General features: G+C 67.1%; 48 protein-coding genes and 3 tRNA genes (1 of these 51 only partly in view). 32 read left to right on the top strand and 19 right to left on the bottom strand.

Features of this window, described 5'->3' with window-relative positions; all coding sequences use genetic code 11:
* The 4 genes from ACO0LU_RS16135 to ACO0LU_RS16150 all read left to right on the top strand — a co-directional run.
* Positions 1-201, top strand: partial view of a DinB family protein gene (locus ACO0LU_RS16135; RefSeq protein WP_424792379.1) — the 3' end only. The gene continues 366 nt to the left of window position 1, outside the view; the window shows 201 of its 567 coding nt (coding positions 367-567); its start codon lies off the left edge, out of view; it ends in the stop codon at positions 199-201.
* A gap of 78 nt (positions 202-279) precedes the next feature.
* Positions 280-1,503, top strand: coding sequence for an AGE family epimerase/isomerase (locus ACO0LU_RS16140; RefSeq protein ID WP_424792380.1), 1,224 nt, complete (start codon positions 280-282; stop codon positions 1,501-1,503).
* A 23-nt stretch (positions 1,504-1,526) separates the two neighbouring features.
* Complete coding sequence (locus ACO0LU_RS16145) at positions 1,527-2,693, top strand: GNAT family N-acetyltransferase (protein ID WP_424792381.1); 1,167 nt, start codon at positions 1,527-1,529, stop codon at positions 2,691-2,693.
* 219 nt (positions 2,694-2,912) lie between these two features.
* Positions 2,913-6,410, top strand: coding sequence for a glycoside hydrolase family 3 N-terminal domain-containing protein (locus ACO0LU_RS16150; protein WP_424792383.1), 3,498 nt, complete (start codon positions 2,913-2,915; stop codon positions 6,408-6,410).
* A 120-nt stretch (positions 6,411-6,530) separates the two neighbouring features.
* Here the strand turns inward: ACO0LU_RS16150 and ACO0LU_RS16155 are convergent, their stop codons facing one another.
* Both ACO0LU_RS16155 and ACO0LU_RS16160 read right to left on the bottom strand, forming a co-directional pair.
* Positions 6,531-7,022 carry a universal stress protein gene (locus ACO0LU_RS16155; RefSeq protein WP_424792384.1) on the bottom strand — a complete coding sequence of 164 codons (492 nt, stop codon included), beginning with the start codon at positions 7,020-7,022 and terminating at the stop codon, positions 6,531-6,533.
* A gap of 78 nt (positions 7,023-7,100) precedes the next feature.
* Positions 7,101-7,185 (bottom strand) — tRNA-Ser (locus ACO0LU_RS16160).
* Between the two features lie 88 nt (positions 7,186-7,273).
* Here ACO0LU_RS16160 and ACO0LU_RS16165 point away from each other — a divergent pair.
* The 3 genes from ACO0LU_RS16165 to ACO0LU_RS16175 all read left to right on the top strand — a co-directional run bounded on the left by ACO0LU_RS16165 (position 7,274) and on the right by ACO0LU_RS16175 (position 8,951).
* Entirely contained in the window at positions 7,274-8,251 is a 978-nt protein-coding gene (locus tag ACO0LU_RS16165; protein WP_424792385.1) for an NAD(P)H-quinone oxidoreductase, read from the top strand.
* 95 nt (positions 8,252-8,346) lie between these two features.
* Positions 8,347-8,435, top strand: a tRNA-Ser gene (locus ACO0LU_RS16170).
* A 51-nt stretch (positions 8,436-8,486) separates the two neighbouring features.
* Positions 8,487-8,951, top strand: a complete 465-nt coding sequence (locus ACO0LU_RS16175; RefSeq protein ID WP_424792386.1) for an NUDIX domain-containing protein — start codon at positions 8,487-8,489, stop codon at positions 8,949-8,951.
* Here ACO0LU_RS16175 and ACO0LU_RS16180 read toward each other — a convergent pair.
* A complete protein-coding gene (locus ACO0LU_RS16180) occupies positions 8,930-10,243 on the bottom strand; it encodes an MFS transporter (RefSeq protein ID WP_424792387.1) in 1,314 nt (437 codons plus the stop codon). The genes ACO0LU_RS16175 and ACO0LU_RS16180 overlap by 22 nt on opposite strands.
* Before the next feature lie 209 nt (positions 10,244-10,452).
* On the opposite strand from ACO0LU_RS16180, the gene ACO0LU_RS16185 reads away from it, so the two are divergent.
* The 19 genes from ACO0LU_RS16185 to ACO0LU_RS16275 all read left to right on the top strand — a co-directional run bounded on the left by ACO0LU_RS16185 (position 10,453) and on the right by ACO0LU_RS16275 (position 26,910).
* On the top strand, positions 10,453-11,424 hold the full coding sequence (locus tag ACO0LU_RS16185) for a bile acid:sodium symporter family protein (protein WP_424792388.1): 972 nt from the start codon (positions 10,453-10,455) through the stop codon (positions 11,422-11,424).
* A 184-nt stretch (positions 11,425-11,608) separates the two neighbouring features.
* A tRNA-Arg gene (locus ACO0LU_RS16190) sits at positions 11,609-11,681 on the top strand.
* Positions 11,682-12,147: 466 nt separating this feature from the next.
* Positions 12,148-12,342: a helix-turn-helix domain-containing protein gene (locus ACO0LU_RS16195; protein WP_424792418.1), complete on the top strand. Its 195-nt coding sequence runs from the start codon at positions 12,148-12,150 to the stop codon at positions 12,340-12,342.
* A gap of 77 nt (positions 12,343-12,419) precedes the next feature.
* Positions 12,420-12,791 carry a hypothetical protein gene (locus ACO0LU_RS16200; RefSeq protein ID WP_424792389.1) on the top strand — a complete coding sequence of 124 codons (372 nt, stop codon included), beginning with the start codon at positions 12,420-12,422 and terminating at the stop codon, positions 12,789-12,791.
* On the top strand, positions 12,791-13,540 hold the full coding sequence (locus ACO0LU_RS16205) for a DUF2637 domain-containing protein (protein ID WP_424792390.1): 750 nt from the start codon (positions 12,791-12,793) through the stop codon (positions 13,538-13,540). Before ACO0LU_RS16200 ends, ACO0LU_RS16205 begins: the two co-directional genes overlap by 1 nt.
* 8 nt (positions 13,541-13,548) lie before the next feature.
* Complete coding sequence (locus tag ACO0LU_RS16210; RefSeq protein ID WP_424792391.1) at positions 13,549-14,736, top strand: helix-turn-helix domain-containing protein; 1,188 nt, start codon at positions 13,549-13,551, stop codon at positions 14,734-14,736.
* Between the two features lie 17 nt (positions 14,737-14,753).
* Positions 14,754-15,542, top strand: coding sequence for a sigma factor (locus tag ACO0LU_RS16215; RefSeq protein WP_424792392.1), 789 nt, complete (start codon positions 14,754-14,756; stop codon positions 15,540-15,542).
* Between the two features lie 80 nt (positions 15,543-15,622).
* Entirely contained in the window at positions 15,623-16,252 is a 630-nt protein-coding gene (locus tag ACO0LU_RS16220) for a hypothetical protein (RefSeq protein ID WP_424792393.1), read from the top strand.
* Complete coding sequence (locus ACO0LU_RS16225) at positions 16,252-17,793, top strand: M23 family metallopeptidase (RefSeq protein WP_424792394.1); 1,542 nt, start codon at positions 16,252-16,254, stop codon at positions 17,791-17,793. Before ACO0LU_RS16220 ends, ACO0LU_RS16225 begins: the two co-directional genes overlap by 1 nt.
* A gap of 53 nt (positions 17,794-17,846) precedes the next feature.
* The gene (locus ACO0LU_RS16230) at positions 17,847-18,632 is read left to right on the top strand and encodes a hypothetical protein (protein WP_424792395.1); all 786 of its coding nucleotides are present in this window, start codon (positions 17,847-17,849) and stop codon (positions 18,630-18,632) included.
* The gene (locus ACO0LU_RS16235) at positions 18,632-18,805 is read left to right on the top strand and encodes a hypothetical protein (RefSeq protein WP_424792396.1); all 174 of its coding nucleotides are present in this window, start codon (positions 18,632-18,634) and stop codon (positions 18,803-18,805) included. Before ACO0LU_RS16230 ends, ACO0LU_RS16235 begins: the two co-directional genes overlap by 1 nt.
* Entirely contained in the window at positions 18,802-19,104 is a 303-nt protein-coding gene (locus ACO0LU_RS16240) for a hypothetical protein (RefSeq protein WP_424792397.1), read from the top strand. Before ACO0LU_RS16235 ends, ACO0LU_RS16240 begins: the two co-directional genes overlap by 4 nt.
* A 26-nt stretch (positions 19,105-19,130) precedes the next feature.
* Positions 19,131-20,537, top strand: a complete 1,407-nt coding sequence (locus ACO0LU_RS16245; protein ID WP_424792398.1) for a hypothetical protein — start codon at positions 19,131-19,133, stop codon at positions 20,535-20,537.
* Positions 20,538-20,546: 9 nt separating this feature from the next.
* On the top strand, positions 20,547-22,103 hold the full coding sequence (locus ACO0LU_RS16250; RefSeq protein WP_424792399.1) for an SCO6880 family protein: 1,557 nt from the start codon (positions 20,547-20,549) through the stop codon (positions 22,101-22,103).
* 17 nt (positions 22,104-22,120) lie between these two features.
* On the top strand, positions 22,121-23,596 hold the full coding sequence (locus tag ACO0LU_RS16255; RefSeq protein WP_424792400.1) for a hypothetical protein: 1,476 nt from the start codon (positions 22,121-22,123) through the stop codon (positions 23,594-23,596).
* Complete coding sequence (locus ACO0LU_RS16260) at positions 23,593-25,392, top strand: TraM recognition domain-containing protein (RefSeq protein ID WP_424792401.1); 1,800 nt, start codon at positions 23,593-23,595, stop codon at positions 25,390-25,392. The genes ACO0LU_RS16255 and ACO0LU_RS16260 overlap by 4 nt, the downstream gene beginning before the upstream one ends.
* A 73-nt stretch (positions 25,393-25,465) precedes the next feature.
* Positions 25,466-25,858 carry a hypothetical protein gene (locus tag ACO0LU_RS16265; protein WP_424792402.1) on the top strand — a complete coding sequence of 131 codons (393 nt, stop codon included), beginning with the start codon at positions 25,466-25,468 and terminating at the stop codon, positions 25,856-25,858.
* Positions 25,855-26,334: a DUF4913 domain-containing protein gene (locus tag ACO0LU_RS16270; protein WP_424792403.1), complete on the top strand. Its 480-nt coding sequence runs from the start codon at positions 25,855-25,857 to the stop codon at positions 26,332-26,334. The genes ACO0LU_RS16265 and ACO0LU_RS16270 overlap by 4 nt, the downstream gene beginning before the upstream one ends.
* A 99-nt stretch (positions 26,335-26,433) precedes the next feature.
* Entirely contained in the window at positions 26,434-26,910 is a 477-nt protein-coding gene (locus ACO0LU_RS16275; RefSeq protein WP_424792404.1) for a single-stranded DNA-binding protein, read from the top strand.
* A gap of 164 nt (positions 26,911-27,074) precedes the next feature.
* On the opposite strand, the gene ACO0LU_RS16280 is transcribed toward ACO0LU_RS16275, so the two are convergent.
* Both ACO0LU_RS16280 and mobF (ACO0LU_RS16285) read right to left on the bottom strand, forming a co-directional pair.
* Complete coding sequence (locus ACO0LU_RS16280; RefSeq protein WP_424792405.1) at positions 27,075-28,031, bottom strand: RES family NAD+ phosphorylase; 957 nt, start codon at positions 28,029-28,031, stop codon at positions 27,075-27,077.
* A 32-nt stretch (positions 28,032-28,063) separates the two neighbouring features.
* Positions 28,064-31,303, bottom strand: coding sequence for a MobF family relaxase (gene mobF / locus ACO0LU_RS16285; protein WP_424792406.1), 3,240 nt, complete (start codon positions 31,301-31,303; stop codon positions 28,064-28,066).
* A gap of 455 nt (positions 31,304-31,758) precedes the next feature.
* Here mobF (ACO0LU_RS16285) and ACO0LU_RS16290 point away from each other — a divergent pair, with 455 nt between their 5' ends.
* Together ACO0LU_RS16290 and ACO0LU_RS16295 are read left to right on the top strand one after the other, a co-directional pair.
* Positions 31,759-32,574, top strand: a complete 816-nt coding sequence (locus tag ACO0LU_RS16290) for a hypothetical protein (RefSeq protein WP_424792407.1) — start codon at positions 31,759-31,761, stop codon at positions 32,572-32,574.
* Positions 32,575-32,666: 92 nt separating this feature from the next.
* Positions 32,667-38,249, top strand: a complete 5,583-nt coding sequence (locus tag ACO0LU_RS16295) for a DEAD/DEAH box helicase family protein (RefSeq protein ID WP_424792408.1) — start codon at positions 32,667-32,669, stop codon at positions 38,247-38,249.
* Between the two features lie 78 nt (positions 38,250-38,327).
* Here the strand turns inward: ACO0LU_RS16295 and ACO0LU_RS16300 are convergent, their stop codons facing one another.
* From ACO0LU_RS16300 to ACO0LU_RS16320, 5 genes are all read right to left on the bottom strand, one after another.
* Entirely contained in the window at positions 38,328-38,750 is a 423-nt protein-coding gene (locus ACO0LU_RS16300; RefSeq protein ID WP_424792409.1) for a hypothetical protein, read from the bottom strand.
* A 47-nt stretch (positions 38,751-38,797) separates the two neighbouring features.
* Entirely contained in the window at positions 38,798-39,022 is a 225-nt protein-coding gene (locus ACO0LU_RS16305) for a hypothetical protein (protein ID WP_424792410.1), read from the bottom strand.
* Between the two features lie 2 nt (positions 39,023-39,024).
* Positions 39,025-39,270, bottom strand: a complete 246-nt coding sequence (locus ACO0LU_RS16310) for a glutaredoxin family protein (protein WP_424792411.1) — start codon at positions 39,268-39,270, stop codon at positions 39,025-39,027.
* 14 nt (positions 39,271-39,284) lie between these two features.
* A complete protein-coding gene (locus ACO0LU_RS16315; RefSeq protein ID WP_424792412.1) occupies positions 39,285-39,479 on the bottom strand; it encodes a hypothetical protein in 195 nt (64 codons plus the stop codon).
* Between the two features lie 345 nt (positions 39,480-39,824).
* On the bottom strand, positions 39,825-40,100 hold the full coding sequence (locus tag ACO0LU_RS16320; RefSeq protein ID WP_424792413.1) for a hypothetical protein: 276 nt from the start codon (positions 40,098-40,100) through the stop codon (positions 39,825-39,827).
* Positions 40,101-40,418: 318 nt separating this feature from the next.
* On the opposite strand from ACO0LU_RS16320, the gene ACO0LU_RS16325 reads away from it, so the two are divergent.
* Complete coding sequence (locus tag ACO0LU_RS16325; RefSeq protein ID WP_424792414.1) at positions 40,419-40,547, top strand: hypothetical protein; 129 nt, start codon at positions 40,419-40,421, stop codon at positions 40,545-40,547.
* Between the two features lie 156 nt (positions 40,548-40,703).
* On the opposite strand, the gene ACO0LU_RS16330 is transcribed toward ACO0LU_RS16325, so the two are convergent.
* Entirely contained in the window at positions 40,704-41,255 is a 552-nt protein-coding gene (locus ACO0LU_RS16330) for a hypothetical protein (RefSeq protein ID WP_424792415.1), read from the bottom strand.
* Positions 41,256-41,494: 239 nt separating this feature from the next.
* Positions 41,495-43,042, bottom strand: coding sequence for a MobF family relaxase (gene mobF, locus ACO0LU_RS16335; protein WP_424792416.1), 1,548 nt, complete (start codon positions 43,040-43,042; stop codon positions 41,495-41,497).
* A gap of 455 nt (positions 43,043-43,497) precedes the next feature.
* On the opposite strand from mobF (ACO0LU_RS16335), the gene ACO0LU_RS16340 reads away from it, so the two are divergent.
* Entirely contained in the window at positions 43,498-44,313 is an 816-nt protein-coding gene (locus tag ACO0LU_RS16340) for a hypothetical protein (RefSeq protein ID WP_424792407.1), read from the top strand.
* A gap of 92 nt (positions 44,314-44,405) precedes the next feature.
* Positions 44,406-49,988 carry a DEAD/DEAH box helicase family protein gene (locus ACO0LU_RS16345; protein ID WP_424792408.1) on the top strand — a complete coding sequence of 1,861 codons (5,583 nt, stop codon included), beginning with the start codon at positions 44,406-44,408 and terminating at the stop codon, positions 49,986-49,988.
* 78 nt (positions 49,989-50,066) lie between these two features.
* Here the strand turns inward: ACO0LU_RS16345 and ACO0LU_RS16350 are convergent, their stop codons facing one another.
* The 5 genes from ACO0LU_RS16350 to ACO0LU_RS16370 all read right to left on the bottom strand — a co-directional run bounded on the left by ACO0LU_RS16350 (position 50,067) and on the right by ACO0LU_RS16370 (position 51,839).
* On the bottom strand, positions 50,067-50,489 hold the full coding sequence (locus ACO0LU_RS16350) for a hypothetical protein (protein WP_424792409.1): 423 nt from the start codon (positions 50,487-50,489) through the stop codon (positions 50,067-50,069).
* A gap of 47 nt (positions 50,490-50,536) precedes the next feature.
* The gene (locus ACO0LU_RS16355; RefSeq protein ID WP_424792410.1) at positions 50,537-50,761 is read right to left on the bottom strand and encodes a hypothetical protein; all 225 of its coding nucleotides are present in this window, start codon (positions 50,759-50,761) and stop codon (positions 50,537-50,539) included.
* 2 nt (positions 50,762-50,763) lie between these two features.
* The gene (locus tag ACO0LU_RS16360; protein WP_424792411.1) at positions 50,764-51,009 is read right to left on the bottom strand and encodes a glutaredoxin family protein; all 246 of its coding nucleotides are present in this window, start codon (positions 51,007-51,009) and stop codon (positions 50,764-50,766) included.
* Between the two features lie 14 nt (positions 51,010-51,023).
* Positions 51,024-51,218, bottom strand: a complete 195-nt coding sequence (locus ACO0LU_RS16365) for a hypothetical protein (RefSeq protein ID WP_424792412.1) — start codon at positions 51,216-51,218, stop codon at positions 51,024-51,026.
* A 345-nt stretch (positions 51,219-51,563) separates the two neighbouring features.
* Positions 51,564-51,839, bottom strand: coding sequence for a hypothetical protein (locus ACO0LU_RS16370; protein ID WP_424792413.1), 276 nt, complete (start codon positions 51,837-51,839; stop codon positions 51,564-51,566).
* A gap of 318 nt (positions 51,840-52,157) precedes the next feature.
* On the opposite strand from ACO0LU_RS16370, the gene ACO0LU_RS16375 reads away from it, so the two are divergent.
* Positions 52,158-52,286: a hypothetical protein gene (locus ACO0LU_RS16375; RefSeq protein ID WP_424792414.1), complete on the top strand. Its 129-nt coding sequence runs from the start codon at positions 52,158-52,160 to the stop codon at positions 52,284-52,286.
* 156 nt (positions 52,287-52,442) lie between these two features.
* On the opposite strand, the gene ACO0LU_RS16380 is transcribed toward ACO0LU_RS16375, so the two are convergent.
* Positions 52,443-52,994, bottom strand: a complete 552-nt coding sequence (locus ACO0LU_RS16380; RefSeq protein WP_424792415.1) for a hypothetical protein — start codon at positions 52,992-52,994, stop codon at positions 52,443-52,445.
* A gap of 622 nt (positions 52,995-53,616) precedes the next feature.
* The gene (locus ACO0LU_RS16385) at positions 53,617-54,759 is read right to left on the bottom strand and encodes a calcium/sodium antiporter (protein WP_424788797.1); all 1,143 of its coding nucleotides are present in this window, start codon (positions 54,757-54,759) and stop codon (positions 53,617-53,619) included.
* Positions 54,760-54,836 lie beyond the last annotated feature (77 nt).

Raw genomic sequence — 54,836 nt, forward strand, 5'->3', positions numbered from 1 at the left:
CAACTCGACCAGGTCTACGCCCACTGGATCGAGGCGGTGGCAGGCCTTGACGACGAGGCGTTGGCCCGCCCGGTGGGCGAGGCGGAGGGCCACTTCGCCGAGGAGCCGATGATCGCCCTGGTGCTGCACATCCACCGGGAGGCGATCCACCACATGGCCGAGATCGCCCTACTGCGGGACTTGTACCTGCGTCAGGGCTGAGCCGCGCGCCCGCCGGTACGGGCACGGCAGGTGCGGAGGTGGCCGGACTGCCGGGGCATGGGCCCTACAGTGATGGCCATGACCTGGTTGAACAGCGCCGCCCACGCCCGCTGGCTGGAACGTGAGTCCGACGAACTTCTCGCCTTCGGTGCCGGTTCGATGGTGACCCAGGGATTCGGGTACCTGGACCGCGCGGGGCAGGTGATCGAGGAGCAGGGCCTGCCCTTGTGGATCACCTGCCGGATGGCGCACTCCTACTCCCTCGGGGTCCTGTTGGGCCGGCCCGGTGCGGCGACTATGGTCGACCACGGCGTCAGCACCCTGGCGCAGCACTTCCACGACGACGAGCACGGTGGCTGGTTCTCCGCCGTCGGGGCCGGCGCCTCCGATGCCAAGGAAGCCTACGCACACGCGTTCGTGATCCTGGCGGGGGCCAGCGCGACGGCCGCCGGGCGACCCGGGGGCCCGGACCTGCTGGCTGAGGCACTGGGCGTCTCCGAGCAGCGCTTCTGGCGCGAGGATGAAGGCATGGTCGCTGAGTCCTGGGACCGCACCTTCACCGAGTTGGAGGACTATCGCGGCGTCAACGCCAACATGCACACCGTGGAGGCTTACGTCACCGCCGCGGACGTCACCGGGGAGGACGTCTGGCTGGCGCGTGCGATGAGGATCTGCGAGCGCGTCATCACGGTTGCCCGGGAGCACTCCTGGCGCATCCCCGAGCACTTCACGGCCCAGTGGCAGCCGCTGCTGGATTACAACGCCGACACCCCCGCGCACCAGTTCCGTCCCGCGGGGGCCACCGTGGGGCACTGGCTGGAATGGTCCCGTCTGGTGCTGCAGGTGCGCGCCGGCCTGCAGGCACGCGGCCGGGAGGCTCCGGAGTGGATGCTGGAAGCCGCCCGGGAACTCTTCGACGCCGCCGTGCGTGAGGGGTGGGGCGTGGACGGTGCCGACGGGTTCGTCTACACCGTGACCTTCGACGGCCGGCCGCTGGTGCGCGAGCGGATGCACTGGGTCCTCGCCGAGGGGCTCGCGGCCGCCGCGGCGCTGTACCGGGTTGATCCCGACCCACACCTGGCCCGGTGGTACCAGATGTGGTGGGAGTACGCGGCGATCCACCTGATCGATGAGGAGCGCGGCTCCTGGGTGCACGAACTCGATTCGGCCAACCGGCCCAGCGACACCGTGTGGGCCGGAAAGCCCGACATCTACCACGCTCTGCAGGCCACCTTGATGCCGCGGCTACCGTTGACCCCGATGTTCGCCCCCGCGCTGGCGGCCGGACTACTCGACGGCTGAGCAGACCTGGTTCACTAGGCGTCATGTCGCCGAACGATGCGATCAGCGAACCCAGCGACGTACCGGTGCTGTCCGGGGACCGCGTGGTTCTTCGTGCCTGGCGGGCACAGGATCGTGAGCACCTGACCTTCGATGAGCCGGTCAAGGCCTTCGTGGGCCCGAGCCTGCCCGGCACCGATGCGGACGGATACGCCGCGTGGCTGGCGCTGCAGGACCAGGAGTGGGCGGATCGGCGTGCGCTGTCCTGGTGTATCGCCGAGCCAGGGACCGACCTCCCGCTCGGTTGGATCTGCCTGCTCGGCATCAACCAGCCCTACCAACACGGCTCGGCCGAGGTGGCCTACTGGGTGCTCCCGGAATCGCGCGGCAAGGGCGCACTCGGCCAGGCGCTGCGCCTGGTGCGCGACTACGCCTTCGGGGAGGCGGAGTTGGGCCTGCACCGGTTGTGGGCGATGACCGACCATCGCAACCTCGCCTCCCAGGCGGTACTGCGCAAGGCTGGGTACGTATGGTGCGGCACCGAGCGGCGCGCGATGGTGTACGAGCCAGGTGGCGGGCAGTACGACATGGTCCGCTTCGAGTTGCTCGCCGACGGCGCCGGCGTCCCGTTACAGGGCAGGCCCTACCGGCACGTACCCACGCTGGCCGGGAGCGGGATCCGGTTGCGTCCCTGGCGCCACGCCGACGCCGGGCGAGTGGTGGAGGCGTGCACCGATCCCGAAACCCAGTTCTGGCTCCCGCTGCCCGACCCCTACACGGTGGTCGACGCCGAGACCTACATCAGCGACTGCCAGCAAGCCGAACCGGACACTCGCTGGGCCTTCTGCGTCGCCGATGCCGATAGCGATGAGTGCATCGGAGCACTGGATGTGCGGATGGAGATCCATGCCGACACGGTCCGCACCGGCGCGGTCGGGTACTGGATGCACCCGCAGGCGCGGGGGCGAGGTGCGATGACCGCGGCACTGCGGCTGGTGATCCGGCACGCCTTTACCCCCACCCGCGACGGTGGAGGGGGACTGGACCGGCTCAGCCTGCTGGCCGCCGACCCCAATGCCGCCTCACGCCGGGTGGCGACCAACGCCGGGATGCAGGAGGTGGGCCGGGACCGCTGCGTGGTGCGGCTGCGTGATGACCGGGTGGTGGACCACGTCCGGTACGACCTGCTCGCCCACGAAGTACGCAGGTAACCGAACCGAACCGAACCGATCCTGACCGGAGAACCGTGGTGCTCCCACCTTGGTAACTCACTTACCTAGCCGGGGTCCACAGTTGGAAACCATTGACCAACCGGACAATCGGCGGCAGAGTAGGAGGCCCACACGGACCGATGCGAGCGCACCGCTGCGCTCCCCGAACGAAGGGCAACGATGCCAGGGCGTCATGGACAGCGAAGAAGATTGACTGCGGTGGGGGCCGGTGCCGTTACCGCGTTGGTCCTGGGATCGGCGGTGGCGATGGCCCAGCCGAACCAGGACGAGACAGACATCGACGCGATCATCGAGGGCATGACCCTGGAGCAGAAGGTCGGTCAGATGTTCGTGCCCTTCGTCTACGGCGAGGCGATCGACCAGGCCCACTCCGGCAATGAGGGTATGGCCGGTGAGGGTGTGGATACCATCGAGAAGATCATCGAGGAGTTCCACCCCGGCGGCATCATCTACTTCGGCTGGTCGGACAACCTCAACTCGCCCGGGCAGATCGCCCAGCTCTCCCACGACATCCAGCAGACCGCCCTGGATGCCGGCGCGCCCCCACTGAGCCTGGCCATCGATCAGGAGGAGGGCGTCGTCGTCCGGCTGCCCGAGCCGTCGGCCCAGATGCCCGGCTCGATGGCCTTGGGGGCGACCGGCAGCGCCGAGTACGCCCGTGAGGCGGCGGGGATCACCGCGACCGAACTGAGCGCCCTGGGGATCAACCAGAACTACGCACCGATCGCGGACGTGAACTCCAACGCGTTGAACCCGGTGATCGGGGTGCGCGCCTTCGGAGGCGACACCGAACTGGTCTCCGCCCTGAGCACCGCCCAGGTGCACGGCTTCCAGGACGACGGCGGAATCTCGGCCTCGGTGAAACACTTCCCGGGGCATGGCGACACCGACGTGGACTCCCACTACGGGGTGCCCATCATCGAGAAGTCCGAGGCGGACTTCCGTGCCGAGGACCTGCCGCCGTTCCAGGCGGCGATCGAGGCGGGCGTGGACTCAATGATGACCGCCCACATCGTGATCCCGGCTCTGGACGACTCCGGCCGCCCGGCCACACTGTCCCAGCCGATCCTGACCGGTCTGTTGCGCGAGGAGATGGGCTATGACGGAGTCATCGTCACCGACTCCCTGGCCATGGACGGCGTGCAGGAGGAGTTCGGCGACGACCGGGTCCCGGTGGAGGCCATTCTGGCCGGTGCCGATCAGATGCTGATGCCCCCGGATCTGCGAGTCGCCTATGACGGCGTCATGGACGCGGTGGCCGACGGCGAGATCACCGAGGAGCGCATCGATGAGTCGGTGCGGCGCATCCTGGAGCAGAAGGAGCGCCGCGGCGTCCTGGCTGACCCACTGCCCGATCTGGATGCCGTGGATGAGGTGATGAACGACGTCGAGCATCGTGAGCGCGCCCAGGCCATCGCCGACGATTCCGTCACCCTGCTGAGCAACGACGGAGTGCTGCCACTGGATGATGGGTCGAACGTGCTGGTCACCGGCTGGGGGGACAGCGGAAGGCTGAACGTCATCGCCGATCAACTGATCCGCGACGGACACACCGTCCGGATGCTGCGCGCGAACAATCCGACCCAAGCCGTGATCGACATCATCGTCGGCGACGCCGCCGATCGCGATGCCGTCGTGGTGCTGACACAGTCCACCGCGTTCGAAACCCCCCAGAACCAGCAGGATCTGGTCGCGGCCCTGTCCGAACTGGAGACGGAGGTCATCGAGGTCGCCGTCCGCAACCCCTATGACACCACGTTCACTGCGCCGACGGAGGCCGCGATGGTCTCCTACGGATACGCCCCGGTCTCGCTGCAGGCCATCGCCGACGTGGTCTCGGGCAACATCAACCCCCGTGGTGAGTTGCCCGTCGTGGTGCCGCAGGACGACGGCACCGGTGAGGTCTACCCACTGGGCCACGGCCTGGACTACGGGACCACCGTGGTACCTCGGGAGCCGGACTTCGAGGCCGATTCGATGACGATCCCGGAGGTGGAGGGCGTCACCTACCTGGTCAACGGTGACGTGGTCGAGCCCGGCGAGCACGCCGGTTCGGGCACAGTGACCGTGGTGGCGCAGGCTGCGGACGGCTACTTCATCGAGGGCCGCACGCAGTCCTCCTGGCAGCATGCGTTCGACGATGCCGCGCCGGTATTCCCCCCGCCCGGGCCGGCTCCCGGGCACGCAGCCACCGTGGAACTGGGGATCGAACGGTTGCTGAACTCACCCGAGCAGACCGCGCTGCTGGAGGGTAAGCGCGTGGGGTTGATCACGAACCCCACCGGTGTGGATTCGGACCTGACCCACTCGATGGACCTGCTGATCGCCGGGCAGGAGGCCGGTGGGTACGAACTCACGGCGCTGTACGCCCCCGAACACGGCATCCTCGGTGGCGCGCCGGCCGGCGCGGACGTGGAGAGTTACGTCGACCCCCGGACCGGGTTGAGGGTGTGGTCGCTGTACGGCCAGACCCAGCGCCCCACCGCGGAGATGCTCGAGGACGTCGACGTGCTGCTGTTCGACATCCAGGACATCGGGGCCCGGTTCTACACCTACATCTGGACGATGTACTACGCGATGGACGCCGCTGCGGAGTTCGACAAGGAGTTCATCGTGCTGGACCGGCCCAACCCGCTGGGCGACCGGATCGATGGCCCGGTGCTGGATCCGGCGCTGTCCTCCTTCGTCGGGTTACGGGAGATCCCGATGCAGCACGGGCTGACCGTGGGCGAACTCGCCAGCCTGTTCAACGGGGAGTTCCTCGACGATCCGGTGCAGAACCTGCACGTGGTGGAGTTGGAGGGTTACGACCCTGCCGACTTCGTCGATGGGTACAACCTGCCCTGGGTGCTGCCCTCACCGAACATCCCCACCATCGAGACCGCGTGGGTCTACGCCGGAATGGGGCTGATCGAGTCGCTGAACGCCTCCGAGGGTCGCGGCACCACCAAGCCGTTCCTGTGGGCCGGCCACGGTGACATCGACGAGGTCGGCGCCTACGCCCTGGCCGAGGACCTGAACAGCCGGGAGTTGTCGGGCGTGCACTTCCGTCCTATGTTCGCCAACCCGACCGCCAGTAAGGAGCAGGGACGGCTCTCCGGCGGGGTGGAGATCCACGTCACCGACCCCTCCACCTTCGTTCCGGTGCGCACCGGGTTGCACGTGCTGGAGGCGCTGTACAACACCGACGGCCTCGACTGGCGCGAGGGCACCGTCTACCCCGACCAGCAGTGCAGCACCCCCAGCGACATCTGCTGGATCGACCGCCTGACCGGCACCCGGGACGTGCGGATGCAACTGGAGGACGGCGTCGACCCCGATGAGATCATCGCCGGTTGGTCCGGTGAGATCGCGGCCTTCGACGCGCTGGCCGACGACTACCGCCTCTACGCCCAGGACGGGGGCGGCGAGGACCCGGGCGATGGTGACGCGAAGGAGGCTGCAGCGGCGATGGAGGCTGCACTGGCCGGGTACGTGAACGCCGGGGACGTGGCCGGTCCGGTCGTCAATCGCCTCACCAACGCGGTGGAACAGGCGCAGCGGCACCTGGATTCCGGCCGCACCGCACCGGCGGTGGCCGCGCTCAACCGGTTCGTGCACCACCTGGAGAACCCGAACCAGCCGGACACCGTCTCCGACTCGGCCCGGGCGGACCTGGTCGGCCAAGCCGGGACGATCCTGGAGTTGCTGGAGTAGCCGGGCAGGCGAGTCGGTCCTGCCGCCGGATTCGCCGGCGCCCGCCAGGAGCGGGCGGCGTGACCCCGATGGGGTGGCGATCCGGTGGCGGGGCCGCTCGGCCGGGACGTGCGAGTGGCCTCAGCGGACGACGACGACGGGCACCGGCGCCTGGCGGATGCAAGCCGCCGCGGTCGAACCGATGAGGAAGTTGCCGATCCTGGAGAGCCCTCGGGAGCCGACCACGAGGACGTCCGCGCCGGCGGACGCGCCGATCAGTGCCTGGTCACCGCGCCCGTAGACGGTGCGGGCGTGGATCTGCAGGTCGGGGTGATCGGCACCGGCGTCCGTGGCGCGCGCGAGGGTCTGCGCCTTCGTGGCCTCCTGGAACTCCAGGATCGAGGGAGTCACGCCGAACGGGAGGTCGGGTGGGCGCACCGCCGTGGGGATGGTCCACGCCCGCAGCACGTGGAGGTCCGTGCCTCGGCGCACCGCCTCCTCGACGGCGTATTCGACCGCGCGCACTGCTGCGTCCGAGCCATCATCACCGACGAGCACGCCGCCGTTGATCTCGGCCGAGGTATGGATCCCCCTCATCGTCCAGTTCGTGCCCGGTGCGGTTGAGTCCGTCATGGTCCGATCCTACGGCGCCGGCGCTCACCCGGCTCCGGCCGGGCCTCGGTCGTTCTCGCAGGAGCGCTGCCGCTTCGGCGGAGGGTGTGGGATTCGAACCCACGGTGAGTCTCCCCACAACGGTTTTCAAGACCGTCACATTCGGCCGCTCTGTCAACCCTCCAACGTGCGCCCACCATTGTGGCCCATCGGGGCCCGCCAGGTCGAAACCGGGCCCGGGCCGCCCTAGTGTGGAGGTTATGTGAGCAGTGGTGATCACCGAGCGCGGCGGACCGGAGGTACTGCGCGTGCAGGAGGTGGCCGACCCGCAGCCGGACCCGGGCACCGTCGTCATCGACATCGCCGCCGCAGCACTGAACCGGGCCGACTTGCTGCAGACCCGGGGCATGCACCCCCCACCATCCGGGGCGCCGCCGTGGCCCGGCCTGGAAGCCGCCGGCATCATCACCGCCGTGGGCGAGGGGGTCTCCGACTGGCACGTCGGTCAGCGGGTCTGTGCCCTGCTCGACGGCGGGGGATACGCCGAGCAGGTCGTGGTTCCCGTGCGCGGCCTGCTCCCGGTACCGGACGAGGTGGACCTGGTGCAGGCGGCCGCGCTGCCGGAGGGTCTGTGCACCGTGTGGTCCAACGTGACCGGTCCGGGCGGGATGAGCGCAGCGGATCTGCAGGGTCAATGGGCGCTGGTGCACGGGGGATCAGGAGGTATCGGTTCCCTGGCGATCCAGATCCTGGCCGGGTTCGGAGCCCGGGTGATCACCACCGCCGGCGGCCCGCAGCGGGCGGCCCGGTGCGGGGAACTCGGTGCGGAGGTGGTGGTGGACCACCACGCACAGGACTTCGCCGACGTGGTGCGCGAGCACACCGATGGTCGCGGGGTGCCGTTGATCCTCGACGTCGTCGGGGCTGAGTACCTCGAGCGCAACGTGCAGGTACTGGCCAGGCACGGTCAGCTGGTGATCATCGGGTTGATGGCCGGTGGCGGCACCGCGCAGATCGACCTGGCGGCACTCATGCGGTGGAAGGGCCTGCACGGAACGCTGTTGCGGGCCCGGCCACCGCAGGAGAAGGGAGCGATCGTGACGCAGGTGCGCCGCGAGGTGTGGCCCCTGGTGGAGCAGGGCCGGATCCGTCCCGTGGTGCATGCCGAGTACCCCCTTGATGAGGCGGTCCGGGCGCAGGAGGCCTTGGCAGCCGGTGGGGTGTTCGGCAAGATCCTGCTGGTGCCCTGACCCGGTTCCTTCCGATGCGGAGTGGGTGGACGGCGTGCCCTGAGGCACAGGTTTTGGCGCCTGTGGCGCAGGGCAGGTACGCTTGCCGTTGATCTGGAGACGTCGCATAGTCTGGCCTAGTGCGCGGCCCTGCTAAGGCCGTGAAGGAGCAATCCTTCCGTGGGTTCAAATCCCACCGTCTCCGCCCATCGGGAATCTCGGCGTATCCGCCGCTCTGCCGCTACGGTGGCGAGCGATGCCTGCTTCCCTCGCGCTGATCCCGGCCTCCTACCTCTACCTGCGCCGCGGTGAGGAGGTCCTGCTGCAGCGACGTGCCAACACCGGATACATGGACGGGCACTGGGTGGCCGGGGCGGCCGGGCACCTCGAACCCGGTGAGACCGCGATGGCCGCAGCGGTGCGTGAGGCCGAGGAGGAGATCGGCGTCCGGATCCGTCCCGAGGAACTGCGGCTGATCACCGTGATGCACCGCACCGACGGGACCGACCTCCCGATCGAGCAGCGCATCGAATGGTTCTGGACGGCCGAGTCGTGGGACGGTGTGCCCGTCATCCGGGAGCCGGCCAAGTGCGCCGATCTTGCCTGGTTCCCACTGACGGACCTGCCCGAGCCGATTCCCGGGTACGAGCGGATGGTGGTGGCCAGCCTCAGTGGTCGGCCGCTGCCGAGTGCTGTCAGTTACGGCTTTCCGGAGTCCTGAAGGGCGGACCCGCGCCGCCGCCGCCCGGCCGCGAGCAGGGCGAGACCGGTGAGGCCGATGACGACGGAGGCCAGCGCCCCGAGGCCGAAACCGCCCTCCGGGCCTACCGAGGCCGCCAGTGCGCCGCCGGCGGCGGACCCGATCGCCACCCCGATCGTGACCCCGGACTGCATCGAGGTCATCGATACGGCGATCCCCCCGGCGGGGCTTCGCCGCTCGGCGACCGAGAACGCGGTTACCAGGGCGGGGCCGAGGAAGGCGCCAGTGGCCAGCAGCGCGCCGGCGGTTGCACCCATCGAACCCGCGAAGGCTGCGACGGTGATGAAGACCGCCATCCCCGCGCCGCCGAGCAACACCCGGGTGGGCAGGCGGACCGACTCCGGCACCATCACCACCAGGAGTGCGGTGGCCGCTGAGGTCAGCCCCATCAGCGCGTAGACCAGCCCGGCCTGCCCGGGCACCCCGGAGAGCGCGGCCCGCTCGGTGGTCCCGGCCTGTACCGCACCGAAGAACACCCCGATGCATAGCATCACCAGCACCGCCGGCGCCACCGCCCACATGATCGCCGGGATCGAGGCCACCGGCTGAGCCGGGGTGCGCGGCGCTCTCGCACCGGGACCGGCCGCACTCTCGTTCGCACCTGCCGCACCGCCGTCGTCGGGCCCGCGCGATGCGGCGCTCGTGCCGCCTCTGCGCGGCGCGGTGAGCGCGAACGGGATCCCGGCCAGGGCCACCAGCACCGCCGCCAGGGCGATCGGTGCGGCCGGGGTGGCCGTCGAGGCCGCGATCCCCACCAGCGCCGGGCCGAGCACGAACGTCAACTCGTCCACGGTGGACTCATAGGAGAACGCTGCGGCCAGATCCCGTGGCCGGGTGGTCAATTGCACCCAGCGCGCCCGTGCGAAGGCGCCGACCGGGATGGCGGTGGCGCCCACCCCCACGCACGCCGCCCACAGTGCCGGCCCGTCCCAGCCCCACAGCGCCGCCAGCAGCAGAGCACCCAGTGCCAGCGCGTTGATCGGGGTGAGCAGGGTGAGCACGAACCGCTGCCCGGCACGGTCGGCCCACCGCCCGATCAGGGGGGCGGCTACCGCGGTGGCGATCGCAACCAGGCCGGTGGCCAACCCGCCCGCAGCCACCGAACCGGTCGAGGCGGTGATCGCGGTCATGGTGCCCAGCGGGACCATCGCGTAGGGGGCGCGGGCCGCTACCGCCAGAGCCATCGCGGGTCCGGAGGAGATGGCGGGCAGGATCTTGAAGTGGGCCAGGGCGCCGAAGGGGGAGGAGTGCACGAGGTGGGTTCCGGCTCGAAAGTCCCGCGCGGAAGCCTGCCTCGATCGGCACCGGCGTCTGCTCGCGGGGGCGCGGGCGGTCATGTGCCCGAGCAGCACCACCATAGACCGTGCGGGCACGGCCCGCGGCACCGATAGTAGGTTGGTCCGGTGCCCGCCATCCGCTTTGTCTCCACCGCTCGTGCGGGCCCATTCGCTGGGGCGGCCGCGTGAAAGCGCTGCGTCGCTGGATCGACCCGTTCGTGCTGCTGCTGCTGGCCGCGTTGCTGGCGGGCCTGCTCATTCCCGTACCTGAGGCCGCCCGCGCCCCGGTGAACACGATCGCACGCGCCGGCATCACGGTGTTGTTCTTCACCTACGGTCTGCGCCTGCCCACCAGGGAGGTGCTGGCGGGCTTGCGCAACATCAGGCTGCAGGGGTCGATCCTAGGCGTCACGTTCGTGCTGTGGCCACTGCTCGGAATCGCCCTGTCGTGGGCGCTGGCCCCCCTGATCGGTCCGGCGCTGGCCACCGGTGTGCTGTTCCTGTCCGTGCTGCCCTCCACCGTGCAGGGGTCGGTGGCGCTGACTTCGATCGCCCGCGGCAACATCCCGGCGGCGATCTGTGCGGCCACGATCTCCAACGTGGTGGGCATGGTGGCCACGCCCCTGTTGGTCTTAGCCCTGATGGGGTCGGTGGCCACCACGGGGATGAGCGGGATGCGCTCGGTGCTGCTGCAACTGCTGTTGCCGTTCGTTGTGGGTCAGGTGCTCTCGCGCTGGGTGGGGCCCTGGATCCGTGGGCGCAGACTGCTGACCTTGTTGGTGGACCGGATCGCGATCACCGTGATGTTGTTCAACGCGGTTTCGGCCGCCACCGCCCAGGGCGTGTGGAGCCAGGTGCACTGGTCGATGCTGATCACCCTTGGTGCGTTCAGCCTGGCGCTACTGGCCGGGGTCTCGGGGCTGTTGTGGTTCGCGGGTCCGCGACTGGGCCTGGCGCTACCCGAACGCATCGTGTTCCTGCTGGGCGGTGCGCAGAAGTCGCTCGCGACCGGGTTGCCGATGGGTGCGGTGCTATTCCCGGCGGCCACCCTGGCCACGCTCGTGGTGCCGCTGATCATGTACCACCAACTCCAGTTGATCCTCGGGGCGGTGCTGGCCCGTCAACTGGCGCGGCGCGCCGACGACGACGCCTCCTGAGGTCGGAGCGGGCCGTCGACGACGTAGCCGGCGGGTTGACGACGGCGATGCCGAACTTCGCAGTAGGGGCGGGTTCGGCCCGGGTCGGCGCATGGGAGGCACTCGGGGGTGGGCAACCTCACCGCAGACTGGATTTCCCCCGGCCGCGGCTTGCCGGTATTGTGGTGCGTCGGTACGCCAACCAGCGCCCGTAGCTTAATGGATAGAGCATCTGACTACGGATCAGAAGGTTGGGGGTTCGAGTCCCTCCGGGCGCGCTTCGTGTGAGACAGCGGTCCAGAGCCCCCGTCAGGTCCACCCTGGCGGGGGTTTTGCGTGTCGGCTGTCGCTACGAACTGCGACATCGGCACCCCGAGGAGTTCAGACAGCGTGCCCAGGTCATCGATGTCCATCGCCACTTGACCGGTGAGCCGTCGGGACCAGTACCGCTGGGATTGGCCCGCCAGCTGCGCGAGTTTGTTCCCGCTGATTCGCACGCGGGCCAACTCTGCGCGCACTTCAGCGGCCACTCGCGCCCGGGGTGAGTTGTGATCGGGAAGGTCAACGACTGTGCTCATACCTCAACTCTAGATGACTGGTGGAGTCCTGGCCAGACCCAAACTCGCACGTGTTAGCCTCTAAACGGCTAGAAGGTGTTGCCTATCAGCTAGATATGCGCTAAGACTTAGCCTTATGCAGGCTAGAACACTCGATGAGCGGCTGACTGGTGAGATCAGGGCGGAGATGGCGCGGCGCAGGATGTCGCAGACCGCGCTGGCCAAGGCACTGCCGTTGTCTCAGGCGGCCCTCAGCCGTCGCTTGTGCGGTCGGGTGTCGTTTTCGCTGCACGAGTTGGAAGGCGTCGCAGGGGTGCTCCAAGTGCATCCATCAGAACTCTTCGGTGCTGCGTTCACCCATTCCATCGGGGGAGGGGTCTGAGCGATGACTGATCTCGTGCAGGCCGTGATGGCACCTGAGTCGGCAGGGACGCCGAGTCGTCCGGAAGGGGCAGAACGATGGACGATCTAGAGCCCTCGACCTCTTTGTCGAGTGCCAGTGCACGGGATGACGCGCTTCGCCGCTGGGCGTATGGGTCGTTGCCGTTGATGGCAGGAGTGGAGATGTTGCTCGGCTCGACGGTGAAGGCGGCGTTGTGGCCGGTCCTTGTCCGCGATAGTCAACATGGTCCCTGGCTGGATACCGCTGGCGGCCATCACACGCTGCTCGAGTCGGCATTGTCTGGTGGCGAGACCCGGGCGGGTCTGTTAGTCCTGGAGTTGGCGGATGTTCCCACTGGGGTGGCCCTGGGCGATCTGTTGTGTGGGATCGATCCTCGGAATCTGGCCGTCTTCCAGCGGGCGGTACGGGTTATCGGCGGTGGAGCCTGATGAGTGACCCGTTGGCGGTGAAGCCCGGCAACAGGGTCCTGGCTTACATCCTTGCCGGCGGCGTGGTCTTCCTGGCGTTGGCTGGGTTCACGTTGTCGTTCAACGCACTGACCGACCTAGCAATCCACGCGGGTATTGATCCGAACCTGGCGTGGTTGTGGCCGCTGATCGTGGACGGGTTCATCGTGGTAGCCACGCTGAGCGCGTTCGGGTTGAAGCGCCGGGGCCGGACGGTGACGTGGTACCCGTGGTCGGCGTTGGTGTTGTTCGCAGTCGTGTCGGTGGCGGGTAACGCGGTGCATGCGGTCAATGCCCCGGAACTGGCGCTGCCGTTGTGGGCGGCCTCGCTGGTCTCGGCGGTGCCGGCGATCGCGCTTCTGATTGCCTCGCACCTGCTGGTGGTCCTTATCGAAGGGCGCCGGTCTCGACCTGCACCGCGCAGGCGCGAACCGCCCAAACCAACCGCCGAACGGTCAGAGCACCGGCCGGACGCGGCGACAGCCAACGGCGATGAGTTGGGGGCCCGCCGAGGGCGGGCCGAGGCGGGCAATGGCGTGGCCAACGGGCTGAGCCTGGTGAAGCGGTTGGAGGCCATCAGCGCCGAGGGTGGTCAGATCACCGGGGCGGTGATTGCCGAAATCGAGGGCGTCTCCGAGCGCACCGGACGGCGGCGTCTGGATCGGCTACGCGAGGAGCACGGGCATCTGTTCAACGGCCAGCACCACAGTCAGGACGTGGGTGTGCGATGAGCGGGGCGGTGATCACCAACGACTACGGGCGCTTTGCGCAGATCCCGTTGGTGTTGGCGTTCGACCCGTTGATCAGCCCGAACGCGGTGAAGTTGTACACGATACTGTGGGGGTACTCCAGCGCTGGGGACCGGCAGGCGTTTCCTTCCCGGGAGACGATCGCCAAGCACATGGGCCGCTCGACCGACACCGTGGACCGGGGGCTGAAGGAACTGGTGGCCTATCAGGCGGTCGCGATCGAGCACGCCTTCGACGGTGGCCGGCAGGTGGCCAACGTTTACCGGATCTTGAACCTGGCTGTCTCGCGCCCGGACTTGTTCGACCCCGGTAGTGCGAATGCTTCGGCCACTGACGAACGGCCCGCAGCGGCACCAGGACAGGAGCCGTCGCAGACCTCTGCAACCGGGCAGGAGACGCCGGATGGAGCCGGTCCTGATGCTGGTGAGCACCGGTCGCCAGGGGCGTCTGGTGGTCCTGCGGCAAGGGGGGCCGCACCAGTGCGGCCCCGGGGCCGCAACCCTGCGCCACACGGGGGCCGCACCGGTGCGGAGGGAATATATGAACAAGAACCAGAAGAACAAGAATCCTCCTCCTCCGTACTAGCCTCACCCCAGGGCGCCGGCGAAAGTTTGCCGACGAGGACCGAGGACGATCCGTCTTCACCGTCAGAGGTTGACCACCGGCCGGCCTCAGCGCTGCGCAGTTCGCCCAACTCGGCCGCCAGTGGGCCAGGCTCCCCCGGTGGTCAGTCAGGGGCCGGTGAGCTTGTGGCCGGTGGGCTGGAGGCGCGGCTTCGGGCCGCCGGGATTGAACCGGCCCGGGTCGATCTTGGGGCGGCGAAGGATGAGGTGCTCGGGGCCAGGATGGGCCACCGGATCGGGAACCGCACGGCCTACGTGGCCGCTGCGATCATCCGCGAACCCTGGCGTTGGCCGCCCGAACCAGCCGGTGATGCGGTCCTTGGAGCACGAGCCGTAGCCCGCGACAGCGGCGGCAGCGGTGACCAGGAGCCGATACCAGGGGGCGGGTCGATGGTGGTGCGCAAACGGGTGGCGATGGTGTGCCCGAGGTGTGGGCATGAGTGGCTCTGGTGGGAGCCGCGTACCGGTGTGCATCAGTGCCCGGATTGTAAGCACCTGGAGGACCCGCACCAACCCGATCACACCAGCGCCCGCCGGCCGGGCCAGGTTGCGTGAGGCGCAAGGAGGCAACGATGACGATGCTGCAAGCCACCAACCCGGCTGCGCAGGTGCTGCTGGCCGAGGTTGATCACCTGGCTGGGTATGTGCGCCGACGGGTGCTCGATCCGGGTGAGGTCGATGAGGCCTTGCAGGCGATTCGGGTGCAGGTGTGGCGTTCAGCGCACCGGTATGACCCTGATTTGGGTGCGCCGGGGGCGTTCGTGTTTGGCATCGCGGCCAAGGTGACGACCTGGCACAGAGCAGGCCTGGCTAGCCGCCGAGCCCAGGAACGGGGGCTGCTGAGTTCGTATCCGGTCGATGGCACCGGATGCGTCAGCCAGGACCGTGACGGGCGAGTGCTCGGGGTGGATGTGGGTGCAGATCGCACCACGGTGAGCGACCCGCTGGAGGTGCTGCTGGCTGGTGAGGGTCCCGGCCCGTGGTTGCAGGTTGTGGCCGATGCCGCCAGTCATATCGAGTGGCGGGTCATCGTGGCCCTGGCTCGCCACGATGGTGATCAGGTGCGGGCGGCTGCGGCGCTGCAGATGCCGGTGCGCACGTTGCGAGCGGCCAGGGGCCGGGTGCAGGCCCTGGCCCTGACGGGGCTGGCTGCACAACTGCGATTCGATGATGGGCTGCACGCAGACCCGGTGTTGTGCGTCCCACCGGCCGGGGGGTTGCGCGAGATCATCGGATGGTTGCCCCAGAGCGCCGAGGCGACAGCGGCCGGGCTGGGCCTGAGTCCGGGGACAGTGCGCAACCGGCGAGCCCTGGCGCGCCGGGCGCTGGCGGTGGCCGAAGAGGTCGCCGCCTTGCGATAGCAGGCTTCGGAGTGCATGTCATCGGCGTCCTACCTCGCCCAACCAGGGGTGAAAGGGGTGAGGCGATGAGACCGCACCGGATGAAGAGGCGTACCTGGCACTGGCAGGTGATCGGCCTGCTGCTGATCTGGTCGGTGGTGCTAGGTGCCGTGGCATTGACCAGTTGCACGACCTCGAGCACCGGTGGTGGACGCGCAGCAGGCTCGACCCCGACACCGTCTGAGCGACCTGCGCCGGCATCCGATGACCACATGACCGGGCCCGACCACGCCCCCCACGATCACGCCCACGATCACGGGCACGACCACGGGCATGAGCGTGGGGGCGCGGGTGAGCCGATGCACGATATGGAGCGGGCCAACCCTGGTGTGGGTGAGCACCCGAGTTGGGAAGAGGACGACCAGCTCGCGGCGCTGGAGCGCGGCCGGGAGGCGATGGAAGCCTTTGCGCGCCCGGAGATGGCCCAGGTGCAATGGCTGGAGGAAATGCTGGTGTACGTGGCACCCCGGGCGCGGGAGAACTTCGCCCATATCGACCCGGCCAGCATTACCGCCACCGAGGTGAAGGACGTGGACCTGGCGCAGGTCTCCACGGCCTCGATGGCCCAGGTGATTGCCGAGACTGACGGGCACGATTATGTGGTGACGATGACGCGCCTGGCGGTGGGGCAACCGTGGCTGGTTGAGCGGATCAACCTGGACGAGCGCTGATGGCCGCACCACTAGCAGGAGCCCTGGCCAGCGCGGCCGCACGGGCCGCACGGCGCCGGTTGGGCCGCCGTGGCGGGCGGGGCTGGTTCGCCGTGGGTGCGCTGTTCGTGGTGCTGCTGGTGGTGATGTCTCCGCTGCTGTTGGTGGTTGGGCTTGTGGTCATGGTCGGCGGGCTCGGTGATGATGAGGAGGGGTCCCCTTGCGTGGGCCCGCCTGGTGGGCAGCCGGTGCTGCCAGGACAGGTGCCGGGGGATCTGACGGTCGGTCCCTGGGGTCCGGGTGAGCAGTTGGAGAACGCCGCGACGATCATGGCGGCCGCGGCGGCGATGGGTGTGAGCGCCCACGGCCAGCAGATCGCGGTGATGACCGCGATCGGTGAGTCGAGCCTGATCAACCTCGATCACGGCGACCAGGCTGGTCCGGATAGCCGCGGGTTGTTCCAGCAGCGAGATTCTTGGGGTCCCGAGGCCGATCGGATGAACCCCTGGCGGGCGGCGGAGATGTTCTACGAAAGGCTCCTGGAGGTCGAGGGCTGGGCGGACCTGGCCCCAACCGAGGCGGCCCACCGGGTGCAACGCAATCAGGACCCGCTGCAATATCAGCCGCATTGGCCTGATGCGGTGGACATCGTGGCGGCGCTGAGCGATGGCGCGGAACCGGGCCCGGGTGGCGGTGAGGACTGGCGCACATTCGATGTGGGGCCGGTGCGCCCTCAGACGCAGGCGCTGGCCGATGAGATTGGCAACATGTGGGACCTGGCCCCTGGCGATGTGCACGGGTGGCGAGCCAGCGCCCGGGATGCCGCCGGGCATCCGGCAGGCCTGGCGATTGACTTCATGGTCGATGTCGGCCCGCAGAACACACCACAGGGCCAGCAATTAGGCCAGGACATCGTGGACCACATGATCACCCACGCCGATCGGCTGGCGGTCGATTACATCATCTGGCGCCAGGCCATCTGGTTCGCCCACTCCCCCCAGGACGGCTGGCAGGACATGGCCGACCGCGGCGATGGCCTCGATCCGGCCGATGACCGGCGAGTGAACCACTTCGATCACCCACACGTAAACCTGGACCCGATCGGAGCCCATGGCTGCTGGGGTGATCACGGCCCGGGGGGATTGGTGGGTGAGGGTGAGTGGACTCAGCCCGCGATTGGCGCCGTCACCTCCTCCTACGGCCTGCGCTGGGGAGCGCACCATAACGGCACCGACATCAGCGGCGGGTCGTGCGATGAGCCGCTGTATGCCGCCAGCGACGGTGTGGTCACCTACGTGGGCCTGGACCACCCGACTTTCGGGCTCAGTGGGCACGTGATCGTGATCGAACACGAGCCGGGGCTACAGACCTCCTATAACCACATGCACCCCCACGGGGTGCTGGCTCAGGTGGGCCAGGAGGTCGAAGGCGGGGAGTTGATCGGACTGTCCGGGCAGGAGGGCAATGCCACCGGGTGTCACTTGCATTTCTCGGTGTGGGTCGCCGGCAGCGACGTCGATCCAGAGCCGTTCATGTCAGAGCGTGGGGCAACCCTTGGGTGAAACGCATGTCACTACCCCCTGGTGATGGTCAACCAGGGACGAAGGGAGCACCGATGAACACCACGACGAGGCCCAGGGCAGTGATCGCAGCCGTTGCCGTGCTGCTGGTGCTGGCGGCCTGCTCATCAGCGGAGCAGGACAGCGATGAGCAGGCCGCACGGGCACCGGCACCGACCCCGACCGAGGAGACTACCGCCGTCATCGGAGACGATGAGGATGAGGGTCAGGACTGGAGCGAGTACGTCAGCATGCCGCAGGACCGGGCCGACCTCCTGGTGGCCGAACGGCGAGCGTTCAACGGCGGATGGCGCATCTTCGAGGCCGACCGGTGGCGCTCGGAGGAAGGGTGCGGGTGCGCTGAGGTTGAGGGCGGACCGGAGTTGTACCCCGCTGGCACCGAAGTGGCCTTGTACGTGGTCGAGTTCAGCCCGCGCCAGATGACCATGAACGACCAGGCACGCCTGGGCGGGCAGGACTGGTGGACCCTGCCAGATGTCCAGGTCGATGCCAACTACCTTCCCTCGGCACGCACCGCCGTACTCAACGACAGTGGTCAGCAGGTACTGGAGAGGGTCAACATCGACCAGATCACCACCGAAGAGATCGGCTGGTTACCCCAGGGACTGACCGGCGGGCAGGCCCTGAAGGTCGAACCTGGCCCTGGCGACAGCGGCACGGTGTGGTTCGCCCTTGCCTACTGGCTCGACCCTCAGGCCCGCGACATCGAGGTCACCCTGGGCGGCATCGTCGCAGCGGAGGAGATGACCGAGGAGAACGATGAGACATGGCTCACCGAGACCCTCACGGTGCCCCTGCACCCCACAGGCGGTGACCGGTGATGACAGAGATGACGCTGGCTGAAATGGGCCAACTCGTCGCCGGGCTGCTGGTTCTGCTCGGCGCAGTCGGGGCGTACATGGCGGTGAAGGCCTACAACGTGAGCCGCCGCGTGGGAATAGAACCGAGTGATGAACCCCGGATCGAAGAAGCCAAAGAAAGGGAACAGTCATGAATACGATGACGAAACTGGCTGTGAGTGTGATGGCCAATGTCAGGCAGCCGAGCCCGGATTGGGACGTGGTGGGCATTCGAGGGATGAACACCGTGGCTGGCTGGGTACTCGCCTTCGTCCTGGTCGCCGCGCTGATCGCGGTGCTGGTCGGCGCCGGGATGGTGCTGTTCGGCAAGTTCGGGCGTAACCAGGACATCTTCCAGCGCGGTCTGATCATCGTCGGCTGCGCGGTGGCTGGCGCCGCGATCGGATCCTCGGCAGCGATGCTGGTCAACCTCGGTGCTGGGCTGGCGCTGTAACGACGAGCAGCCAAGAAAAGCCTACGATGAGCCGTTACCGCCGGACCGTGGTCACCATCCTGGGTGGGCTGGTGGGCGCCGTGGTGTCGCTGCTGCTGGGCGCTGCCCCGGCTGCTGCCCAAGAGCGAACAGCGCTGCTGTCGGCCGATGTGCAGATCATCGTCTCCGGTGAGCACCCGAGGGAGGGTTTCGAGGCGAGGGTGACAGTGGCCAATGCCGGGCCAGCCGAGGCGGTCAACGTGCGGGTGCACGTTGAGGTTCCCTCGTCGGTCACCTGGCAGTCCTCAGAACCCGAGCCGGTTCGCGTGGGTGAGGGCCGGACCTTTGAGTGGGACCACATTGCGGCAGATGACGAGGCCACGATCACCATCTCAGCCCGCGCTTCGGCGGCGTGGGACGGCGAAGACCTCCTCAGCGTGCAGCGGCCGAACTCCTCCACCCCCGGCCCCTCAGCGCCGTTCGACACCACCGCCGAAGCCGACTACGACTGCGGACGGATGGATTTCTCCTGCCGGGCCTCCGAGGCCACCACCAACGTGCTGATGCAGTTCCTTGCCGCGATGGGCGGCCTGGTCGCCGATGCGATCAGCGGCGCCCTAGGCCAGAGCATCAGCGACGAGCAGTGGAACGTGGCCTACGACCAATGGGGCGTGTGGGCCGGGCTGATGCTGACGATGGTCATGGTCGTCATGCTCTATCAGGTCGCCATGGGTCTGCTGATGCAGAACCGGCAACGGATCATCCGGGCCGTGCTCGGCGGGGTGCTGGCGGTCCCGATCGCCACCGTGGCGGTGGTGGTCATGCGCCAACTGACCGGAATCGTCGATGAGGCATCCAGTGTGGCGATCCAGAACATCTCCGGTGGTCAGATGAGCCAGGCCATGTTGAACATGGTCGGTTTGAACCCTGAGGTTGGGGAAGCGATCAATGCCGACTCTGCGACGGGTATGGCGCTGCGGGCGGCACTTGATAGCCCCGCCGGGCTGGGGGCGTTGCTGGTCGGGACGATCATTTTCTTAGTGTTGCTGCTCGCGTCGCTGCTGTTGTGGGCGGGAATGGTATTTCGTGATTACGGGCTGCTGATCCTGGCGGCGCTGGCCCCGCTGGCGCTGATGCTGGCCGGGCAGCACAAACTCCAGGCCTGGGCCGAGAAGTGGCTGCAAGTCACAGCCGGACTGCTGATGGCCAAGCCACTGGCCACCGGGATCATCGCCACCACCACCAACCTGGTGGCCTTCGGGTCGGTGGACTTCATGGACATGGTGGTGGGCTGTCTGATCCTGATCGTGGCGGCCTTCGCGCCGCTGTGGTCGGTCAAACTCGTGGACTTCACCGGCTCGGAGGTCTCCGGGGCGATGGCCGGACGCCCGCACGCGACCCCGGTGATGCAGAAGGTGTCCGGCCCAGCGCGTGTGCTGACCCGCAGGAAGTGAGGCTGAACAATGACCCTGACCCAAGCCCCTGACACTGAGGCCGAGACCACCGGGCAGCCGTCTGTGAGGTTCACCCAGCGCGAGCGGCGTGGGGTGTTCCTGGGACTGAAGTGGCCCCAACTCATTGTCGTCATCGCGGTGGTCGCCATCGTGCTGCTGGTGCTGATCATCGACGGCGGAGGCGTAGCGGTGTGGACCGCCGTCATCGGGCTGATGATCATCGCTGTGGCCGTGTGGCGGTATCACGGGGAGCCGGTGATCACGCTGATGGCACAGTCAGTGCGGTACCTCGCCCGCGCGGCGGGCGGGCAGACACGGTTCCGGCGCAATGTGTGGTGGCGCATCACCACCACCCCGTTACCTCCCGGGAACCCGCCGGAGATGATCCCGGTGCCGGAGGTTTTTCGGCACGAGACGCTGCCGGGCGGGCTGGGAGACATCGCCTATGTGGACATTCCCGCGCGGGCAGGAGGGTTCATCTACAACTCCCGCGCCGGGCTGGCGTCGGTGACCATGCAGGTTCGCTCCACGGCTTGGATGCTGCGTGATGAGGGTAAGAAGGAAGGCACCTACTATGGGTTCGCCGCCTGGATCAGTTCGCTGGAGACGATGAAGGGGCTGACCGAGGCGAACCTGCGGGTACGGGTGGACCGGGCAGGCACCACCGAACTGACCGACTACGCCGCCGCCCAGGGCGCAGTGCGCAAGACCCGTGTCAGCGACCAGCTCGAGCAGGAGTACGCCGAGCTGATCCGCACCGAGGCGAATCGCTCGATGGAGTTCAGCAACTACATTACCCTGACGTTCGACACCAGGATGTTGAGCACCGACATCAAGGACTCCGGTGGCGGGCTGGCCGGGCTCGGGGCGATCCTGACAGATCGGGCCCAGACGTTGGCGATAGCGCTGATGAGCATGGACGTGACGCTGGTGTCCTGGCTGGATGCCCCGGCGCTGGATGAGATGACACAGACCGCGCTGGACCCGGTGATGGCAGCCGACCGGCGAGAACGCTGGGGACGCACCGAACGCGAAACCCAATCCCGCCCGGCAGTGATGGCCGGGGCCGAAACGCCGCAGACTATTCACCTTGGGCATAGCGTGCACCGGACCTTCTGGGTCAACGAGTGGCCCCGCACCGTGGTCAAGACCGGGTTCCTGGAGCGGCTGTTCTACACCGGCGAATCCACCAGGGTGCTGTGCATCCAGTTCCGCCCGGTGCCCACCGACAAAGCCCTGAACGATCTGGCCAGCGCCCAGCAGGACATGCAGACCGCGCAGAACATCCGCGAGCGGTGGGGCGGGCGCACCTCGGTGCAGCACCACAAGGAACGCGCTGACCTCGACCGGCGCGAAGAGGAACTGTCCGATGGCTTCACCGACGATCGGTTTCGGGCGTTCTTGACGATCTCGGCGCCGACCGAGGCCGGGCTGCGGCGAGACCGCTCGGCCCTGGAGCAGGCCGCGGTGGGCTGCGGGTTGCGCGTGGCCCCGATGTGGGCACAGCAGTGGGCGGCCCTGGTGACCGCGGCCACAGCGATCCCCACCGAGCACAAGACCAAGTAGAAGAGAGGGGCACACCGGTGGCAGACAGCCAGCAGCTGGTCCTGTCCTCTCGTGCGCCGCTGCGCTCACGACGGGACCGGGCAGAGGACCGCAAGGAACTGCACCGGGTGCGCAAGGAACTGCGCCCGGACAAGCACCGGGTCGAGGCCGAGCGCGAAGCGCGCGAGTTCACCTTCTCCAAGATGCCGCGCGGGGGGTGGAAACTGGACCAGAATCTGCGCGGACGTACACGCGTGGACCCGCCGGCGCATCGGGCTAGTTCCAAGACCCTGGGGGCGGCCTACCCGTTCCTGACGGAATCGGGAGAGATTCTGCGCGGGCCTTACATCGGGGAGAACATGTTGTCCCGCTCCCCGTTCTGCTTCGACATGTGGGACGCCTACGACGATGGGGTGATCAAGTCCCACTCGGTGGCGATCCTGGGCGTAAAGGGCTCAGGTAAGTCGATGCTGGCCAAATCCTGGGCCAGCCGCCTGGCCCTGATGGGCCGCCACATCGCCGTCCCGCACGACCCCAATGCCGAGTGGAGCAAGGTCGCGGCCTACGTTGGCGGCAAGACGGTCGCGGTCGGCCCGGGAATCGACGCCAAGGTGAACCTGCTCGATCCCGGCACGCCAGATGAGTCCCTGACCGCCCAAGCCTGGCGTGCACAGGTGCTCGCTGACAGGCGCGCGACCCTGAAGGCCGTGGTCAATCTGCTGCGTAAAACTATTGATCTGGCACCTGAAGAGCACACCGCCCTAGATGATGCGCTGGCCGACCTGGACACCAATGCGACGGTCACCGTAGTCGATGCGTTCCACAAACTGCGCGAACACTCCAAGGACCCGGATGAAGACATCGCCCACGCCTCCCGGCGACTGGCCCACACCCTACGCCGCCTGGTGGCAGGTGACCTGGCCGGGCCGTTCGACGGGCCCTCGACCATCAGGTTCGACCCCACGGCACCGATCATGACCGTGGACACCTCCCGACTGAAGAACGCCAACCCGGAGATGCAGGCACTGTCCCGTCTGGCAACCTCGGCCTGGGTACGCAACGCCACCTCAGGGTCGAACCGTGGCAAGCGGGTAGTGGTCCACGAAGAGGCCGCTATTGCGCTGATGAACGAAGTCCATGGCGGATCGGGACTGAAGGATCGGGTGGCCGATGAAAAGACCGCTCGCCACGCCGGGACCTCCAACTGGTACTTACTGCACCGCATCGCCGACCTGGATGCCCTCGGCGATGAGGGATCGGCAATGCAGACCCAGGCCCGCGGATTGCTGGCCGACTGCGAGACCCGGGTGTCCTACCAGCAGCACGCCGGTGAGATCGCCCGCTCGAGCCGGATGCTGGGATGGAACAGGACCATGGGCGATGTGGTGCGCAAACTCGGCAAAGGCCAGGGGCTGTGGCAGATCGGCCCGGACCGCCTGGCCATGGTTCGAAACAAATTGACCGACCTTGAGTACGACACCTTCCGCACCGATGCCCAGGGAGGTCCGCGATGAACTCCTCGGACCGTACCGTGGTGGCGTTCCTGGCCCTTTTAGCCGCAGGGTTGGGCTTGGCCGGGGTGCTGCTGGGCTCCGGGTGGCTGGCCACTCTCGCCGCCTGCGGGGCATCACCCGAGCAGGTGGGGCTGCTCGACGGGTTCCGGCTGATCATCGGTGGCGATGAGACCGTGCTGGCCACCGCGGGCGGGTGCACGCCCACACGCGCCTGGGGTGTGGGGGCACTCACCGGGATCATCGTTGTGCTGGCGTTGATTGGGATCGCAGCCGCGGTGGCCTGGTTGCGCTACCGGCAGTCTGATACCCACTTCATCCGCACCATGCGCTACCGCAACGGGTTCGCTCACCGCACCGAACTGCGTCGGCACCTCGGAGCGCGGGCGATGGTCAAGGCGGCCGGCACCCTGCGGCCCGCGCTACTTCGGCGCCAGGTGAAGGCAACCGATGTGGGCTGGAAGGTCGGCACCTCCCGCCGGATCGAGACCTACGTGTCCATCGAGGACTCGGTCATCGTGATCGGCCCCCCACGATCGGGCAAGGGCCTGCGGTTCATCATCAACGCCATCCTGGACTGGCCCGGCCCCCTGGTGACCACCTCCACCCGCAACGACAACCTCGCCGCGACCTACCACACCAGGCAGCAGATGGGAGAGGTGATCGTGTTCGACCCGCAGCGGCTCTCCGGAATCCGCTCACCAGTGCGCATCTCCCCGATCACCGGGTGCCAAGACCCGATGGTGGCCACCGGGCGGGCTGCGGCCCTGGTGACCGGCTCCGGGCTGGGCCAAGGGGCGCAGAACCAGGAATGGGCCGGACGGGCCACCGAACAACTCTCCGCGCTGCTGCTGGCCGCCGCCGTGGGCGGCCGCGGGGTAGCAGACCTGGCCAGGTGGGGCGGCAACCCCCAGGCAGCAGCCGAAGCCATCGACATCCTCAACGTGGACGGGCCACCCGGATGGGGATCAAGCCTGGAATCGGTCATCGAGGGCGATCAGAAACTCCTGGGCAACATCTGGTTCGGGGTATCCGGGGCGTGCGCACCGCTGCGCATCCCCCAGATCGCCGAGGCCATGACCCCACGGACCGGGGAGGCGACCTTCAACCCCGATGAGTTCATCCAAGGCACCAACACCCTGTACATGATCGGCACTAAGGTCGGCGCCGGTGCCGCCGGCGGCTACCTCGCCGCACTGCTCGATGACGTGGTCGAGCAAGCCAGACGCCGGGCGCTGTCGATGCCCGGCTCCCGGCTGGACCCGCCGCTAGGCCTGGTGCTCGATGAGATCGCCAACATCTTCACCTGGCCGCACCTGCCGACCGTGATGTCCGACGGCGGGGGCAGTGGTATCTCAACCCTGGTGGTGCTCCAAGCACGCTCCCAGGCCGAGACCGCCTGGAGCCGGGCCGAGATGGACTCGGTGTTCTCCGCAGCCACAGCAAAGATGCTCTTGGGCGGCAGCGCCGACGTGGCGTTCCTGCGGGACATGGAGAACCTGCTCGGCCAACGCGAAGAGATCAAGACCGAAAGGTCCTACAGCGAGGGCTCCACCTCCCGGCAGTACCGCCACGAGCGCCTAGCGGTGATGAGCATCGAGGAGATGCGCAGAATGCCGGCGAAACTGGGACTGCTGGCCTACCGGCGAGTGCGCCCGGTACTACTGGACCTGGAAGCCTGGATCGACCGCGGCGACGCCCGGCAAGTCAAGGCCGGCAAGGCCGCCACCGAGTCGGCCCAACGCGAGGTCTTCGCCGAACAGCGTGCCCAGGCCTCGGCGAGGCGGCGCAGGTGGTGATCGGATGAGACCTAGGCTGGCCACCCGGACCAGGTACAGACGAACGCGACGCCGGGGACGGAGAGGCAGATACGTGCACGGTTACCTGCGTGATGTGGCCTGGTTCCGGCGCCGGGATGCCTGGTTCGTCGAAGAACAGGCCCGGCGCGAGCAGATCAGGTGCATCGTGTGCATCAAAGCCGACACCAAACGCCACCTGGAACTGCACCACCTCGACTACACCGGCGTGCGCCAGGACGACCAGGGGCGGTGGGTCGCCGGCGAACGCCACGAAGACCTGGTGGCCGCCCACCCGCGGTGTCACGAATGGATTCACACCGTCCTGGACCGCGACACCGCAGCAGCATCAGCACGCGACCGGCGCGCGGCCAACGTGCGCGTCATCCGCGCACTACGAGCCAAGATCGCCCAGACCCTGGGCGTGCAGGCCGGCGAGCCAGAGGGCCTGGAAGAGCCGGACCGATGAGCCAGGACCGCCCGCAAGGTTGGATGCCCGAGGATGACATCCCGATAGAGGAACTGGCCGCAGCCCTCGAAGGCGATGACCACTGGTCCGACAAGGCGCTGGCCGACCGCACCGGCGGGCAGGAGGTCATCGGCCCGGCCATCATCAACTGGCGCGAGATCGAGACAGAGACCCGCAACGAGGCCGCACAGCACCTGATCGATTGGGTACACGGCTGGCTCATCCCCCGCTACGCCCTGCAAGACAAGGACCTACCGGAGTGCTGGTGGCGCCACGGGATGCTGATCGAGGAACTCTCAGCCCTGCACACCGCCTGGCTGGTGGCCTTCCACGAGACCGACGGCGGCAACGGCCCGATTGGCTGGCACGAGCGATTCGCCCTTGCCCGCACCCGAATGAAAGTCGGCTGCGCCGCCGGTGTCCATCGGGACAAACCGCTACGTCGCCTGCCCAAGGTGGACCCGGGCGAGTTGTGACCAGCCAGGTGGCGCATGTCACCAGTGCGCGCTGCCGGTCAACCAGGGACGAGCCCGCCACACCCGACGGGCTGGCCCAACCGATGAAGGAGCGCACCGATGGTCATCAAGGCACCGATCACCGTGGAGGGAAACCTCACCGGAGATCCCGATCTGATCTACACCGATGACGGCAAGCCCTACGCCCGATTCAACCTAGCGATCAACGACCGGCAGTACAACAACGAGACAGGACAGTTCGAAGAGGTGGGCGAGCCCATCTTCCACGGCGTGACTGTCTTCGGCCAGCAAGCCGAGAACGTCGCCAACAGCCTGCGCAAAGGCGACACCGCCCTGGTCCAGGGCGACCTGCGATTCACCACCTGGCAAACCGACGACGGGCAGCGCCGACAGGGCAGCGAAATCCTCGCCCGAGGTGTCGGCCCGTCCTTACGATTCAAGACCGCGCAGGTGGACCGCAGCCCAAAAGCACCGAGCCTGGCGGCTGAAACCACCGGGCCAACCGCCGCCACGGCCGAGACAGGACCCATTACCAAACCCGCACCAGTACCCGAGGCTGCCTCACCAAGCCGCTGAACGCTCAACCACCGTCAAAACCGAAGGTGAAGTAGTGAAGAACGGGGGCGGACCGCATGGTCTGCCCCCGTCGCCTTGCACTGGGCGAGCGGGTCGCTCCACGTCTGGCGATCAGCAGATTGAGAGTGAGCGCTTGTAATCGCGTGAGAGGTCCGATTCGTTGGTCAGTCGGGGAGCACGTCCAGCGGTGTTTGCCCTGGCTTCAACTCGGGCTTAAAGGTCGGGAATCCGATTCGCCCGCCATTGAGAGGCGTCACGCTGTCGGTCCAGTCAGGCATCTCCACGCGAAAATCCAGACCTCCGTTGTCCTCCTCCGCGACAACCCCGACAACCACTCCCCGCAACTCGAGAAGGCGGTGGGCGACGTTCGGTGGTAGCGCGAGGTTCCAGGCTTGCGGCACCTGCACCGACTCGTACATCCATCCCTCCTCCTGGCCACCAGCGAGCGGGTAGAACTCGTGCAGTAGTTCCCGGGTAAATCCGTAGGTATCGGGACCGTGGTCACCGGCTGGCGCGCGTATCGCAGCCTCGATGAACATACTGATCTCATACTCGATGGCACGGTGGCCCCAACGAAGGTTGCTGTCGGGGTGGGGCACGCCGATCCGCTTGACCCGCAGTTCACCGCCGACAAGCGCATACTTCATCACGATGAAGATGTCTCCACGTCCCGCAACGCGTGCCTCTCGTATCGCCGCCCAAGGGTCGTCGAGGCATGCGTACAGCAGGGGTTCACCCGCGTGATTGAATCTCCCCGGAATCGATTTCCGGGGTGGCGGCTCCCATAGGTCCTCAACCCAGTAGCCCTGGTATGCCTTCTCGCGACTCACTTTGCGAGTGCGCCAAAGGTGAATCTCGCCCGGATACCACGCGTGCCAACTAAACGATGTAAGTGCAGTCTGATCGTTGCCTGCTTGGATCACGTGCCGGACTTCAGCGGGTGCGTCCACGTCTGAACGGCTTAGGTCGAGCTTCCAGTACCGGTCTCTTCGAGCCCGGTACTCGTCCCAGTCAAAGTTGGAGTAGTACGCCTCCTTCTGCTCCACGAGGAACTGGTCGTCGGGATGTAAGGGATGTTCGATCTGGCGGCCTATTCCGGACCGCTTCTTGGGCGTGGCCATGACTCATTCTCGCCTGCCTGGCACGGACAGGTTCAGTCGGGGGAGGGTCCAGTGCTGCCGTCCCGCACTGCTGCAGCGACGGGCCCGCTCAGCGGGCCTGGGACCGACTGGGTCTCGTCACGGGTGCGGGCCGCGTGCACGCGCTGGGCCTCCTCAGCCGTCGCCGCTTCTTCGCCGATGACATGACGGGTGTGTTGCTCGCGGCTCAGAAGCCGGATGCGACCGGTGACCTTGCGGTAATCCCCCCGGAGTTCAGCCAAGCGTTCCTGACCGGTGGTCAGTCGTTTTTGGGTCTGCTCGCGGGTGGCCGGGTCGATGGGCTGGGCCTCAGTGCATTCCCGGCTCCCGCGTTCGGCGGCGGCGCGCCGCGCGTGCCAACTGACCTGCTGGGCGTCGAGGTCGTTCAGTCTGCGCTGCACCTTGGCCACGGTGGAGGACAGTTCGGCGATCTGGTCGTGGAGGGACTTCTCCTCCTGGCCGACATGCGCCAACATCTCCCTGAGGCGATTGGTGGTCACAGCACCGAGTGGGCGGGCCTTCTTGTCATCCCAGGGCGCGGGCTTACCGTCATCAGATGGGACGGGCATGGTGCGGGCTGAGCGGTTCAAGTCCTCCAGCGCTCCGGTGCGCGAGTCGTCGAGGGTTGCCTCGATGCGGCCGCGTTGCATGGTCTGCACGAGTTCGTCGCGGGCCTGCTCGGGACTGTCGGCGATCACGATCGCCTCGTTCCACTCCCGCCCGCGGGTCAGGCCCACGTACAGCCCCGAGGCGTCCACACCGGGCCCTACGACGGCCCGGTCGGTGGTCTCGCCTTGCACACCGTGCACGGTGGCGGCGTAGGACAGGTGCGCGTGCTCGGACAGGTAGGCGGCTGGTACTTCCCGGGTTACGCCCTGCTCGCCGAGTGAGGCGAGGCGCACCATGTCGCCGTTGATGGCATCGATACGCCAAACCTGCCGGTTCTGCACATCAAGGCCCTTGTGGTTGCGGCGGGTCTGAATCAGGTCACCCACGAACGCGGCCTGTCCTTCGCGCAGGCTGGTCCGGTGGGCGGTGTCCAGTTGGCCGTCTTGGAGACGGTGTCGTTGAATCTGCTCGCTGATCGCCTGCGCCTCCTCATGCGTCGCGGTAACCAGGGCCACACGCTTGCCCCGGCGTTGCCCTTCGACCCAGGCTTGGACCATCTGCTCTTGGGCCTCATGCTCGGTGGCGACCTGGTTGGCGTGCCCGGTGCCGACGATCTCAGCGGCGATGGTGCGTGGGTTCGGTTCGGCGTCGCGGATCTTCAGGGTCAGTTCTCCCCAGGCCTTGTCGCGGAAGCGGTGCACCGCGTTGAGTTCGACCACGGCGCTGGACCGGGATCGCATCAGGGCCATCGCGCCGGAGTGGCCAACCGGTAGGGCCTGGAGGTCATCGCCGACCATCGCCACACCGGCACCGGTCTCCTCGGCCACAGCGGCCAGGGCGTTGGCGGTGTCCAGATCGACCATGCCGGCCTCATCGACCACGATGCGATCCCCGGCCTTCAGTCGGTGCTGGTCCGATGGTCCGGCCCAGGGCTGTCCGGTCACAGGGTCTTGCTGACCAGGTGCAAGGCGCGTCCAGTGTTGGCCGGTGTCGGTGTCGGTCCACCGGTATCCGTGGTCATGGAGCAGGGCGTGCAGGGAGGAGGCGGCCGCGCCGGTCTCCTGTCCGGCCACGGTGGCCGCCTTCTTCGTGGGGGCTACCACGAGCGTGCGGCGGCCTTGGTTGGCCAGCAGTTGCCGTGCGGCGGTCAGCATGGTGGTCTTACCAGTCCCGGCTGGACCGGTCACGCACACCATCCGGTCAGTGCCGCCGATGGCCGCGGCCGCGTCGGCTTGTCCGGTGTCGAGTGTCCGTCCTTCGGGTAAGACTGCGGCGGCCACCTTGGTCACCACCTCGGGGTCGATGACCTGGCCTGGTCCGGCCAGTCGGTCGAAGGCGTCGGCCAGTTGGGTCTTGGCCACGGCGGTGCGGGTGGCCATGCGGTGCTTGACGTGGCCGGGCACGTCTTCCTCGTCTGTCAATGTGACCGTGGAGCCGTCGGCAGCGCGGGCGGTCACGTCCTCAATCAGTTCATCCAGGGCCGCACGGTCGGCGGATACCCCGGTGGCCGCCACGGCGCGGATGGCACCGGCGCGCAGGTCGAAGTCGGAGAATCGTCCGCCGTTGCCCGATGACCGGTTGTCCGCGTCGGTGACCGCGCGGGCGGCCAGCAGGTCCCGGTCCAGGTCGGCCACGGCCACCTGCCTGGTGGCGGCCAGCGGCGACCGTGCGGTGAGCGCGGCTGGGTCGATGTCTGCGATCTCCCGGCGCACCACGTCGGCCCACTCGGCCTCGTCCACGTGGTGCGGCTTGTCTGGGCGCCGGTGTGCCCATGCCCACTGGTCGATGGCCGCCAGGACCTCACGGCCGGGTTCTTGGCCAGGGTTGGCCGCTCGCCACCTGGCCAGCCGCACGGTTCGGTTGGCCTCGATCTGCTCTGAGCGTTTCGACAGTGGCCGCACCACACCGGCCAACTGCTCGATCTCACCGTCCGCATTGAGGGTGTAGCCCTTGGCCGCCAGCGTGGCCAGCCACTGCGGATCGGTGCGCGCGGCCAGGTCACCCTCGGCGTTGACGACGTTCTGAAACCGCAGCATCGCCCGGGAGTCCACCGAGGACCACTGCCCATCGCGGCCCTGGACCTTGGAGTTGAGCCACAGGTGCCGGTGCTGGTGTGGGTCCAGCGCCCGGGAGCGGGCATGGGTCAGTTCCACCACTTCGATGCGGGCCAGGTCCTCGCGGTGCTTGCCGGCCTTGCCGCGCCGGGCGTTGAGTTCGCGCTGCCACATCGTGATCACACGGTCACGTAGCCGGTCTTGCAGGTCCTCGTAGGCCTGGGCCAGGTCTTCATCGAGCACTGCTGCTAGGGAGAAGGATTTCGGGGCGTTGATCGTGGCATCGAAGACCAGGTCGGTGGTCGGGCTGGACAACTCCCGCCCGCGCCGCTCTCCGGTGTGCGGGTCGGCGCCACCGAACCAGGTCTGCAACTCATCGACATCGAGAGCGTCGGTGGTGATGCCCTCATCGCTGACCAAATGCCGACTCACCGTCGTCCCGGCGTATCGGGCGCCCTGGATCACACCCTGTGCCCGGTCCGGGTCGCCGACGTGGCCGGAGTCGCAGGCACCTTGGAAGGCGTAGGCCGCGGCCGCCGACGCACCGACACCGCCGATGCCCTTCTTCCACCGCGCTACGCCGCCTCGCATGCCCGCTAGGGTAGCGCACTTCACTGATAGTGCCTACGTGCATCCAGCAATTCCCTTCTCTCCCGTGGTCTGGTCATACCGCAGGCTCCTCGCTGGCGCGCTGGAGTGGTATCGACGGGTCGGCGGTGCTTCGTTCGAGGCTCGGATGATCGCTGCTCGGAGTCGTTGCGGTGGGTGTGCATGTCACAGGGCCTGGTAGGGATCAATCAGGGTCAACGGCGAAAGGTGCGCATTGATGGCCCGTAGGACAGACATTCGAAGTGGTTCGACCGATTGGGATCAGGGGCAATTGGACCTATGGGGGGTCTCCGACGCCGAGGTCCGGGAGGTACTGCAAGGAGGCGATGAGGATGGGCCGACAACAGATACCCTTGCCGGAAGCGACACTGTGGGCGCTGAGGGTGCTGGGCACGGTGCTGGTGAACCAGGCGATGAGGCAACGGATAGTGAGGCCGATGAACAGTCACGGACGCCGGGCGATGGCCTACTGGCAGGAGCACCGGCCCCAGGCCTGGGAGGACCTGCTGGCAACAGGGACCGACACCGAGACGTTCTTCACCGACCTGGGCGAGCAGATCGAGGAAACGATCGCGAACCTCACGCGCCAGTTCGCCGGCCCGGACCTGCCCGGGGAGTCCTACCTGGAGAAGGTGGGCCGGCTGAACAACGCCCGAGCCCGGGCGATGGAGGTGGCCTGGGCAGAACAGACCGAGGCGTTCAGCCCGCAGGTGACCCGGGAGACATGGGCGAACGAGGCGGCCGAGACGCTGGAGGACCTGCTGACCTGGGCCGAGGAAGTCAAGGAGTGGCAGGTCTACCGCGCGGCAGGGGGCGAGGAGAACCAGGACCTGCTCAGCCCTTCCAGCCCCGAACCCCAGGAGACGGCCGAGGTGTCGATCCGCTACCTGCTCCCGCAGGTGTGGTTGGAGAGCCTGATCGAGGCGAACCTGACCACCCCGGACCCGCCCATCGAGGACCTGGACCAGTGGCGGCTGGCGATGCGGGAGTACCGCGAGGTCAACCGGACGGTGATGGAGGTGCCAGACGAGGTGCAGCCGGAGGCGACGCACCAGGTGGTGGTGTGGAACCCGGTACGGGAGTTCCTGCTGCGTTCGGGGAACTGGCAGGAGTGGCAGGCCAGCGTGGAGCGCCGGTGGCAGCGGGACCGGAACCTGACCGAGGCCGAGATCAGCGACCGGCATCCGAGCAGGGACATCTGGATCTATCACCAGCAGAACCAGCAGTTACCTCCGCATATGCAGGTGACCTGAGCGCGCCACGGTTCCGGCCCAGGCCCGACACCCAACTCACGCCCTCTGGCGCGCGAGCCAGGTGGGAGGCCAACCTCGCTGCGCTGCGCGTATTGCGAGAGGTAGATGAGGACGACCGTCCCGCTACCACTGAGGAGCAGCGCACCTTGGCCGCCTGGTCCGGGTGGGGCGCGATCCCGGAAGTCTTCGACCAGAGCCGCGAGGATTGGGCCACCCAGCGCCAGGAGTTGCACGCGCTCCTGAGCGAAGGTGAGTATTCGGCCGCGCGGCGCACGGTGCTCAACGCCCACTACACTGACCCGGCCTACGTCAGCGCGATCTGGCAGGCACTAGGCGACCTGGGCTTCACCGAGGGCCGGGTGCTCGAACCCGGGTCCGGGGCCGGAACCTTCATCGGTCTGGCCCCCGAAGGCGCGCAGATGACCGGGGTGGAGTTAGACGCCACCACCGCGGGCATCTGCCAAGCGCTGTACCCGCAGGCCTCCATCAGGGCCGAGTCCTTCGCCGACACCCAACTTCCCGGTGCCTCCTTCGATGCCACCGTGGGCAACGTCCCCTTCAGCGCCACGCGCCTGCACGACCCGAGGGACAACGCCAACCGCCACTCGCTGCACAACCACTTCATCCTCAAGTCGCTGCGCCTTACCCGCCCCGGCGGTGTGGTCGCGGTGTTGAGTTCGCATTACACGATGGACGCGGCCAACCCCGCCGCTCGCCGAGAGATGAACCAGATGGGTGAACTGCTCGGCGCGGTGCGCCTGCCCACCGGGGCGCACCGGCGCACCGCTGGCACCGAGGCGATCACCGACGTGCTCATCTTCCGCCGCCGCGAACAAGGCGAGCCGGTCCGTGACCGGATGTGGGAGACCGTCACACCGCAGGTGATCGACGGGCAGATGGTCAAGATCAACTCCTACTTCCACCACCACCCCGAGCACGTCCTGGGAGAGAACTCCGTGGGACATGGCATGTACGGCTCGAACAGCCTGCACGTTCGCTCCGAAGACTTAAGCGCCGTAGCCGGGCACCTTCGGGCGGCACTAGCCTCCATCACCCAGGACGCCATAACGCAGGACCTGGGCATGAGCGAACCCAGCCCCGACCACGCGCCACCGGCGTCGATCGACCTGCCGGACCGTGATCAATGGGACGGCTCCATCCACCCACTGCCCGATGGTGCCTTCGCCGTATCCACCCCGGCCGGGCGTGAACCGCTGAAGGTGCCCAGATCGGCGGCCGCGGAGTTGCGGGCGCTGCTGGAACTACGCGACCTGGCCACTGAGCAACTCGCCCGTGAACGCGCCAACGCCGAAGACTCCCCTGAGATCACCACCGGCCGCGAGCACCTGCACGCCAGGTGGCGGTCCTATGTGAACCGGTACGGGCCGGTCAACCGCTACACCCAATCGCCCAGCGGGCGGTTCACTGTCCTGGACCCCGGCGATACCGACCTGGTCGAGGACCAGACGGTGACCCGCTCCACACTGGAGGCCGCCAACGCACGCGCCGCCGCCGAAGGCGGCCGGGATGCGAAGGTCGAGGAGGTCTTGTCGCGGCGCACACCAACGGCTACCCGGCTGCTGCGCGAGGACCCCTTCGGGCCCTTGGTTTACGCACTGGAGGTCTTCGATGAGGAGTCCCAAGAGGCCCAGCCAGCCTCGCTGCTGAGCCAGCGGGTGATCCTTCCGCGTACTGACCCGCAAGGCGCCGACACCCCGGCCGAGGCGCTGAACCTGTCGCTGAACCGCACCGGAACCGCAGACCTGGAGGTCATCGCCGATCTGCTCGGGCACACCAGCACTGAGGCGCGTGAAGCACTGGGCACCCTCGTCTACGACGATCCCAGCACCGAAGGCGCCCTGGTCCCGGCCGCTGAGTACCTCTCGGGCAACGTGCAAGACAAACTCACCGCCGCAACGGAAGCGGCCAGCACCGATGACCGGTACGCGGTGAACGTCCGTGCGCTGCGCCAGGTGCTTCCGGTGCCGCTGACCCCGGAGGAGATCACCCCGAAGATCGGGGCGGTGTGGATCAGTCAGGACCACCATGGCCAGTTCCTAACCGAACTCCTCGCCGATACCCAAGCCCAGGTCATCAACACCAAGCCTGGTGAGTGGAAGGTCCGCGGCGGGGTCCGGCATAGCCTGCGCGCGATCTCCGAATGGGGCACCAAGCGGCGCCCGGCCCATGACCTGTTCGCCTCGCTGGCCAGCCAGTCAGAGATCAAGGTCACCGACAAGATCGAAGATGGCGACAAAACCCGTGAGGTGCTCAACCCGACTGAGACGACCGCGGCGCAAGAGAAGGCCGAGGCGATCCAGGAGCGGTTCAGCGAGTGGTGCTGGGCCGATGCTGAGCGTGCCCAGGACCTGGCCGCCGAATACAATCGCCGGTTCAACTCCATCGTGCTGCGCGACTACACCACCGCCGGAGATCACTTGACCCTGCCAGGCATGGCAGCAGGGTACGCAGAGGAACTCGGCGACCATCAGCGAGCGGCCGTGGCGCGGATGATTGCAGAGCCTTCGGTGCTGCTGGCCCACGAGGTCGGCGCGGGCAAAACGCGGGAGATGGTCGCCGGCGCGATGGAGCTACGGCGCCTGGGCATGGTGAACAAGCCCGCCGTGGTGGTGCCTAACCATATGCTGGAGCAGTTCACGCGCGAGTGGTTACAGACCTACCCCCAGGCCAGGATCCTGACCGGCAACAGCGAGAACGTGAAATCAGAACGTCGGCGGACCTTCATCGCCCGGGCGGCCGCGAACGAGTGGGACGCGGTGATCATCACCCAGGAGGCCTTCAAACGTCTCAGTGTTGATCCGCGCACGAGGGCCGATTACATCGCCGGTGATGTCGAGGCACTACGGGAAGCGCTCGAATCTGCCCGGACGGCCAAGGACCGCAAGACGGTCAAGGAGATCGAGAGATCAATCGAGCAGCGCGAAGAACAGATGAAAGCCGCCCTGGATACCAGGCGCGACCCTGGGATCACCTTCGAGGCCACCGGGATTGACTACCTGGTGGTCGATGAGGCCCACGGCTACAAGAACCTCGCAACGACGTCCTCGATCCCCGAGGCCAGCATCGCACGCCGGGCGCGCAAACCCGGCACCAGGGGTACGGGTTCGAAGACCGATGACCTGGCCATGAAACTGGACTACCTGCGCCGCACCCACGGCGGCCGGGTAGCCACCTTCGCCACTGCCACCCCGATCGCGAACAGCATCACCGAGGCGCACGTGATGACCCGCTACCTGCGCCCCGACCTGTTGCGTGCTGCCGGGGTGGAAGCCTTCGACGCCTGGGCGGCCACCTTCGGGCAGACCGTCTCCGAGGTGGAAATGGCCCCTCAAGGCGGGTTTCGGATGAAGACCCGGTTCGCGAAGTTCAAGAACGTGCCCGAGATGTTGCGCATGTGGCACACCTTCACCGACGTCAAGACCGGCGAAGACCTGAACCTGCCCACCCCCGACCTGGCCCGGCGTGCAGACGGCAAACGGCTACCGGTCACCATCGCCATCCCGGCCGCACCGGAAGTGCTCGACTACGTCGCCGACCTCGGCGAGCGAGCCGACCGGGTGGCAGCAAAGGCGGTGCCGCCGGAGGTGGACAACATGCTGAAGATCAGCACAGACGGGCGCAAAGCCGCCCTGGATATGCGCATGGTCGATCCCACCGCCCAGCCGGCCTCCTCGCCCCTGGATGAGGTCGCCGACAACATCGCCCGCATCCACCGCGACCACCAGCACGAGGTCTTCACCGACACCCGCACCGGACAACCATCACCAATCCCTGGCGCGCTGCAGTTGGTGTTCCTGGACCTGGGAACCCCCACCGGTGAGGGGTGGAACGCCTACGACGAGCTCAAAGACAAACTCAACACCCGCGGCGTGCCGGCCGATGGGATTCGCTACATCCACGAAGCCCGCAACGACCGGGACAAGGCCGCACTGTTCTCCGCCGCCCGCGAGGGCCGCATCGCGGTGCTGATGGGTTCAACGCAGAAGATGGGCGTGGGCACCAATGTCCAAGCCAGGGCCGTGGCCCTGCACGATGTGGACTGCCCCTGGCGGCCAGCGGACGTGGCCCAGCGGCACGGGCGCATCCTGCGCCAGGGCAACCAGAACCCCGAGGTGCAAATTCTCCAGTACGTCACCGAGGGCACCTTCTCGGCCTACATGTGGCAGGCTATCGAACGCAAATCACGGTTCATCAACCAGATCATGCGCGGGCGCCTGGACGTGCGCGAGATCAACGACCTCGGACCAGACTCCCTCAGCGCCGCAGAGGCCAAGGCCCTGGCCAGCGGCAACCCGCTGCTGCTGGAACGCTCCGTTGCGCTCAATGAGGTCGGGCGCCTGGAACGACTGCACCGGGCGTGGAGCCGCAACCAGTCGCTCCTCACCACAACCGTTCAGGGCAGCGAGCACAAGATAAACCGCCTGGAAGAAACGGCCGGGCACCTGGAAGCGGCCCTCGGGCGCGTGCAGGACACCTCCGGTGACAACTTCGCTATGACCTTCGACCAGGGGCAGGCCCACATCACCGAGCGGGCCGCCGCGGGCCAACGGCTTGCCACGTGGGCACAGCGCCACCGTGTCCACTTCCTGCGCTCCCGGGCAGACCTCGGCCAAGCCGCACGCCTGGGCGGGTTCACGCTCACCGCGAGATTCCAGACAGTCGGCGGCCTGGGGAACCGTGATGACGGCGAGATCGTGTTCCAGCTCCAGGGGCTGCCCGAAGAAGCATCGGTGCGAATCCCCCGCCAGAAGGTCCTCGAGGGCGGCATCGGTCTCGTGACACGCCTGGAGAACCTGCAAGCATCCCTGCCCGATCGCGCCGCACGCACCCGCGCCGGCCTCGCAGAGGCACGCCAGACGCTGGAGGAGGCCCGCGCCCAACTCGGCCAGCCGTTCAAGCACGCCGACGACCTCCAGGCAGCCCGTAACGAACTGGCCCGCATCGACGATGAACTGAACCAGCACGCCAACCCCGACCAGAATCGGCCGCCCGGGGTGCAGGCCGCAACCGAGCCGACCGCTGCCGAGACAGAGCCACCGGCTCGCGCCCTGGAGCAGTGGCCACCACCGATCCCCGGGCATGCACAGCCGCCCACACCCGAGCAACTACAACTCGTGCGCGAAGAGTGGCCCGCCACCCGGGCAGAGGCGATCGAACTGCTCGAACACGGACGGCAGGCGATGGAACGAGCACCCTATGACCCAACGCCCGCCCAGGCCTACGCCGCCGTCGTCACCGAAGCACACCGCCGCTACGGCCCCGACGAACACGCGCCGAAGCGCAGGCAGGGCACACGCCGCGCCGAGGCAGTTCGGCTCGCCGCTGATGCCGCCAGTGCCGTGCGCTCCGGGGCGTTCCGAGAGGATCGGTGGTGGAAAGGACGTACCCGGCGTGAGGTCAAGGAACTCATCGAGGCCACCAGAATTCAGATGGACCAGGCCGAACCGGGTGAGGACCGTGACCGGGCGCGTGAGATCTTCGCAGACCTCCGCGCAGAAGCTCGGCGCCGTTATCACCTGGAACCAAGCGCCCACACGGCACAGGGCCCGACGGCGACCTCACCGAGTGGCGACCGTGCTACTGGGCAGGCGTTCACCGGCCCGGTTGCGGAACTCACTCACGCCCTGCGTTCACCGACCGGCCCGAGCATGTGAGATAGACGCGCGGGATCCATGGAGACGTCAGATCCGCCAGCATGTCGAGCCCGAACCCACCAACGTCTCGCCTGATTGTCAGTCGGCCTCTGGCCACGGGTAGAGGGACGCCGCCGGCTTAGTCCAGAACCGACCGTTCTCGACTATGGTGCTGCTGTGCTGGTGCGATCCATTGGCGTGGGCGATCGCCGCTAGCACGAGACTGGTCGATTGACGGTCTATCCCTGTGACCGCATCGCCAAGGTTGACGGGGTGATCGGCGCTCAGAAGCGAGACGGCGATATCCGCGATGCGCTGCTCGCCACCGGACCACGCACCGCTTGTCGCGATCAGTGCATCCACGTCAACCCACGCTCGCCCTCCCTCGGTGCGGATCCATGGCGAAGCCTCGTGCACACCCTTCCCGAACCGGATTAGCAGATCGGTGCCGGCCTCTAAGTTGTACATGCCCTTCGCCCAGGCGCGTAACCGGTCCTCAATCGCTGTGGCTTGTGTGTTCATGATTCAATCCCTTCTGCGTTCTCGTACTTATCGTTGGCGGTAGCGGCTCACCGCTGCCCCCGCCGTGGTCGTGGGTGGGTGATGTGGCGGGTGCCCAGGATGCGCATGAGGTCGGCCAGGTCGGCGCGGTTGGCGTGTGCTTGCTGCTGCCAGTCAGTGGGCCGGGGCAGTTCGCGGCGGGTCATGGCATAGATGCGGGTGTTGAGTGAGTCCCTGGCGGTGAGGAGTTCGTCGAGGCGCTGCTGTCGCGCGGTCACGGTGGGCGTTGTCATGGTCAGGCTCCCTTCGCTCTGGTGATGCGCCTGATCTGATCGGGGCGGAAGCCGGACCAGTGGTCGTGGTCGTTGATGACCACGACCGGTGCTTGGGTGTAGCCCAGGTGGCCGGTGATCCACTCACGGGCGGCGGCGTTGTCCGGATCGGTCAGGTCCAGGACGTCGTAGGTGAACCCTGCCCAGTCGAACGTCTTGCAGGTCATGACGCACCGGATGCAGTTCGGTGTGCTGTAGATGGTGACCATTACCTTCGTCCTCCTCATCCGTGACCGGTGTGCGCGTTGCGGACGCACCCGGGGGTCAGGGCGTAGGTGCTCCCGGTGGCCTCGGTGATCTCCTCGGCGAGGTGGGTCAGGTGCGCGATGTCATCGGACCACACGAGGCCAAGGCCGGTGTCCTGGTTGACGAGGGTCCACCCGTGCTGGTGGGACGTGGGAATCGTGAAAGTGCTCATTGGTCGGGTTCCTCCCCCTCCACGTCTTTTGCCGTGAAGGCACGAATGTGCCGGCAGGGAGGATCGGCCGGAGTGCAAGAGACCGTGGAATACCGGACTGAGCGAAGCGAGGGAGGATATGCCGCGAAAGCTCTTGCGCGCAGGGCGGCCGACCGTATGCTGCCGAAGGCTTGACGGCGAAAGATGTCGAGCGAAGCGGGCAATACAGGCGGCCGGGCACGGCCGTCGGATACACGGATGTACTCCGTGACGCCCGTGCAGGGGTGGCCCGGGGAAAGTGATCTCGGGGTTGGCATGTGTTCCCTTCTCGGGCCACGGTGTGGTGATGCATCTGGTTGGCCTGCACTAGTTGGCTGTGACATGCGAGGCGCCGGTTGGTTCGAAGAGAGCGTGAAGTCCAGCGGGCGCCGCATGACGCCAGTCCGGGAAGACCGCGGCCACGAGAGTGCCACTGGGTGTGGCGACAATGCTGACCTCGCGGCCGTGGCGTGCGCCGATGCGTTCGACGGCGTAACGCACGTCGTCAGCAGTCAGGTCGGTGGCGGTGAGATTCGCGATGAAGGCGCCGGTCCGGGTCAGGTGGTGCTCGATGAGTTGCGCGAAGGCGGGTGAGAGTGGCATGGATGCAGATTGGCACCTGGCACAGCCGGCGCGTGGAGCCGATGGCAGCGGCTGTGGATGACGGAGCCGGATAGCGATCGGCTGTGGATGCCGAACGGCGGGAAGCAGGTTGTGGATAGCGAGTGTCGGATGCGCACCCGTGATACGACGTCTGTTCGAATTGATTGTGTGACAGGTGAAGGGCGTAACCCGGACCGGGTGCCGATACGCGAGTGGCTCCGATCCTTACCCCCAGCCGCACTTGGCGAACCTGTACGCCGACTACCGGCACCGGTGAGAGTGCGAGCCTGGGTTGTGCATCCTAGGAATGGGTGGATCGTGATCGAAGGCAATGCCGTGGCGTACACAGCCAGGGCCGGAAAGGTCGAGTACGCCGATGGGCACGGACGGGTGGGGTCGGTGTGGGCATGGGCCTCGGGGATCGAACGAATCAACGGCGGCCAGTGACCCCACCCCATCTCCTGTTTGCTATCACGGTTGAGGGCGTTGACCTGAGCGCGCAGACGTACTGCGATAGAGATCGGGCGCGGAGCCACCCCAAGGCACAGTCGCGCTGTCGGAGGACCTGGCCATGGGGATGTTCATCCCGCTGGTGGTTCTGGCTTACTCCCAGAGTTCCCAGGCGATCGCCTCGAGCGCCTTATTCTGACGCTTGACAGGGTCGTTCGTGTCGGCTGGGTTCGTCTGTGTCTCGTAGCCGAGACGTTCACGGTCTATTGGGAATGAGTCCTGGTAAGGTCTGCCGCGGTCGTCAGAGTATCGAACTGTGACGGTGAACTGATCGGGGACTGGTTCGACGTTGCCATCAACTCCTACAGCGTGGTACGAGTACACGTTCTTCATGCGGTGTCCAGGGGCGATCATCGGAATCGTGCTTGAGTACCGCTTGCGCAGGAAGGGACCGACGATGCCTGGCTGGCCGTCGTCCGTGGTTTCATAGTTCGGCAGCGGTGGGTCAAAACTGACGCCAACGTCTCGGGCGACGGAGGAACCCACGTTCTCAATCACGAGATAGGTGGTGCCGTGCGACATGGTTGGTCCCTTCCTGAGCGAAGCGATAACCAGCGGACGGCTGCGGTCGCGGCTATCCCTTCGACTGCCCACCAACGACCATGCCGCGATGCTAGCGGTGACGATCGCGGCGAGTGCACTCATACCAGCGAAGGTGGCTGACCACCCGTCAGGGCCCATGACGACAATGGAAGCACACAATGTGTTCGCTAGGTGTGCTGGTTCCGTGGGGTGGTCGTGACTGCGTTGGCGGGTCCTTCCGACGGTCCGTAGCGGCACGTTGCGGCCGACGACGGAAGTTGAGGATCGCGTTCCGCTAGGCGATCGTCTTTCGGGACGCTCAGGGCGACCTGACGGATCGGCCGGCACATCGGGCCCATGGCTCAGCAGCCTTGCTCGCGTGGAGGAAAGCCACCTGCGTGCTGTAGCCGAGGACCTCGGCAACGAGTACCAGTCCCGGCTGGACCGGTCACGCACACCATCCGGTCAGTGCCGCCGATGGCCGCGGCCGCGTCGGCTTGTCCGGTGTCGAGTGTCCGTCCTTCGGGTAAGACTGCGGCGGCCACCTTGGTCACCACCTCGGGGTCGATGACCTGGCCTGGTCCGGCCAGTCGGTCGAAGGCGTCGGCCAGTTGGGTCTTGGCCACGGCGGTGCGGGTGGCCATGCGGTGCTTGACGTGGCCGGGCACGTCTTCCTCGTCTGTCAATGTGACCGTGGAGCCGTCGGCAGCGCGGGCGGTCACGTCCTCAATCAGTTCATCCAGGGCCGCACGGTCGGCGGATACCCCGGTGGCCGCCACGGCGCGGATGGCACCGGCGCGCAGGTCGAAGTCGGAGAATCGTCCGCCGTTGCCCGATGACCGGTTGTCCGCGTCGGTGACCGCGCGGGCGGCCAGCAGGTCCCGGTCCAGGTCGGCCACGGCCACCTGCCTGGTGGCGGCCAGCGGCGACCGTGCGGTGAGCGCGGCTGGGTCGATGTCTGCGATCTCCCGGCGCACCACGTCGGCCCACTCGGCCTCGTCCACGTGGTGCGGCTTGTCTGGGCGCCGGTGTGCCCATGCCCACTGGTCGATGGCCGCCAGGACCTCACGGCCGGGTTCTTGGCCAGGGTTGGCCGCTCGCCACCTGGCCAGCCGCACGGTTCGGTTGGCCTCGATCTGCTCTGAGCGTTTCGACAGTGGCCGCACCACACCGGCCAACTGCTCGATCTCACCGTCCGCATTGAGGGTGTAGCCCTTGGCCGCCAGCGTGGCCAGCCACTGCGGATCGGTGCGCGCGGCCAGGTCACCCTCGGCGTTGACGACGTTCTGAAACCGCAGCATCGCCCGGGAGTCCACCGAGGACCACTGCCCATCGCGGCCCTGGACCTTGGAGTTGAGCCACAGGTGCCGGTGCTGGTGTGGGTCCAGCGCCCGGGAGCGGGCATGGGTCAGTTCCACCACTTCGATGCGGGCCAGGTCCTCGCGGTGCTTGCCGGCCTTGCCGCGCCGGGCGTTGAGTTCGCGCTGCCACATCGTGATCACACGGTCACGTAGCCGGTCTTGCAGGTCCTCGTAGGCCTGGGCCAGGTCTTCATCGAGCACTGCTGCTAGGGAGAAGGATTTCGGGGCGTTGATCGTGGCATCGAAGACCAGGTCGGTGGTCGGGCTGGACAACTCCCGCCCGCGCCGCTCTCCGGTGTGCGGGTCGGCGCCACCGAACCAGGTCTGCAACTCATCGACATCGAGAGCGTCGGTGGTGATGCCCTCATCGCTGACCAAATGCCGACTCACCGTCGTCCCGGCGTATCGGGCGCCCTGGATCACACCCTGTGCCCGGTCCGGGTCGCCGACGTGGCCGGAGTCGCAGGCACCTTGGAAGGCGTAGGCCGCGGCCGCCGACGCACCGACACCGCCGATGCCCTTCTTCCACCGCGCTACGCCGCCTCGCATGCCCGCTAGGGTAGCGCACTTCACTGATAGTGCCTACGTGCATCCAGCAATTCCCTTCTCTCCCGTGGTCTGGTCATACCGCAGGCTCCTCGCTGGCGCGCTGGAGTGGTATCGACGGGTCGGCGGTGCTTCGTTCGAGGCTCGGATGATCGCTGCTCGGAGTCGTTGCGGTGGGTGTGCATGTCACAGGGCCTGGTAGGGATCAATCAGGGTCAACGGCGAAAGGTGCGCATTGATGGCCCGTAGGACAGACATTCGAAGTGGTTCGACCGATTGGGATCAGGGGCAATTGGACCTATGGGGGGTCTCCGACGCCGAGGTCCGGGAGGTACTGCAAGGAGGCGATGAGGATGGGCCGACAACAGATACCCTTGCCGGAAGCGACACTGTGGGCGCTGAGGGTGCTGGGCACGGTGCTGGTGAACCAGGCGATGAGGCAACGGATAGTGAGGCCGATGAACAGTCACGGACGCCGGGCGATGGCCTACTGGCAGGAGCACCGGCCCCAGGCCTGGGAGGACCTGCTGGCAACAGGGACCGACACCGAGACGTTCTTCACCGACCTGGGCGAGCAGATCGAGGAAACGATCGCGAACCTCACGCGCCAGTTCGCCGGCCCGGACCTGCCCGGGGAGTCCTACCTGGAGAAGGTGGGCCGGCTGAACAACGCCCGAGCCCGGGCGATGGAGGTGGCCTGGGCAGAACAGACCGAGGCGTTCAGCCCGCAGGTGACCCGGGAGACATGGGCGAACGAGGCGGCCGAGACGCTGGAGGACCTGCTGACCTGGGCCGAGGAAGTCAAGGAGTGGCAGGTCTACCGCGCGGCAGGGGGCGAGGAGAACCAGGACCTGCTCAGCCCTTCCAGCCCCGAACCCCAGGAGACGGCCGAGGTGTCGATCCGCTACCTGCTCCCGCAGGTGTGGTTGGAGAGCCTGATCGAGGCGAACCTGACCACCCCGGACCCGCCCATCGAGGACCTGGACCAGTGGCGGCTGGCGATGCGGGAGTACCGCGAGGTCAACCGGACGGTGATGGAGGTGCCAGACGAGGTGCAGCCGGAGGCGACGCACCAGGTGGTGGTGTGGAACCCGGTACGGGAGTTCCTGCTGCGTTCGGGGAACTGGCAGGAGTGGCAGGCCAGCGTGGAGCGCCGGTGGCAGCGGGACCGGAACCTGACCGAGGCCGAGATCAGCGACCGGCATCCGAGCAGGGACATCTGGATCTATCACCAGCAGAACCAGCAGTTACCTCCGCATATGCAGGTGACCTGAGCGCGCCACGGTTCCGGCCCAGGCCCGACACCCAACTCACGCCCTCTGGCGCGCGAGCCAGGTGGGAGGCCAACCTCGCTGCGCTGCGCGTATTGCGAGAGGTAGATGAGGACGACCGTCCCGCTACCACTGAGGAGCAGCGCACCTTGGCCGCCTGGTCCGGGTGGGGCGCGATCCCGGAAGTCTTCGACCAGAGCCGCGAGGATTGGGCCACCCAGCGCCAGGAGTTGCACGCGCTCCTGAGCGAAGGTGAGTATTCGGCCGCGCGGCGCACGGTGCTCAACGCCCACTACACTGACCCGGCCTACGTCAGCGCGATCTGGCAGGCACTAGGCGACCTGGGCTTCACCGAGGGCCGGGTGCTCGAACCCGGGTCCGGGGCCGGAACCTTCATCGGTCTGGCCCCCGAAGGCGCGCAGATGACCGGGGTGGAGTTAGACGCCACCACCGCGGGCATCTGCCAAGCGCTGTACCCGCAGGCCTCCATCAGGGCCGAGTCCTTCGCCGACACCCAACTTCCCGGTGCCTCCTTCGATGCCACCGTGGGCAACGTCCCCTTCAGCGCCACGCGCCTGCACGACCCGAGGGACAACGCCAACCGCCACTCGCTGCACAACCACTTCATCCTCAAGTCGCTGCGCCTTACCCGCCCCGGCGGTGTGGTCGCGGTGTTGAGTTCGCATTACACGATGGACGCGGCCAACCCCGCCGCTCGCCGAGAGATGAACCAGATGGGTGAACTGCTCGGCGCGGTGCGCCTGCCCACCGGGGCGCACCGGCGCACCGCTGGCACCGAGGCGATCACCGACGTGCTCATCTTCCGCCGCCGCGAACAAGGCGAGCCGGTCCGTGACCGGATGTGGGAGACCGTCACACCGCAGGTGATCGACGGGCAGATGGTCAAGATCAACTCCTACTTCCACCACCACCCCGAGCACGTCCTGGGAGAGAACTCCGTGGGACATGGCATGTACGGCTCGAACAGCCTGCACGTTCGCTCCGAAGACTTAAGCGCCGTAGCCGGGCACCTTCGGGCGGCACTAGCCTCCATCACCCAGGACGCCATAACGCAGGACCTGGGCATGAGCGAACCCAGCCCCGACCACGCGCCACCGGCGTCGATCGACCTGCCGGACCGTGATCAATGGGACGGCTCCATCCACCCACTGCCCGATGGTGCCTTCGCCGTATCCACCCCGGCCGGGCGTGAACCGCTGAAGGTGCCCAGATCGGCGGCCGCGGAGTTGCGGGCGCTGCTGGAACTACGCGACCTGGCCACTGAGCAACTCGCCCGTGAACGCGCCAACGCCGAAGACTCCCCTGAGATCACCACCGGCCGCGAGCACCTGCACGCCAGGTGGCGGTCCTATGTGAACCGGTACGGGCCGGTCAACCGCTACACCCAATCGCCCAGCGGGCGGTTCACTGTCCTGGACCCCGGCGATACCGACCTGGTCGAGGACCAGACGGTGACCCGCTCCACACTGGAGGCCGCCAACGCACGCGCCGCCGCCGAAGGCGGCCGGGATGCGAAGGTCGAGGAGGTCTTGTCGCGGCGCACACCAACGGCTACCCGGCTGCTGCGCGAGGACCCCTTCGGGCCCTTGGTTTACGCACTGGAGGTCTTCGATGAGGAGTCCCAAGAGGCCCAGCCAGCCTCGCTGCTGAGCCAGCGGGTGATCCTTCCGCGTACTGACCCGCAAGGCGCCGACACCCCGGCCGAGGCGCTGAACCTGTCGCTGAACCGCACCGGAACCGCAGACCTGGAGGTCATCGCCGATCTGCTCGGGCACACCAGCACTGAGGCGCGTGAAGCACTGGGCACCCTCGTCTACGACGATCCCAGCACCGAAGGCGCCCTGGTCCCGGCCGCTGAGTACCTCTCGGGCAACGTGCAAGACAAACTCACCGCCGCAACGGAAGCGGCCAGCACCGATGACCGGTACGCGGTGAACGTCCGTGCGCTGCGCCAGGTGCTTCCGGTGCCGCTGACCCCGGAGGAGATCACCCCGAAGATCGGGGCGGTGTGGATCAGTCAGGACCACCATGGCCAGTTCCTAACCGAACTCCTCGCCGATACCCAAGCCCAGGTCATCAACACCAAGCCTGGTGAGTGGAAGGTCCGCGGCGGGGTCCGGCATAGCCTGCGCGCGATCTCCGAATGGGGCACCAAGCGGCGCCCGGCCCATGACCTGTTCGCCTCGCTGGCCAGCCAGTCAGAGATCAAGGTCACCGACAAGATCGAAGATGGCGACAAAACCCGTGAGGTGCTCAACCCGACTGAGACGACCGCGGCGCAAGAGAAGGCCGAGGCGATCCAGGAGCGGTTCAGCGAGTGGTGCTGGGCCGATGCTGAGCGTGCCCAGGACCTGGCCGCCGAATACAATCGCCGGTTCAACTCCATCGTGCTGCGCGACTACACCACCGCCGGAGATCACTTGACCCTGCCAGGCATGGCAGCAGGGTACGCAGAGGAACTCGGCGACCATCAGCGAGCGGCCGTGGCGCGGATGATTGCAGAGCCTTCGGTGCTGCTGGCCCACGAGGTCGGCGCGGGCAAAACGCGGGAGATGGTCGCCGGCGCGATGGAGCTACGGCGCCTGGGCATGGTGAACAAGCCCGCCGTGGTGGTGCCTAACCATATGCTGGAGCAGTTCACGCGCGAGTGGTTACAGACCTACCCCCAGGCCAGGATCCTGACCGGCAACAGCGAGAACGTGAAATCAGAACGTCGGCGGACCTTCATCGCCCGGGCGGCCGCGAACGAGTGGGACGCGGTGATCATCACCCAGGAGGCCTTCAAACGTCTCAGTGTTGATCCGCGCACGAGGGCCGATTACATCGCCGGTGATGTCGAGGCACTACGGGAAGCGCTCGAATCTGCCCGGACGGCCAAGGACCGCAAGACGGTCAAGGAGATCGAGAGATCAATCGAGCAGCGCGAAGAACAGATGAAAGCCGCCCTGGATACCAGGCGCGACCCTGGGATCACCTTCGAGGCCACCGGGATTGACTACCTGGTGGTCGATGAGGCCCACGGCTACAAGAACCTCGCAACGACGTCCTCGATCCCCGAGGCCAGCATCGCACGCCGGGCGCGCAAACCCGGCACCAGGGGTACGGGTTCGAAGACCGATGACCTGGCCATGAAACTGGACTACCTGCGCCGCACCCACGGCGGCCGGGTAGCCACCTTCGCCACTGCCACCCCGATCGCGAACAGCATCACCGAGGCGCACGTGATGACCCGCTACCTGCGCCCCGACCTGTTGCGTGCTGCCGGGGTGGAAGCCTTCGACGCCTGGGCGGCCACCTTCGGGCAGACCGTCTCCGAGGTGGAAATGGCCCCTCAAGGCGGGTTTCGGATGAAGACCCGGTTCGCGAAGTTCAAGAACGTGCCCGAGATGTTGCGCATGTGGCACACCTTCACCGACGTCAAGACCGGCGAAGACCTGAACCTGCCCACCCCCGACCTGGCCCGGCGTGCAGACGGCAAACGGCTACCGGTCACCATCGCCATCCCGGCCGCACCGGAAGTGCTCGACTACGTCGCCGACCTCGGCGAGCGAGCCGACCGGGTGGCAGCAAAGGCGGTGCCGCCGGAGGTGGACAACATGCTGAAGATCAGCACAGACGGGCGCAAAGCCGCCCTGGATATGCGCATGGTCGATCCCACCGCCCAGCCGGCCTCCTCGCCCCTGGATGAGGTCGCCGACAACATCGCCCGCATCCACCGCGACCACCAGCACGAGGTCTTCACCGACACCCGCACCGGACAACCATCACCAATCCCTGGCGCGCTGCAGTTGGTGTTCCTGGACCTGGGAACCCCCACCGGTGAGGGGTGGAACGCCTACGACGAGCTCAAAGACAAACTCAACACCCGCGGCGTGCCGGCCGATGGGATTCGCTACATCCACGAAGCCCGCAACGACCGGGACAAGGCCGCACTGTTCTCCGCCGCCCGCGAGGGCCGCATCGCGGTGCTGATGGGTTCAACGCAGAAGATGGGCGTGGGCACCAATGTCCAAGCCAGGGCCGTGGCCCTGCACGATGTGGACTGCCCCTGGCGGCCAGCGGACGTGGCCCAGCGGCACGGGCGCATCCTGCGCCAGGGCAACCAGAACCCCGAGGTGCAAATTCTCCAGTACGTCACCGAGGGCACCTTCTCGGCCTACATGTGGCAGGCTATCGAACGCAAATCACGGTTCATCAACCAGATCATGCGCGGGCGCCTGGACGTGCGCGAGATCAACGACCTCGGACCAGACTCCCTCAGCGCCGCAGAGGCCAAGGCCCTGGCCAGCGGCAACCCGCTGCTGCTGGAACGCTCCGTTGCGCTCAATGAGGTCGGGCGCCTGGAACGACTGCACCGGGCGTGGAGCCGCAACCAGTCGCTCCTCACCACAACCGTTCAGGGCAGCGAGCACAAGATAAACCGCCTGGAAGAAACGGCCGGGCACCTGGAAGCGGCCCTCGGGCGCGTGCAGGACACCTCCGGTGACAACTTCGCTATGACCTTCGACCAGGGGCAGGCCCACATCACCGAGCGGGCCGCCGCGGGCCAACGGCTTGCCACGTGGGCACAGCGCCACCGTGTCCACTTCCTGCGCTCCCGGGCAGACCTCGGCCAAGCCGCACGCCTGGGCGGGTTCACGCTCACCGCGAGATTCCAGACAGTCGGCGGCCTGGGGAACCGTGATGACGGCGAGATCGTGTTCCAGCTCCAGGGGCTGCCCGAAGAAGCATCGGTGCGAATCCCCCGCCAGAAGGTCCTCGAGGGCGGCATCGGTCTCGTGACACGCCTGGAGAACCTGCAAGCATCCCTGCCCGATCGCGCCGCACGCACCCGCGCCGGCCTCGCAGAGGCACGCCAGACGCTGGAGGAGGCCCGCGCCCAACTCGGCCAGCCGTTCAAGCACGCCGACGACCTCCAGGCAGCCCGTAACGAACTGGCCCGCATCGACGATGAACTGAACCAGCACGCCAACCCCGACCAGAATCGGCCGCCCGGGGTGCAGGCCGCAACCGAGCCGACCGCTGCCGAGACAGAGCCACCGGCTCGCGCCCTGGAGCAGTGGCCACCACCGATCCCCGGGCATGCACAGCCGCCCACACCCGAGCAACTACAACTCGTGCGCGAAGAGTGGCCCGCCACCCGGGCAGAGGCGATCGAACTGCTCGAACACGGACGGCAGGCGATGGAACGAGCACCCTATGACCCAACGCCCGCCCAGGCCTACGCCGCCGTCGTCACCGAAGCACACCGCCGCTACGGCCCCGACGAACACGCGCCGAAGCGCAGGCAGGGCACACGCCGCGCCGAGGCAGTTCGGCTCGCCGCTGATGCCGCCAGTGCCGTGCGCTCCGGGGCGTTCCGAGAGGATCGGTGGTGGAAAGGACGTACCCGGCGTGAGGTCAAGGAACTCATCGAGGCCACCAGAATTCAGATGGACCAGGCCGAACCGGGTGAGGACCGTGACCGGGCGCGTGAGATCTTCGCAGACCTCCGCGCAGAAGCTCGGCGCCGTTATCACCTGGAACCAAGCGCCCACACGGCACAGGGCCCGACGGCGACCTCACCGAGTGGCGACCGTGCTACTGGGCAGGCGTTCACCGGCCCGGTTGCGGAACTCACTCACGCCCTGCGTTCACCGACCGGCCCGAGCATGTGAGATAGACGCGCGGGATCCATGGAGACGTCAGATCCGCCAGCATGTCGAGCCCGAACCCACCAACGTCTCGCCTGATTGTCAGTCGGCCTCTGGCCACGGGTAGAGGGACGCCGCCGGCTTAGTCCAGAACCGACCGTTCTCGACTATGGTGCTGCTGTGCTGGTGCGATCCATTGGCGTGGGCGATCGCCGCTAGCACGAGACTGGTCGATTGACGGTCTATCCCTGTGACCGCATCGCCAAGGTTGACGGGGTGATCGGCGCTCAGAAGCGAGACGGCGATATCCGCGATGCGCTGCTCGCCACCGGACCACGCACCGCTTGTCGCGATCAGTGCATCCACGTCAACCCACGCTCGCCCTCCCTCGGTGCGGATCCATGGCGAAGCCTCGTGCACACCCTTCCCGAACCGGATTAGCAGATCGGTGCCGGCCTCTAAGTTGTACATGCCCTTCGCCCAGGCGCGTAACCGGTCCTCAATCGCTGTGGCTTGTGTGTTCATGATTCAATCCCTTCTGCGTTCTCGTACTTATCGTTGGCGGTAGCGGCTCACCGCTGCCCCCGCCGTGGTCGTGGGTGGGTGATGTGGCGGGTGCCCAGGATGCGCATGAGGTCGGCCAGGTCGGCGCGGTTGGCGTGTGCTTGCTGCTGCCAGTCAGTGGGCCGGGGCAGTTCGCGGCGGGTCATGGCATAGATGCGGGTGTTGAGTGAGTCCCTGGCGGTGAGGAGTTCGTCGAGGCGCTGCTGTCGCGCGGTCACGGTGGGCGTTGTCATGGTCAGGCTCCCTTCGCTCTGGTGATGCGCCTGATCTGATCGGGGCGGAAGCCGGACCAGTGGTCGTGGTCGTTGATGACCACGACCGGTGCTTGGGTGTAGCCCAGGTGGCCGGTGATCCACTCACGGGCGGCGGCGTTGTCCGGATCGGTCAGGTCCAGGACGTCGTAGGTGAACCCTGCCCAGTCGAACGTCTTGCAGGTCATGACGCACCGGATGCAGTTCGGTGTGCTGTAGATGGTGACCATTACCTTCGTCCTCCTCATCCGTGACCGGTGTGCGCGTTGCGGACGCACCCGGGGGTCAGGGCGTAGGTGCTCCCGGTGGCCTCGGTGATCTCCTCGGCGAGGTGGGTCAGGTGCGCGATGTCATCGGACCACACGAGGCCAAGGCCGGTGTCCTGGTTGACGAGGGTCCACCCGTGCTGGTGGGACGTGGGAATCGTGAAAGTGCTCATTGGTCGGGTTCCTCCCCCTCCACGTCTTTTGCCGTGAAGGCACGAATGTGCCGGCAGGGAGGATCGGCCGGAGTGCAAGAGACCGTGGAATACCGGACTGAGCGAAGCGAGGGAGGATATGCCGCGAAAGCTCTTGCGCGCAGGGCGGCCGACCGTATGCTGCCGAAGGCTTGACGGCGAAAGATGTCGAGCGAAGCGGGCAATACAGGCGGCCGGGCACGGCCGTCGGATACACGGATGTACTCCGTGACGCCCGTGCAGGGGTGGCCCGGGGAAAGTGATCTCGGGGTTGGCATGTGTTCCCTTCTCGGGCCACGGTGTGGTGATGCATCTGGTTGGCCTGCACTAGTTGGCTGTGACATGCGAGGCGCCGGTTGGTTCGAAGAGAGCGTGAAGTCCAGCGGGCGCCGCATGACGCCAGTCCGGGAAGACCGCGGCCACGAGAGTGCCACTGGGTGTGGCGACAATGCTGACCTCGCGGCCGTGGCGTGCGCCGATGCGTTCGACGGCGTAACGCACGTCGTCAGCAGTCAGGTCGGTGGCGGTGAGATTCGCGATGAAGGCGCCGGTCCGGGTCAGGTGGTGCTCGATGAGTTGCGCGAAGGCGGGTGAGAGTGGCATGGATGCAGATTGGCACCTGGCACAGCCGGCGCGTGGAGCCGATGGCAGCGGCTGTGGATGACGGAGCCGGATAGCGATCGGCTGTGGATGCCGAACGGCGGGAAGCAGGTTGTGGATAGCGAGTGTCGGATGCGCACCCGTGATACGACGTCTGTTCGAATTGATTGTGTGACAGGTGAAGGGCGTAACCCGGACCGGGTGCCGATACGCGAGTGGCTCCGATCCTTACCCCCAGCCGCACTTGGCGAACCTGTACGCCGACTACCGGCACCGGTGAGAGTGCGAGCCTGGGTTGTGCATCCTAGGAATGGGTGGATCGTGATCGAAGGCAATGCCGTGGCGTACACAGCCAGGGCCGGAAAGGTCGAGTACGCCGATGGGCACGGACGGGTGGGGTCGGTGTGGGCATGGGCCTCGGGGATCGAACGAATCAACGGCGGCCAGTGACCCCACCCCATCTCCTGTTTGCTATCACGGTTGAGGGCGTTGACCTGAGCGCGCAGACGTACTGCGATAGAGATCGGGCGCGGAGCCACCCCAAGGCACAGTCGCGCTGTCGGAGGACCTGGCCATGGGGATGTTCATCCCGCTGGTGGTTCTGGCTTACTCCCAGAGTTCCCAGGCGATCGCCTCGAGCGCCTTATTCTGACGCTTGACAGGGTCGTTCGTGTCGGCTGGGTTCGTCTGTGTCTCGTAGCCGAGACGTTCACGGTCTATTGGGAATGAGTCCTGGTAAGGTCTGCCGCGGTCGTCAGAGTATCGAACTGTGACGGTGAACTGATCGGGGACTGGTTCGACGTTGCCATCAACTCCTACAGCGTGGTACGAGTACACGTTCTTCATGCGGTGTCCAGGGGCGATCATCGGAATCGTGCTTGAGTACCGCTTGCGCAGGAAGGGACCGACGATGCCTGGCTGGCCGTCGTCCGTGGTTTCATAGTTCGGCAGCGGTGGGTCAAAACTGACGCCAACGTCTCGGGCGACGGAGGAACCCACGTTCTCAATCACGAGATAGGTGGTGCCGTGCGACATGGTTGGTCCCTTCCTGAGCGAAGCGATAACCAGCGGACGGCTGCGGTCGCGGCTATCCCTTCGACTGCCCACCAACGACCATGCCGCGATGCTAGCGGTGACGATCGCGGCGAGTGCACTCATACCAGCGAAGGTGGCTGACCACCCGTCAGGGCCCATGACGACAATGGAAGCACACAATGTGTTCGCTAGGTGTGCTGGTTCCGTGGGGTGGTCGTGACTGCGTTGGCGGGTCCTTCCGACGGTCCGTAGCGGCACGTTGCGGCCGACGACGGAAGTTGAGGATCGCGTTCCGCTAGGCGATCGTCTTTCGGGACGCTCAGGGCGACCTGACGGATCGGCCGGCACATCGGGCCCATGGCTCAGCAGCCTTGCTCGCGTGGAGGAAAGCCACCTGCGTGCTGTAGCCGAGGACCTCGGCAACGAGCGAGGACGGGCATTCGAGGACGAGCTCACCGATGGCTCGGTTGCGGGCGCTGAGGGGTTGACGCCCAGGTCGCGCAGCCGCTCTATGACGGTGTTGGGGTGCAGGTGATGGCCGGCCAGTGTGCTGGGGAGGCTTGCAGAGTTGATTCCTCTGATCCAATACTCAGGCCACCTCGTGACGTCATCTGGATTACAGGCCGGGTGTCCATGCAGGTGGCCACTAGACACTGGGTCTGGCGCTGATCGGGGGGGCGACTATCTGGTGCCTGGGGGGGCGCGGTATTGACAGGCCCGGGTTGATCTAGTCAGCGGCTCGTGGTCAGGACGGACGGGGGGTTGTGCCGCTGCCTTGTCGGCCCTTACGCAGCCCGATTTCGTATGCGGTGAAGGCGATCAGCGTCACCGTGATCAATGGGAGGACAAACCATGCCATCACGGCGGTAAATCCTTCCAGTGCGTCGTGTGCGGTGGCAGCCAGGATGAGATACCCGAGGTAAACCAGATACAGGGCTACGAACAGGGCGCCTTCCCATCGCGCCACCGTGAAGCCGGTGAAGGCTACGGGCAGCAAGGCGATCGCGGCCGCCAACATTACCGGGATATCGAAGGCCAGGGCGGCGCTGGATACGGGAATGCCCTCGAGGGAGATCATGGCTGGCAACCCGAGCACGACTCCGATGTTGAAGAGGTTGCTGCCGACCACGTTGCCAATCGCCAAGTCACGTTCGCCACGGCGCACGGCGATGAGGGAAGTCGCCAGCTCAGGCAGAGATGTGCCGATGGCCACGACGGTTAAACCGACCACTAGGCTGCTCACCCCGAGCGTGGTGGCGGTGTTCACCGCGCCCTCGACGAGGAGCGTGGCCCCGGCTACCAGGAGAGCAACTCCGAACACCACGAGCAGAATCGACTTTCCGCTCGAGGCCACAGGCAGTTTCTGGGCCTGGGCGGAGGTGCCGATACCCGGGGAACCCTCAGCCAGCTGCATAACAGGGGCCTTGGACTGTGTCCTTCTGCGGCCGATGGTGACGGTCAGCACGGTGTGAGCGACCACGGCACCGAACAGGATTAGCCCGTCTACCGCGCTGATCACCCCGTCGAGGCAGACCAGCACCAGCGCCGCGGACAGAGAAAGCATCAGGGGGAGATCAAAGCGCACCAACCGTTGTGTCGCGGCCAGCGGTAGAACTAGAGCGGAGAGGCCGAGAATGAGCAAGACGTTAGCAATGTTGCTGCCGACCACATTGCCCACCGCCAGTCCGGGTTCGTCGCGCAGGACCGCACCGATACTCACCGAAAGCTCGGGCGCCGACGTGGCCGCCGAGACCACGGTGAGCCCGACCACCAGGGAGGAAACCCCCGCTCGACGAGCCAAGGCGGAGGCCCCTCGCACCAGTACCTCCCCGCCCAGCACCAGCAGCACCAACCCGACAATGATCCGCCCCAGGTCTAGAAGGTCCATAAGTAGGAGTGTAAGGATCACAACCCGAGTCGCGATGAGCACTCCATCGACCCGGTTGAGCACCCGCATGAGGATCC

Origin of the sequence: Pseudactinotalea sp. Z1748 (assembly GCF_049725185.1) — a bacterium.
Lineage (GTDB): Bacteria > Actinomycetota > Actinomycetes > Actinomycetales > Beutenbergiaceae > CALKWS01.

Coding starts and splice junctions, on each gene's coding strand:
- ACO0LU_RS16195 (WP_424792418.1), top strand. CDS start 12,148: ATGGCGCGGCGCAGGATGTCGCAGACCGCGCTGGCCAAGGCACTGCCG.
- ACO0LU_RS16155 (WP_424792384.1), bottom strand. CDS start 7,022: ATGACGGACTCAACCGCACCGGGCACGAACTGGACGATGAGGGGGATC.
- ACO0LU_RS16175 (WP_424792386.1), top strand. CDS start 8,487: ATGCCTGCTTCCCTCGCGCTGATCCCGGCCTCCTACCTCTACCTGCGC.
- ACO0LU_RS16230 (WP_424792395.1), top strand. CDS start 17,847: ATGAACACCACGACGAGGCCCAGGGCAGTGATCGCAGCCGTTGCCGTG.
- ACO0LU_RS16270 (WP_424792403.1), top strand. CDS start 25,855: ATGAGCCAGGACCGCCCGCAAGGTTGGATGCCCGAGGATGACATCCCG.
- ACO0LU_RS16310 (WP_424792411.1), bottom strand. CDS start 39,270: ATGGTCACCATCTACAGCACACCGAACTGCATCCGGTGCGTCATGACC.
- ACO0LU_RS16340 (WP_424792407.1), top strand. CDS start 43,498: ATGAACAGTCACGGACGCCGGGCGATGGCCTACTGGCAGGAGCACCGG.
- ACO0LU_RS16245 (WP_424792398.1), top strand. CDS start 19,131: ATGAGCCGTTACCGCCGGACCGTGGTCACCATCCTGGGTGGGCTGGTG.
- ACO0LU_RS16200 (WP_424792389.1), top strand. CDS start 12,420: ATGGACGATCTAGAGCCCTCGACCTCTTTGTCGAGTGCCAGTGCACGG.
- mobF (WP_424792416.1), bottom strand. CDS start 43,042: ATGCGAGGCGGCGTAGCGCGGTGGAAGAAGGGCATCGGCGGTGTCGGT.
- ACO0LU_RS16145 (WP_424792381.1), top strand. CDS start 1,527: ATGTCGCCGAACGATGCGATCAGCGAACCCAGCGACGTACCGGTGCTG.
- ACO0LU_RS16370 (WP_424792413.1), bottom strand. CDS start 51,839: ATGCCACTCTCACCCGCCTTCGCGCAACTCATCGAGCACCACCTGACC.
- ACO0LU_RS16220 (WP_424792393.1), top strand. CDS start 15,623: ATGAAGAGGCGTACCTGGCACTGGCAGGTGATCGGCCTGCTGCTGATC.
- ACO0LU_RS16300 (WP_424792409.1), bottom strand. CDS start 38,750: ATGAACACACAAGCCACAGCGATTGAGGACCGGTTACGCGCCTGGGCG.
- ACO0LU_RS16205 (WP_424792390.1), top strand. CDS start 12,791: ATGAGTGACCCGTTGGCGGTGAAGCCCGGCAACAGGGTCCTGGCTTAC.
- ACO0LU_RS16290 (WP_424792407.1), top strand. CDS start 31,759: ATGAACAGTCACGGACGCCGGGCGATGGCCTACTGGCAGGAGCACCGG.
- ACO0LU_RS16280 (WP_424792405.1), bottom strand. CDS start 28,031: ATGGCCACGCCCAAGAAGCGGTCCGGAATAGGCCGCCAGATCGAACAT.
- ACO0LU_RS16260 (WP_424792401.1), top strand. CDS start 23,593: ATGAACTCCTCGGACCGTACCGTGGTGGCGTTCCTGGCCCTTTTAGCC.
- ACO0LU_RS16305 (WP_424792410.1), bottom strand. CDS start 39,022: ATGACAACGCCCACCGTGACCGCGCGACAGCAGCGCCTCGACGAACTC.
- ACO0LU_RS16315 (WP_424792412.1), bottom strand. CDS start 39,479: ATGAGCACTTTCACGATTCCCACGTCCCACCAGCACGGGTGGACCCTC.
- ACO0LU_RS16320 (WP_424792413.1), bottom strand. CDS start 40,100: ATGCCACTCTCACCCGCCTTCGCGCAACTCATCGAGCACCACCTGACC.
- ACO0LU_RS16140 (WP_424792380.1), top strand. CDS start 280: ATGACCTGGTTGAACAGCGCCGCCCACGCCCGCTGGCTGGAACGTGAG.
- mobF (WP_424792406.1), bottom strand. CDS start 31,303: ATGCGAGGCGGCGTAGCGCGGTGGAAGAAGGGCATCGGCGGTGTCGGT.
- ACO0LU_RS16235 (WP_424792396.1), top strand. CDS start 18,632: ATGACAGAGATGACGCTGGCTGAAATGGGCCAACTCGTCGCCGGGCTG.
- ACO0LU_RS16330 (WP_424792415.1), bottom strand. CDS start 41,255: ATGAGTGCACTCGCCGCGATCGTCACCGCTAGCATCGCGGCATGGTCG.
- ACO0LU_RS16240 (WP_424792397.1), top strand. CDS start 18,802: ATGAATACGATGACGAAACTGGCTGTGAGTGTGATGGCCAATGTCAGG.
- ACO0LU_RS16355 (WP_424792410.1), bottom strand. CDS start 50,761: ATGACAACGCCCACCGTGACCGCGCGACAGCAGCGCCTCGACGAACTC.
- ACO0LU_RS16225 (WP_424792394.1), top strand. CDS start 16,252: ATGGCCGCACCACTAGCAGGAGCCCTGGCCAGCGCGGCCGCACGGGCC.
- ACO0LU_RS16385 (WP_424788797.1), bottom strand. CDS start 54,759: ATGGACCTTCTAGACCTGGGGCGGATCATTGTCGGGTTGGTGCTGCTG.
- ACO0LU_RS16380 (WP_424792415.1), bottom strand. CDS start 52,994: ATGAGTGCACTCGCCGCGATCGTCACCGCTAGCATCGCGGCATGGTCG.
- ACO0LU_RS16350 (WP_424792409.1), bottom strand. CDS start 50,489: ATGAACACACAAGCCACAGCGATTGAGGACCGGTTACGCGCCTGGGCG.
- ACO0LU_RS16215 (WP_424792392.1), top strand. CDS start 14,754: ATGACGATGCTGCAAGCCACCAACCCGGCTGCGCAGGTGCTGCTGGCC.
- ACO0LU_RS16275 (WP_424792404.1), top strand. CDS start 26,434: ATGGTCATCAAGGCACCGATCACCGTGGAGGGAAACCTCACCGGAGAT.
- ACO0LU_RS16365 (WP_424792412.1), bottom strand. CDS start 51,218: ATGAGCACTTTCACGATTCCCACGTCCCACCAGCACGGGTGGACCCTC.
- ACO0LU_RS16360 (WP_424792411.1), bottom strand. CDS start 51,009: ATGGTCACCATCTACAGCACACCGAACTGCATCCGGTGCGTCATGACC.
- ACO0LU_RS16250 (WP_424792399.1), top strand. CDS start 20,547: ATGACCCTGACCCAAGCCCCTGACACTGAGGCCGAGACCACCGGGCAG.